Below are 56,690 nucleotides of genomic sequence, written 5' to 3'. Positions count from 1 at the left end.
CCGTGCCTGCTCCAGGCGGCTGGGCGGGCTGTCGGTGGCGAGCATTTCCGGGGTCAGTTCGAGCAGCACCACCAAGGGGTCGGAAGGCTTCTGGCTGGTCTGTTCCACCCGTTGCCAACTGGGGCCGAGCAAGGCCAGTACTGCCAGCAGCCAGGCGATACCGAGGAGCACCCACGGCGATTTGCTTTCACGGCCATTGCCACCGCTGAGCAGCACGGCATGGAACGCCGGCGGCAGGATCATCTGCCAGCGCCCGGCGCGCTTTTGCCGGTGCCACAGCTGCCACAGCAACCAGCCGAGCAGCGGCAGCAGCAACAGCCACCAGGGACGGAACCAGTGCGGCCACAGGTCGATCATCGACGCCTCCGCAAACGCAGGCGTTTGAGGCGCTGGCGCCATTCTGGGTGCTGTTGCAGAAAATGCCCCTTGGTCGACAGTTTGTTGAACAGCCGTTGCAGCGCGTTGTTCGGCCAGCGCTCCTGCACCACCAGCAACAGGCTGAGGATCAGCGCCAATGCCAGGGGGCCGCTGTACAGCGCCTGGGCCGGGCGCGCCTGGGTCGGTTGCTGTTCGACCGGTTCGAGTTGGTCGAGGGTTTCCTTGACCGCTTGCAACTCTGCGCCATCGCGGGCACGGAAGTAGCGGCCGCCGGTGGCCTCGGCGAGGGCCTTGAGCGCCGGTTCGTCGAGGTCCAGGCTCGGGTTGACGCCCAGCACGCCAAGGGAACCGGTTTGTTCCGGATCGGCGCCGATACCGATCGGGTAGATCTTCACGCCTTCTTCAGCGGCCGGGCGCGCGGCGGTCAGTGGGTCGATCCGGCCGCCGTTGTTGGCGCCGTCAGTCACCAGGATCAGCACGCGGCTTTGCGCCGGGCGCTGGCGCAGGCGTTTCAAGGCCAGGCCGATGGCGTCACCGATGGCGGTGTTCTTGCCAGCGATGCCGATGCGCGCTTCATCCAGCCAGGTGCGTACCGTGTGGCGGTCGAAGGTCAGCGGCGCTTGCAGGTAGGCTTGGCTGCCGAACAGGATCAGGCCGACGCGATCGCCTTCGCGCCCTTCAAGGAAGTCGCCGAGCAGGTGCTTGACCAAGGTCAGGCGGCTGACGTCTTCGTCCTCCCAGTGCATATCGGGGAAATCCATGGAGCCGGACACGTCCACCGCCACCAGCAGATCGCGGCCGCTGGCGGCAATCGGCAGCGGTTCGCCGAGCCATTCCGGGCGGGCGGCGGCGGTCAACAGCAGCAGCCACAGCACGACGAAAGGCGCCTGTTGCCGCCAGCCGGGCAGGTTCGAGCGTGCGCGGCGGCCCGCCAGGCCTTCGAGGTCGCTGAGGTAGCTGACTTTCAGCGCGGGCTCGCCGCTGTCGGCCGCCGGCAGCACCAGGCGCATCAACCAGGGCAACGGCAGCAGGGCGAAGATCCACGGCCAGGCGAACTCAAACATGTTTGCGAATCCAGGTGTCGACGGCCTGGGTCAGGCCGGCGATGGCTTTGTCGTCGAGTTTGCATTCGGGCTTATAGGCGCCTTCCACCAGCACCATCCAGCGTGTGAGGCCGGCGGCGGGGCAGCGGTTATCGAGAAACGCCAGCCATTTGCGGCCATTGAGGGTGTGGCTCTGGCTGTAGGGGTAGTCGTTGCGGCACAGGCGCTTGAGCAGGCCGTTGAGTTGCTGCAGCCAGGCCCCGGCGGGCGCGCCGTCGTAGGGTCTGGGCATCAGCGCCAGTTCGGCCAGGGCGGCGATGCGCAGCGGGTCGAGCGGTTGTTCGGCGCGGGACACGGGGCGCCGCGTGGGCAGGAAACGGCGCAGCCACCACACGCCCCAGCCCAGCAGCGGGATCACCAGCAGCAACAGCCACCAGCCTGGCGCAGGCGGCCAGAAACCGATCGCCGGTGGGGCGATCAGCGGTTGGAGTTGGTCGAGGCTGCTCATTGCTTTTTAACCGGGCGTTGCGGGTTGAGGTATTCGCGCAGTTGCTCGACCATTTCGCTCTGGGTGCTCAAGGGCATCAGCAATACCCGCAGTTTCTGCGCGAGCAGTTCCCAGCGGGCGCTGCGCGCTTCGGCCTGGGCCTTGTAGGCCTGGCGCAAATCGAAGTTCAGCGTGTCCAGTTCCAGTTGCGCACCGCGTTCGGCAAAGCGCAGCAGCCCGGCGGCGGGCAGGGCGTGGTCGAGCGGGTCGGAGATCGGTAGCAGCAGCAGGTCGCAATGGCGTGACAACAGGCTCAGCTGTTGTTCGGCTCCTTCGGTCAGTGCGCGCTCGTCGCAGATCACGATCACCAGGCTGCCCGGGCGCAGCACTTCACGGCCACGGCGCAGGGCCAGGCCCAGGGCGTCGGTTTCGGGGCCGCTCTCGGTGCTCAGGCTCTGGTTGACCCGCACCAGGCGGTTGAGCAGTTGCAGCAGGCTCTGTTTGCTGCGCCGCGGTTTGATTTCGTAGTGCTCGTTGTCGCCGAAGACCAGCCCGCCGACGCGGTCGTTATGCCCCAGCGCCGCCCAGCCGATCAGGCTGGCCGCCTGGGCCGCGAGCACCGACTTGAACATCTGCCCCGAACCGAAAAACAAGCGGCAGCTTTGCTCCACCATGATGAAAATCGGGCGTTCGCGCTCTTCGTGGAACAGCTTGGTGTGCGGTTCCTGGGTGCGCGCGGTCACGCGCCAGTCGATGGTGCGTACATCGTCGCCGGCCTGGTAGACGCGCACCTGGTCGAAGTCGACTCCGCGCCCGCGCAGCTTGGAGTGGTGCAGGCCGATCAGCGGGCTGCGCTGGCTCGGCGTGGAAAACAGCTGCACTTCGCGCACGCGGTGGCGCATCTCAATCAATTCACTGAGCGTGACGCGCACTCCATCGCTGGCGTTCATCGATTTCAAGCGACGGCTACGACGTCGAGAATGCGTTGTACCACGCGGTCCTGGTCGATCCCGGCGGCTTCGGCTTCGAACGACAGAATGATGCGATGGCGCAGCACGTCGAACAGCACCGCCTGGATGTCTTCCGGGCTGACAAAGTCTCGCCCGGCCAGCCAGGCGTGGGCGCGGGCGCAGCGGTCGAGGGCGATCGAGCCACGGGGGCTGGCGCCATAGGCAATCCACTCGGCCATTTCCGGGTCGAATTTGGCCGGGGTGCGCGTGGCCATGACCAATTGCACCAGGTATTCCTCCACCGCATCGGCCATGTACAACCCGAGGATTTCCTTGCGCGCGGCAAAGATCGCCTGTTGGCTGACGCGGCGTTCGGGCTTGGTTTCACCGTTGAGCGCCTCGCCACGGGCCTGCTGCAGGATGCGCCGCTCGACGGCCGCGTCCGGGAAACCGATCTTGACGTGCATCAGGAAACGGTCGAGCTGGGCTTCGGGCAGCGGGTAGGTGCCTTCCTGCTCGATGGGGTTTTGCGTGGCCATCACCAGAAACAGCGGCGACAGCTCGTAAGTACTGCGACCCACACTGACCTGGCGCTCGGCCATGGCTTCGAGCAAGGCCGACTGCACCTTGGCCGGGGCGCGGTTGATTTCGTCCGCCAGCACCAGGTTGTGGAAGATCGGCCCCTGCTGGAACACGAAGCTGCCGGTTTCGGGGCGATAGATTTCAGTGCCGGTGATGTCGGCGGGCAACAGGTCGGGGGTGAACTGGATACGATGGAACTGCGCTTCGATGCCTTCGGCCAACTCCTTGATGGCCTTGGTCTTGGCCAGGCCCGGCGCGCCTTCCACCAGCATATGGCCGTCGGCAAGCAAGGCGATCAGCAGGCGCTCGATGAGTTTTTCCTGGCCGAGAATCTGCGTAGAAAGAAAGGTTCGCAGCGCAAGCAGCGCTTCACGATGTTCCATCGATGACGGTTCCTGGAGAGATGAGCCCGAGCGTCGAGAAAAAACGCCGGGCCTGGGGGGCTTACTTTAATGCATCGGGGGGGGCGGCGACTAACGGCGCGCGGGGTATTTTTCGCAAAACGTGTAGGAATTTTGTGTGTCAGTAGCCTCAGGCACGGATATAAGTGCCTGTGCCCCTGAGAATGTTCTGCAGGGTTTCTTCAACTTCAGCCATATCCTCAGGGGCGGTGCTGTGCAGAATCTCCAAGTGATCCTTGCCGCCCAGCGCATCGGCATCGCCTGCCGCCAGCTCAATCAGCAACGTGCTGTCACTCAGCGTGACCTTCAGGCCCTCGAGGGTCGATGGTTCGTCGTCCCAGGTCAGCTCCACCTCGTCTTCATCCGGGTAACGGGCCAGTATGAACATCTCGCCCTTAGTGCTATGGCAGCAGAGCATGGCCATGTTGTCTTCTTCTTCGTCACATGGGTTGGCGATCAGGTTGGTAGTGATCAATTGCATGGCAGTCCTATGGGTTTATTGGCCGCAAAAGGGGGATTTTGCCACTGCCGCCATATTTATGTCGGTGTGAATTTCATCAGTGCGTCATGGCTTGAGCACAACGATTTTGCCTTTTTTATAGGTTGACTATCTAAACGGTGGCACGCCTGTCGGCTGTGGCCTGGGGGCCGCCTGATTATATTTATCCCATTGCGCAGAATATACGCCGCTGTCGGCGAACGAAATCGGCGGATTGATGTTATCCGGTGACGAGGTGGGTTGCGAAATGATGGGCGAGGGTGCTGTTGGCGTAATCATGACGGACCTGCGATAGATGGCGGTCGGTAAACCACGCTCCCTGTGTTTTTTTGATTGGCGGTTGGCGCAGGAAAAGTTCCCTGATGTTTGAGGTCCCTTGCTTGATGTGCCGTAGGTATGTGCCGACGGGCTTCGCGTGTGTTAGCTATCATTGGCTTGAAATCAGCGCCGGTGACCGGCTTTTTTGTAGTTCGGTGTGTGTGGTTGCCCTTTGTGCAACCCTTCGTTGCCAGCCGATGACCGAATATGTCGCAGCGCCGCAAGCAGCTGTCTTCCTACTCTCGTTAAGCTGCGCAACGGATGTGCTCACTGCTGGGAGCCTGACCTGCCCGTCACACCGTCGCCTGGCAAGGTGTATGTCCAATGGAAGTTGTATGTGACCTGATCGTCTTGTCCAGCTTCACCCACCTGTCACCCTGATTCGTTTATGGTGCTTGTATCGTTACCTGCGAACAGGGCTGACGGTCTCCCCGCAAGGGGATAACACGCGACGCTTCCATCAATAACAAGCCCAAGCGGAGTACCACAGATGGCGTTCTTCACCGCAGCCAGCAAGGCCGACTTCCAGCATCAACTGCAAGCGGCACTGGCGCAGCACATCAGTGAACAGGCACTGCCACAAGTGGCGCTGTTCGCTGAACAATTTTTCGGCATCATTTCCCTGGACGAACTGACCCAACGTCGCCTTTCCGACCTGGCCGGTTGCACCCTGTCTGCCTGGCGCCTGCTTGAGCGCTTCGACCACACCGAACCCCAGGTGCGGGTCTACAACCCCGATTACGAACGTCATGGTTGGCAGTCGACCCACACCGCGGTCGAAGTGCTGCACCATGACCTGCCATTTCTGGTGGACTCGGTGCGTACCGAGCTGAACCGCCGCGGCTACAGCATCCACACCCTGCAAACCACCGTGCTCAGCACGCGCCGTGGCAGCAAGGGCGAATTGCTGGAAATTCTGGCCAAGGGCACCCAGGGCGAAGGCATCCAGCAAGAATCGCTGATGTACCTGGAAATCGACCGCTGCGCCAACGCCGCCGAACTGAACGTGCTGAGCAAAGAGCTGGAGCAGGTACTGGGCGAAGTGCGCGTGGCCGTGGCCGATTTCGAGCCGATGAAAGCCAAGGTCCAGGAACTGCTGGTCGGTATCGACGCCAGCCGGTTCAGCATCGACGGCGAAGAAAAAGCCGAGATCAAGAACTTCCTGGAATGGCTGGTGGGCAACCACTTCACCTTCCTCGGCTATGAAGAGTTCGTGGTACGTGACGAGGCGGACGGCGGTCATATCGAATATGACGCCGGCTCCTTCCTCGGTCTGACCAAGCTGCTGCGCGCCGGCCTTACCGCCGACGACCTGCGCATCGAAGACTACGCCGTGTCCTACCTGCGCGAGCCGACCGTGTTGTCGTTCGCCAAGGCCGCCCACCCGAGCCGCGTGCATCGCCCGGCTTATCCGGACTACGTGTCGATCCGCGAGATCGACGCCGACGGCAAGGTCATCAAGGAATGCCGCTTCATGGGCCTGTACACCTCGTCGGTGTACGGCGAAAGCGTGCGGGTGATTCCTTATATCCGCCGCAAGGTCGCGGAAATCGAACGCCGCTCGGGCTTCCAGGCCAAGGCGCACCTGGGCAAGGAACTGGCGCAGGTGGTCGAAGTACTGCCGCGTGACGACCTGTTCCAGACCCCGGTCGACGAGCTGTTCAGCACCGTGATGTCGATCGTGCAGATCCAGGAACGCAACAAGATCCGCGTGTTCCTGCGCAAAGACCCCTACGGGCGTTTCTGCTACTGCCTGGCCTACGTGCCGCGCGACATCTATTCCACCGAAGTACGCCAGAAGATCCAGCAAGTGCTGATGGATCGCCTGAAAGCCTCGGACTGCGAATTCTGGACGTTCTTCTCCGAGTCCGTGCTGGCCCGTGTGCAACTGATTCTGCGGGTCGACCCGAAGAACCGCCTGGACATCGACCCGCTGCAACTGGAAAAAGAAGTGGTGCAGGCCTGCCGCAGCTGGCAGGACGACTATTCCAGCCTGGTGGTCGAAAGCTTCGGCGAAGCCCACGGCACCAACGTGCTGGCGGATTTCCCGAAAGGCTTCCCGGCCGGCTACCGCGAGCGTTTTGCTGCGCATTCGGCGGTGGTCGACATGCAGCACTTGCTCAGCCTCACCGAAGCCAACCCGTTGGTGATGAGCTTCTATCAGCCGCTGGGCCAGGTGTCCGGCCAGCGTGAGCTGCATTGCAAGCTCTACCATGCCGACACCCCGCTGGCGCTGTCCGACGTATTGCCGATCCTGGAAAACCTCGGCCTGCGCGTGCTGGGTGAATTCCCGTACCGCCTGCGTCATGCCAATGGCCGTGAGTTCTGGATCCATGATTTCGCGTTCATTGCCGCCGAAGGCGTGAACCTGGATATCCAGCAGCTCAACGACACCCTGCAGGACGCGTTCGTGCATATCGTCCACGGCGATGCCGAGAACGATGCGTTCAACCGCCTGGTACTCACCGCCGGCCTGCCGTGGCGCGACGTGGCGCTGCTGCGTGCCTACGCGCGTTACATGAAACAGATCCGCCTGGGCTTCGACCTGGGTTACATCGCCAGCACCCTGAACAACCACACCGACATCGCCCGCGAGTTGACCCGGTTGTTCAAGACGCGCTTCTACCTGGCGCGCAAGCTCACCGCCGACGACCTGGAAGACAAGCAGCAACGCCTGGAACACGCGATCCTCAGTGCCCTGGACGAGGTTCAGGTGCTCAACGAAGACCGCATCCTGCGTCGCTACCTGGACCTGATCAAGGCCACCCTGCGCACCAACTTCTACCAGACCGACGCCAACGGCCAGAACAAGGCGTACTTCAGCTTCAAGTTCGACCCGCGGGCCATTCCCGAGCTGCCCAAGCCAGTGCCGAAGTTTGAAATCTTCGTCTACTCGCCACGGGTCGAGGGTGTCCACCTGCGCTTCGGTAATGTCGCGCGCGGCGGCCTGCGCTGGTCCGACCGTGAAGAAGACTTCCGCACCGAAGTGCTCGGCCTGGTAAAAGCCCAGCAAGTGAAGAACTCGGTGATCGTGCCGGTGGGCGCCAAGGGCGGCTTCCTGCCGCGCCGCTTGCCACTGGGCGGCAGCCGCGACGAGATCGCGGCCGAGGGCATCGCCTGCTACCGCATCTTCATTTCCGGCCTGTTGGACATCACCGATAACCTCAAGGATGGCGCCCTGGTGCCGCCGGTCAACGTCGTGCGGCATGACGGCGATGACCCGTACCTGGTGGTCGCGGCCGACAAAGGCACCGCGACGTTCTCCGACATCGCCAACGGCATTGCCATCGACTACGGCTTCTGGCTCGGCGATGCATTCGCCTCCGGCGGTTCGGCCGGTTACGACCACAAGAAAATGGGCATCACCGCCAAGGGCGCGTGGGTCGGTGTGCAGCGTCACTTCCGTGAGCGCGGCATCAACGTGCAGGAAGACAGCATCACCGTGGTCGGCGTCGGCGACATGGCCGGCGACGTGTTCGGTAACGGCCTGTTGATGTCCGACAAGCTGCAACTGGTCGCGGCCTTCAACCACCTGCATATCTTCATCGACCCGAACCCGAACCCGGCGACCAGCTTCGTCGAGCGTCAGCGCATGTTCGAGTTGCCGCGTTCGGCGTGGAGCGACTACGACACCAGCATCATGTCCGAAGGCGGCGGTATTTTCTCGCGCAGCGCGAAGAGCATTGCCATCTCGGCGCAGATGAAAGAACGCTTCGACATCCAGGCTGACAAACTGACCCCGACCGAACTGCTGAACGCCTTGCTCAAGGCGCCGGTGGACCTGTTGTGGAACGGCGGTATCGGCACTTACGTCAAGGCCAGCACCGAAAGCCATGCCGATGTGGGCGACAAGGCCAACGACGCCCTGCGCGTCAACGGCAACGAGCTGCGCTGCAAGGTGGTGGGCGAGGGCGGTAACCTTGGCATGACCCAACTGGGGCGTGTGGAATTCGGTCTCAATGGCGGCGGTTCGAACACCGACTTCATCGACAACGCCGGCGGTGTGGACTGCTCCGACCACGAAGTGAACATCAAGATCCTGCTCAACGAAGTGGTGCAGGCCGGCGACATGACCGACAAGCAACGCAACCAGTTGCTGGCGAGCATGACCGACGAAGTCGGCAGCCTGGTGTTGGGCAACAACTACAAGCAGACCCAGGCCCTGTCCCTGGCCGCCCGCCGTGCCTACGAGCGTGCCGCCGAGTACAAGCGCCTGATGAGCGACCTGGAAAGCCGTGGCAAGCTGGACCGCGCCATCGAGTATCTGCCGACCGAGGAGCAGCTCACCGAGCGCGCCGCCACCGGCAAGGGCCTGACCCGTCCGGAGCTGTCGGTGCTGATCTCGTACAGCAAGATCGACCTCAAGGAAGCCCTGCTCAAGTCGCAGGTGCCGGATGACGAGTACCTGACCCGTGACATGGAGACCGCGTTCCCACCGAGCCTGGTGGCCAAGTTCGGCGAGGCGATGCGTCGCCACCGTCTGAAGCGCGAGATCGTCAGCACCCAGATCGCCAACGACCTGGTCAACCACATGGGCATCACCTTCGTGCAGCGGCTCAAAGAGTCGACCGGCATGAGCCCGGCCAACGTGGCGGGCGCCTATGTGATCGTGCGCGACATTTTCCATCTCCCGCACTGGTTCCGTCAGATCGAAGCCCTGGACCACCAGGTCTCCGCCGACGTGCAACTGGAGCTGATGGACGAGCTGATGCGCCTGGGCCGTCGCGCCACGCGTTGGTTCCTGCGCAGCCGTCGCAACGAGCAGGATGCCGGGCGTGACACCGCGCACTTCGGTCCGCACCTGGCCGCACTGGGTCTCAAACTCGACGAACTGCTCGAAGGCCCGACCCGCGAAGGCTGGCAGACCCGTTACCAGGCCTACACCGAAGCCGGCGTACCGGAGTTGTTGGCACGCATGGTTGCAGGCACGACGCACCTGTACACCTTGCTGCCGATCATCGAAGCCGCCGACGTGACCGGGCATGACGCCGCCGAAGTGGCCAAGGCCTACTTCGCCGTCGGCAGCGCCCTGGACTTGCCATGGTACCTGCAGCAGATCAGCGATCTTCCGGTGGCCAACAACTGGCAGGCCCAGGCTCGCGAAGCTTTCCGCGACGACGTGGACTGGCAGCAACGGGCGATCACCATTTCCGTACTGCAAATGGCCGAAGCGCCACAAGACATGGAAGCCCGCGTGGCCCTGTGGCTTGAGCAGCACCAGGACATGGCCGATCGCTGGCGCGCAATGATGGTGGAAATCCGTGCCGCGGTCGGCACGGACTACGCCATGTACGCGGTGGCCAACCGTGAGTTGCTGGACCTGGCGTTGAGCGGTCAGTCGGTGCTGGCATCGGTTTGATCGAGCGGTAAACAACTGTGGAAGGGGGCTTGCTCCCGATAGCGATGGATCAGTCAACACCTGTATGACTGATCCTCCACTATCGGGGGCAAGCCCCCTTCTTCATTGTGAGCGCCATCGACTTGGGATCAGTGGTGCTTGAGTAGTCGGGTCTCCAGGTGATCCAGGTGCCGGGTCATCAAGTTCACCGCAATGCCAGAGGCCCGTTGCTCGATGGCATCGACAATCGCCACATGCTCCTGCCACGCACAATAGCTGCTGGCTTGCGCCTCGTACTGGGCAATGATCAGCGACGTCAACGGCACCAGGCTGTTGAGAAACTGCGCCAACGGCGCATTTCCCGCCATCGCCGCCAATTGCAGATGAAACTCCCCCGACAAGCGAATCGCCGGCCCACGCTGGTCGCGTTCAATACAATCACGCTCGCGGGCAATCAACTCGCGCAACTGGCGGATCTGCATCGGTGTGGCCTGGGCGCAGGCCAGTTGTACCACCGTGATCTCCGTCAACCGCCGCGCTTCCAGAATCTGCCGCGTCTGCTGGGCATCCGGTGCGGCTACCTGGGCGCGCTGGTTGGGGCGCAGGATGATCACGTGCTGGTGCGACAACTTGGCCAACACCCGGCGAATCACGCTGCGGCTCACTCCGAAGGTTTGGCCCAGGCTTTCCTCGGTCAACCGGGTGGACGGGGCGATGCGCTGTTCGAGAATGGCGTCGAACAGCCGTGGGTAGATGTCATTCACCGAGGGCTTTTTACCGGCCACCAGGCACATGGCGGGCAGGCCGGTGATGGGCAGGTCGCGTGGCAAGGCGTGGGCGGTCATGGCCGGTCTCCAAAAATCAACTGCCCAGATGGTCGTCCGGGATGGTCAAGCGAATGCCCATGCGCAGGCCTTCCTGGAGGATGTGCTTGCGCATTTCGGCACTGGCCAGGGCGCTGTTCTTGTTGCGGATGGCGCGCACCACGGCATCGTTTTCCTGCAGGCGTTCCGCCAGGTGTTCCGGGGAGTTGCGCAGCACCTGTGCGCTTTGCTTGAGAGCGTTGCTGGTTTGTTGCACCACGTTCTGGAAGATCGGGTTGGAGGTGAGGGCGAACAGTTCTTCGTGGAAGGCAATGTAGGCATTCATCCCGGCTTCGGCGTCGCCAGCGTCGAGGGCTTCGCGCATGTCCATCAGGGTCAGGCGCAGTTGGCCAACCTCTTTGCTGCTGATGGATTGGGCCACCAGGCCGACAATAAACGGTTCGAGGGTGTAGCGCAGTTGCAGGATATCTTCGAGGCTGGCGTCGGCCACGGCGTCACTCGATTGCGCCTCGTTGACGTGGGTTTCGAGCACCACCACGCCTTTGCCGGGCATCGAGCGCACCAGGCCGAGGGTTTCCAGCACGATCACGGCTTCACGCAGGCTGGGGCGGCTGATGCCCAGCTGTTCGGCCAGTTCACGCTGACCGGGCAGCATTTCACCGCGCCGCCACTGGCCCCGCGCCAGGGAGGCGCGGAGTTTTTCTACGACTGAATTGACGACGGTTGAGGGGGTGACCACGTCGATTGCTCCTTGATGTTGCGAATACAATTGCCACAAAGGCGACGATTGAGTGTGGGAGGGAGCAAGCCCCCTCCCACTGGTGATCTGTGTCGCTCATGCCAATGGGTCAGAACTCCTGGTGCGCGGGCACTACCGGCTTTTTAGCCTGGAACGCATAACCCTGCTGGCCGGCGAGTACCTTGTTGGCGCGCTGGATATCGATGTCTTTTTCCCAGCGCGCAATGGCCACGGTGGCGACGCAGTTGCCGATCAGGTTGGTCAATGCACGGCCGATGCCCATGAACCAATCCACCGCCAATACCAGCACCAGGCCGACCACCGGAATCGCCGGGATGGCCGTGAGTGTCGCCGCCAGAATCACCAGCGCCGACCCCGGAATGCCATGGGCGCCCTTGGAGGTGATCAACGATACCAGCAGGATGGTCAGCAAGTCGGTCATCGACAGCGGTGTGCCGGTAGCGTTGGCGATAAACACGATGGCCAGGGTCAGATAGATCGAGAAACCGTCGAGGTTGAACGAATAGCCTGTCGGAATCACCAGGCCCACGGTGGAACTGCCGATGCCCAAGTGTTCCAGTTTACGCATGATCTGTGGCAGCACCGCGTCGGACGAGGCGGTGCCCATCACGATCAGCAGCTCTTCGCGCAGGTACTTGAGCAGCGGCAGCATGCGCAGGCCGGACAGGCGCATCACCAGGCCGAGGATCACCCCGACAAACATAAAGCAGGTCAGGTAGAACAGGCCTACCAGGCTGCCCAGGTGCTGCAGTGAGTCCAGGCCGTAGGTGCTGGTGGTAAAGGCGATCGCGCCGAACACGCCGATCGGCGCCAGGCGCACGATCATGCCCATGATGCGGAAGATCACGTGACTCAGCTCGTTGATCAGCCGCGAAATGCCCGACGCCGCTTCACCCACCAGGTTCAAGGCGCTGCCGAACAGCACCGAGAACAGCAGCACTTGCAGCACGTTGTTGTCGGCAAACGCGCCGATCACCGAGTTGGGGATCAGGTCCATCAGGAACTGGCTGGTGCCCTTGATGTGTTGGCCCTTGTCGGCCAGTTCATGCAAGCCGGCGGAGGACAATTGCTCCAGGTGGATATTCGCACCGCTGCCGATGCCGGTGCTGAAGGCCATGAGCAGGCCGATCACCAGGGCGACGGTGGTCAGCACTTCGAAATAGATCACCGACTTGAGGCCGATGCGCCCGACCTTTTTCAAGTCGCCGGCGCCGGAGATACCGCTGACCACCACGCAGAACACGATCAGGCCAATCAACATCTTGATCAATTTGATGAAACCGTCACCCAGGGGTTTGAGTTGCGAGGAGAATTCGGGAAGGGCCAGGCCGCAGAGGATGCCGAGCATCAGACCGATCACGACTTGCAGGAAAATCGAACGCGAGCACCATCTGAACATGGGAGGGATCTCTATTCGGTGCCCTGGTGGGTCCAGGGCTTAATTGTTGTGGTCATACCGGTAAGTCCAGTGCGTGGCCAGTCTACGCTGGGTTTTTTCCAGGTCACAAGTGATTTTCGCGGCTTGTCCGGTTGCGGTCTGACCAGTTGCTCTGCGAGGGCGGTGCTTGAGCGGTTGACGGGGCGCAAATTTTTTCGCTTATCATCCGCCGCTGAGTACGCGAGGTGACGGATGGACAAACCAGGACTGACCACCAACGACGCAGGGCTGACCCATTGCAGTTGGCGTACCGCTGCGCCGGAATATCCGCATTACCACGACCATGAATGGGGCGTGCCGGTGGCGGATGACATTCAGTTGTACGAGAAGATTTGCCTGGAGGGGTTTCAGGCAGGGATGGCGTGGATCACCATCCTGCGCAAGCGCGAGCATTTTCGGCGGGCGTTCGACGGTTTTGATTTCCGCCGTGTGGCGCAGTACGGCGAAGCGGATATCGAACGCCTGATGGCTGACCCTGGCATTGTGCGCAACCGCGCCAAAATCGTCTCGACCCTCAACAATGCGCGCAGGGCGTGCGAGTTGGTGGCGGAAAGCGGTTCGTTGGCGAAATGGCTATGGTCGTTCGAACCGACGCCAGACGAACGCCCGGCGCGGGTGGATCTGGCGTATTGGAGCGCCAACCCGACGTCACCGGCTTCGGTGCGCTTGTCGAAGGCCTTGAAGAAACGCGGGTGGACCTACGTGGGGCCGACCACGATGTATGCGTTGATGCAGGCGACGGGGATGGTCAATGACCATCTTGAAGGCTGTGCCTGCCGCGAGCCGATCGAAGCACTGCGCCGTCGATTCAATCGCCCTTGAGTCTCGCAGCGGTGCTATTCGTGCGCCAGAGGGGTGAGCACCTCAGCCTTGTCATCCAGCACCATCACCACCAGCAGTTTCGCCGGTCGGGTCTGGCTGGCATTGCTCGACTCGAAGTGCCGCGAGCCCGCCGGCTCGTAGAATGACTGGCCGGCCGTGTAGGTGATCGCCGGTTCATCGTTGACCTGCGACGTAATCGCGCCCTCCAGTACGTAAGCCACGGCAGTGCCGGTATGGCTGTGGGGCACGGTGGCCTGGCCCGCGGCGTAATCGACGCTCAGCATGATGGTTTTCTTGCCGGGCACGTTGCTCAGGGCGTGCTCTTGCAGAACCTTGATCGACTCCTGGTTGTACACCGGTTCATGGGCGAAGGCACTGAACGAGGCCAGTATCAGGGCGGTTGCGAGTGAGCGTTTCATGGCGAGTTTCCGAGTCGTTCGAGAGGTCTTCACCCTACGCCGCGTGCTCCCGCCAACCAATGACCAATCCAGCCGAAAAACCTCTAGCCAATCTGCTGGAGAATGTCGCGCACCTTGTCCAGGGCCGGGTCGATGTCCAGGGTTTCGATCGCGCCGAAGCCGATGATCAGGCCCGGGCGTACCGGCGTGTCGTGAAAAAACACGTCGAGCGGGTACAGGCCCACGTCGACCTGGCGTGCCAGCTGCATCAACAACGCAATATTCACCGGCACCTTGCACAGGGCCGCCATATGAAAGCCGGCCACGGTGGGCACCGCTTCGAACCACGGCGCCAGGTCGCCCGCCAGGCGCTGCAGGATGCGCTCGCGACGCCCGGCATACACGCTGTGGCAGCGGCGAATATGCTTGAGCAGATAGCCTTCGCTGATGAACTTGGCCAACGCCCATTGCGGCAAGGTGGAGCTGTGTTGATCGGTCAATTGCTTGGCCTTGAGCACCGCGCCATAAAGGGCTGGCGGCAGTACCGCATAGCCCAGGCGCAACTCCGGCAGCAGGGTTTTGGAGAAGGTGCCGACGTAAGTCACCACGCCTCGGGTGTCCATGTTTTGCAGGGAGTCGGTGGGACGGCCTTCGTAACGGAATTCGCTGTCGTAGTCGTCTTCGATAACCATCGCCCCCAGCTCGAACGCACGGGCCAGCAAGGCTTCGCGGCGTGCCTGGCTCATGGGCATGCCGAGGGGGAACTGGTGGGACGGTGTCACATAGATCAGCCGCGCACCGTCGGGGATCCGCTCGACCTGAATGCCCTGATCGTCGACGGGCACCCCGATGACGTTTGCCCCCATCGCCATGAACAACTGGCGCGCCGGGGTGTAGCCGGGGTCTTCCATGGCGACGATGCTGCCCGGCTCCAGCACGACGCGGGCGATCAGGTCGAGAGCCTGCTGCGCGCCGTTGGTGACCACGATGTCGTCGGCGCTGCATTTGACCCCACGGGAAAACGCAATGTGCCCGGCGATGGCGCTGCGCAACGCCGGCAGGCCTTCGGTCTGGCTGTAGAGGCCACTGTTCTGGGCAATACGGCGCAGGGCGTCCTGGGTGCAGCGTCGCCATTCGTCCTGGGGGAATTGGTGGCGGCTGGTGGCGCCGCCGAGGAATTCGTAGCGCAGGGCACTGTCGCGCGTGGGGTGATGCATGGGCGAGGGCAGTGCCTGCCACTTCGCCAGGTTGGCGGCGCAGGCCAGGTCGGTGGCGGTTTGCAGGCGTTCGGTCGACGGGGTGCGGCTGTTGACGAACGTGCCGCGTCCGATCTTGCCCACCAGCAGGCCTTCGTAGGTCAGGGTGGCGTAGGTGTCGGACACGGTCTTGCGTGACACGCCCAGTTGCGCGGCCAGCAGGCGGCTGGGCGGCAGTTGCGCCCCGGCGGCCAGGCGGCCGGAGTCGATGGCTTCGCGCAGTTGCTGGTAAAGCTGTTCGGCCAGGTCCTTGCGGCCGTTGATGATCACGTGCAGTTCCATGTTTTTCCTGAGGGGCTGAGTCGGTCCAAGACTACTCGCTGGCGACGTTTGCTCCAAAGGGGCTGTATGACAACGCGATAAAAAAAGTGGGAGCGGGCCTGCTCCCACCTGGGGATTGTGCTGCTTATGTGGTCAGGACAGGAAACCACCGTCCACGTTCAGCGACACCCCGGTGGTGTAGCTGGATGCATCGCTGGCCAGGTACAGCACTGCGCCGGCCATCTCGCTCGGGTCCGCTACGCGCTTGAGCGGGATCTGCGCCAGGGCCATTTTCAGGATCGCGTCGTTCTTCACCAGCGCCGAGGCGAACTTGGTGTCGGTCAGGCCCGGCAGCAGGGCGTTGCAGCGGATGCCGAATTCGGCGCACTCCTTGGCGAACACCTTGGTCATGTTGATCACCGCGGCCTTGGTCACCGAGTAGATGCCCTGGAACACGCCCGGCGAGATGCCGTTGATCGAGGCCACGTTGATGATGCTGCCGCCGCCGTTTTCGCGCATCAGCTTGCCGGCTTCTACCGACATGAAGAAGTAGCCGCGAATATTCACATCCACGGTTTTCTGGAAGGCGCCCAGGTCGGTGTCCAGCACGTTGCAGAATTGCGGGTTGGTCGCGGCGTTGTTGACCAGAATGTCCAGGCGGCCGAACTGCTCGCGGATGCCGGCGAAGACCTGGCTGATCTGCTCCATTTCACCGATATGGCAGGCAACCGCAGTGGCCTTGCCGCCGTCGGCGATGATCGCATCCGCTACGTGCTGGCAGCCTTCCAGCTTACGGCTGGACACGATCACGTGGGCGCCTTGCTGGGCCAGCAACTTGGCGATGGCCTCACCGATGCCACGGCTGGCGCCGGAGACAAAAGCGATCTTGCCGTCGAGGTCGAACAGGTTGGTCTTGGACATGGGGGTTCCTTGTGGGTCTTGGCTCGGTCGATCAGAGGGCGGATTTGCCGATGACATTCAGGCTCATCTGCTCCAGCAGCTTGTTCATCTGAATGAACTGCGCAAAGCGTTTGTCCTGGGTCTGTCCATGGAAAAAACGGTAGTAGATCTGCTGCACGATGCCGGCCAGGCGGAACAGGCCGTAGGTGTAGTAGAAGTCGAAATTGTCGATCTCAAGGCCGGCGCGCTCGGCGTAATAGTCGACGAACTGGCGACGCGTGAGCATGCCCGGCGCGTTGCTCGGCTGGCGGCGCATCAGTTGCACGGGCGCCGGGTCGGCGGCTTCGATCCAGTAGGCGAGGGTGTTGCCCAGGTCCATCAGCGGGTCGCCGAGGGTGGTCAGCTCCCAGTCCAGCACGCCGATGATCTGCATCGGGTTGTGCGGGTCGAGGATCACGTTGTCGAAGCGGTAGTCGTTATGCACGATGCTGGAGGTGGGATGGTCGGCCGGCATCTTGTCGTTGAGCCAGGCGCGCACGGCCTCCCAGCGAGGTGCGTCGGGGGTCAGGGCTTTTTCGTAGCGGTCGCTCCAGCCGCGGATCTGGCGTTCCACGTACCCCTCGGGCTTGCCCAGGTCGGCCAGGCCGCAGGCGTTGTAGTCCACTTGGTGCAGTTCGACGAACTTGTCGATAAAGCTTTTGCACAGCGCTTCGGTCCTGCTCGCGTCCAGGCCCAGTTCGGCCGGCAGGTCGGAGCGCAGGATGATGCCGTTGACGCGCTCCATCACATAGAACTCGGCGCCGATCACCGATTCATCGGTGCAATGCACGTAGGCCTTGGGGCAGTAGGGAAAGCCGTCTTTCAGTTGATTGAGAATGCGGAACTCGCGGCCCATGTCATGGGCGGATTTGGCCTTGTGCCCGAACGGCGGGCGGCGCAGCACGAATTCCTGGCCCGGGTATTCCAGCAGGTAGGTCAGGTTGGACGCGCCGCCGGGGAACTGGCTGATCTTGAGCGTGCCGCTCAGGCCCGGGATATGGGCCTTGAGGTAGGGATCGATCAGGCTGGCATCAAGTTCTTCGCCTGGGCGGATCTGGGTCGATTGGTCGTTCAGCGCCATGCTTATCCCTTCTGCTTATTCTAAAGGCCTCGGACTATTGGCTAATCTAATGCGCCCAGCCGCCCGGCCACAAGGTCGGGGCGGCTTAATAGGTTCGCGTGTTGGATGATGATCAGCGTGCCTGATCGGTCATTTTTCGGGCGGGGGCAAGGCGACCGGCGTCAGCACCGGCCGGCCGGCGAAGTACTCCAGCAGGTTGTCGGCCACCCGTTGCACCGTATCGTGCGCGGCTTCCGGCGACAGCCCGGCCACATGGGAGGTCAGCACGGTATTGCTCAGGCGCTTGAGGGCATCGGGCACCTTGGGCTCGTCGTCGAACACATCCAGTGCCGCGCCGCCGATACGGCGCTGTTCCAGGGCGGCGACCAGGTCGGCGGTCACCACCACGCTGCCACGGCCGATATTCACCAGGTAGCCGTTCGGCCCCAATGCATCCAGGGCATGCCGATCGATCAAGTGGCGCGTGCCCGGGCCGCCGGGCGTGGCCAGGATCAGGAAGTCCGAGGTGTGTGCCAGCTCCACGGCGGTCGAGCAATAGATGTAGTCCACGTCATCGCGGGGCTGGCGGTTGTGGTAACTCACCTGCATGCCGAACCCGAGGGCGGCGCGCTTGGCGATCTCCAGGCCCACCGCGCCGAGGCCGAGAATCCCCAGTTGCTTGCCGCCCAGGGAAGGGCGCATCACTTTGGGCCACTCGCCGTGGCGCACTGCCGCGTCCGTTTGCGGAATGCCGCGCACCAATGACAGCAGCAAGGCCATGGCGTGGTCCGCCACCGAAGGCGCGTTCACCCCGGCGCCGTTGGTCACCACGATCCCGCGGTTGCTTGCCGCCTGCAGGTCGACATGCTCATAGCCGGCACCGATCACGCAGATGATCTCCAGCAATGGCAGCAAGGCGATTTCTTCGGCATACAGGCCCAATGGGCCACGCGTCAGTACGGCCTTGATCTGCCCGCCGTGGGCCTTGATGGCCTGGGCGCGTTCGGCGGGCGTCGGTGCCAGGATCACATGAAAGTCATTGCTTTCGATGATGGGCAGGTATTCGTTGATGGTTTCGACCAGGACCAGAACAGTGGTTGTCATCGGACGGCTCTTCCTGAAGGTTTTGAGAGCAAGAGTATGCGGGATTTGTCAGCAAAATCGCTTTGCCGTGGCAGAAAAATCGTCGTAGGGCCGAGCTTGCAGGTGTTGAGGGCGACGCGCGCCCAGCAAGCTCGTGCCTACGGTATTTGCGTTGTCAGAAACTGATCGCGGCGGCGCTCACGCGTTGCACAAACGCCCCGGCCAACGTGGCATTGTGATGTTCGATGATCGCCGCCGCCGACAGCGTTGCAGTGTCCATGCAGGTGTGGCCGTCTTCGGGCAGTATCACCGAGAACCCCAGTTCGACTGCGACGCGGCAAGTGGTATCGATGCAGAACTGGGTTTTCATCCCGACAATCACCAGCTCATTGAGCTGCATCGCGCGCAGTCGCTGTGCCAGATCGGTGCCGAGGAAACAACTGGGCCGGGTTTTGTTGAAGAACTGGTCACGCGCCTCATCGACATCCAGCTCATGCCACACCTGCCAATACGGGCTGCCCGCGGCAATCGCGGAACCCGCCGGGCCTGTGTGGCGGGCGACGAAGATCGGTGCGCCGGCGTGGCGTGCGCGCCCGATCAGTTGGTTGATGGTCTGCAGCACCCGTTCGCGTTCGAAGGGGTGGTCCGGGCCAGCGTACAGGCCGGTTTGCATATCGATGATCAGCAGGGCGTCAGCCATGGTGTTGCTCCTTTCGCGTGCCGGATGGCGGCGCAATAAAAAAGGCCCCGTCCATTGCTGGCGGGGCCTTGGGTTGAATCCGTGAGGTGTCTAGTTCAAGCACCCACAGCAACCGCACGACCCGCCGGAAGCGGTCGTGGTGGTGGTGCGGGTGAGGTGCTGCTGAAAAAGGTTCATGATCGATCATGCTGGGGCATAAGTTTGGCTGTCAAGCGTCGCAGGCAACTTCTTATAAGGCGTGACGATGTTTCGGGCATCCACAAGGGACTCGTCTGACACGCGACTACCCAGGGGGCTCTTCACGCCAAACGCGCAAAAAAATAGCCGACAACCTCGTCCTTGAGCCTCTGCACCGCTTAACCATTCCTCAGCTAAGCCTTTGCTTATTTAAAAGAATCCCGGACAATCGCGCCCCTGTTATAGCCGGGGCGCTGCCTGTCAGGTTTTTCTGACTCGTGCCGGCTGTGGAAATGCGGAGATCCGACTGGATGAATGATCAGGCCAATAGCGTCGACGAACGCTATGTCACGACACCTGTAATCCTTACAAGCTGGAGCCGTCAGGACACCACCTGGATGCTTGGCTTGTTTGGCACGGCGATTGGTGCCGGCACTTTGTTTCTACCTATCAACGCCGGCCTCGGCGGCTTCTGGCCGCTGGTGATCCTGGCGCTGCTGGCCTTCCCGATGACGTTCTTTGCCCACCGTGGCCTGACGCGTTTCGTGCTGTCCGGCCGTGAAGGTTCCGACATCACCGACGTGGTCGAAGAGCACTTCGGCGTCAAGGCCGGCGCGCTGATCACCTTGCTGTACTTCCTGGCGATTTTCCCGATCCTGCTGATCTACAGCGTCGCGCTGACCAATACCGTCGGCAGCTTCATGGAGCACCAGTTGCACATCATGCCGCCGCCACGGGTGATCCTGGCGTTTGTGCTGATCCTCGGCCTGCTGGCCGTGGTGCGTTGCGGTGAGCAGGCGATCGTCAAGGCCATGAGCCTGATGGTGTACCCGTTCATCGTCGCCTTGCTGTTCCTGGCGGTGTACCTGATCCCGCACTGGAACGGCGGCATTCTCAGCACCGCCAACGTGGTCCCGGCGCCTTCGGCGTTGCTCAACACCTTGTGGCTGGCGATTCCGGTGATGGTGTTCTCGTTCAACCATTCGCCGATCATCTCGGCCTTTGCGGTGGACCAGAAGCGTCAGTATGGCGCGCATGCCGATGAGCGCAGTTCGCAGATCCTGTCGCGCGCGCACCTGTTGATGGTGGCGATGGTGCTGTTCTTCGTGTTCAGTTGCGTGCTGACCCTGTCGCCGGCGCAACTGGCTGAAGCGAAAGCACAGAACCTGTCGATCCTGTCGTACCTGGCCAACCACTTCGACAACCGGACCATCGCCTTCGCCGCGCCGCTGATTGCGTTCGTGGCGATTGCCAAGTCGTTCCTGGGCCATTACATCGGCGCCAGTGAAGGCCTCAAGGGCCTGGTCGCGAAAACCGGCCGGCGTCCGGCACCGAAGACCCTGGACCGCATGACCGCCGCCTTCATGTTGGTGGTGTGCTGGATCGTCGCCACGCTCAATCCGAGCATCCTTGGCATGATCGAGACATTGGGCGGGCCGATCATTGCGTCGATCCTGTTCCTGATGCCGATGTACGCGATCCGCAAGGTGCCGGCGATGGCCAAGTACCGCGGGCAGGCGTCCAACGTGTTTGTCACGGCGGTCGGCCTGGTGGCGATTACTGCGCTGATTTACTCGCTGCTCTCCTGACCGCACGCTGCACCGAACAGGGCCGATTCGCACGCGTGGCGAGTCGGCCTTTTTTTCGCTCGGAAAACCTGACACGGCGCAACCGCCGCACGGCAATGGGCGCTAAGCTGGAACACATTTTTAGCCAGGATGGATGGGGCCGATTGAACACTGAAACCGATACGCCCGTTGTCGCTGCGTCGAAGCGAACCCAGGACATAATTGCCGGCTTATCGATTGCCGGTTTGCTGTTGCCGGAGGCGGTGGCCTATTCCAGCATTGCCGCGCTCCCGCCCCAGGCCGGTGTGATTGCCTTGTTTGCCGGGCTGGTGTGCTACGGCCTGTTCGGCACCAGTCGTTTCGCGATCGTCTCGGCGACTTCGTCGTCGGCAGCGGTGTTGGCGGCGGCAACGGCCAGCCTGGCGGGGGATGACCCGGCGCTGAGGCTGTCCCTGGCCTTCGGGCTGGTGCTGATCATTGGCGTGTTTTTTCTGCTGGCCGGGCTGTTCAAACTCGGTGGCGTCACTTCGTTTATCGCCAAGCCAGTGTTGCGTGGGTTTGCCTTCGGCCTGGCGTTGACCATCATCCTCAAGCAACTGGCCAGTGTGGTGGGCGTCCAACTGACCGATAACAACCTGATCCGCTTCCTGCCGCAGTTGCTGGAGCAGTTGCCGCACTGGAACTGGCCCGCCGCGCTGGTGGCTGCGGTGGCCTTGCTGGTGTTGTGGTTATGCGCCCGCGTTCCGCGCCTGCCCGGCGGGCTGGTGGTGATCGTGCTCGGCGTTATTGCCGGCCAGGGCCTGAACCTGCAGGCCCATGGCGTCGCGCTGATCGGCCTGATCGACCTGCGCCTGGAGCTGGGGCATTTGCCGGTACTGCCGTTTGCCGATTGGCTGCGCCTGGGCGAGTTGGCGTTTGCGTTGGTCATGATTTTGTACGCAGAGTCCTACGGGTCCATCAGTTCGTTCGCTCTCAAGCACGGCGACCGGGTGTCGTCCAACCGCGACTTGCTGGCGCTGGGCGCGGCCAACGTGGTGTCTGGGTTGTTCCACGGCATGCCGACGGGCGCCGGGTATTCGGCGACCTCGGCGAATGAGGCGGCTGGCGCCTATTCGCGTTTGGCGGGGATCGTCGCGGCGCTGGTGATCCTGGCGATTGTGTTGACGGTGCTGCCGTATGTTGCGCTCACGCCGGAGCCGGTGTTGGCGGCGGTGGTCATCTATGCCCTGGGCCGGGGTTTGAGCCTGCAGCCCCTGGGGCGTTACTTCCTGTGGCGACGCGACCGTTTGCTGGTGGTGTGTGCGGTGGCGGCGGTGCTGGTGCTCGGCGTGCTGGATGGTTTGTTGTTGTCGGTCGGGATCAGCGTGGTGTTGATGTTGCGCCAGATGTCGGCGGCGGATATCCAGGTGCTTGGGCGCCTGGGCGACACTCATGATTTCGTGGACCGTCAACACCATGCCGATGCGCTGACCGTTCCCGGCGTGTTGATCATACGGCCAAGCGAGGCGCTGTTTTTTGCGAATGCCGAGCGCATCCTCGGCGCCGCTCTGCGCCTGATGCGTCAGTCATCCGCGCAGACGGTGGTGTTGAGCCTGGAAGAATCCCCCGACCTCGACGGCACCAGCGTCGAAGCGCTGGCCGCTTTTTTTGCCCAGGTGCGCGGGGAGGGCAAGCAACTGGTGCTGGCACGGGTGCGCCATGACGCCCATGAAGTCTTGCAGGCGCTGCCGGAGGCCCAGGCGCCCGAGGTGTTGCTCAGCGGCTTGAGCGTCGATGGTGCGGTGCAACTGGCGTTGCACAGCCATCCCCAGGCATAAAAAAACGCCGCGTATCTTGCGATACGCGGCGTCCTTTACATCAACACACCCTTAGGCTTGCAGCACCGGGATGTTGGCGTTTGCAGCGCTTTCACGGAACTCGGCGATCTGATCGAAACTCAGGTAGCGATACACATCGCTGGCCATGGTGTTGATCTTCGCGGCGTATTCCATGTACTCCTCGACGGTCGGCAGGCGACCCAGGATCGAAGCCACCGACGCCAGCTCGGCCGAAGCCAGGTAGACGTTGGCGCCATCGCCCAGACGGTTCGGGAAGTTACGGGTCGAAGTCGACACGACGGTCGAATTCGGTTCTACACGTGCCTGGTTACCCATGCACAGCGAGCAGCCCGGCATTTCCATGCGCGCGCCAGCCTTGCCGTAGATGCCGTAGTAGCCTTCTTCGGTCAGTTGGTGAGCGTCCATCTTGGTCGGCGGCGACAGCCACAGACGGGTTGGCAGCTGACCCTTGACCTGATCCAGCAGTTTACCGGCAGCGCGGAAGTGACCGATGTTGGTCATGCACGAACCGATGAACACTTCGTCGATCTTCTCGCCAGCAACGCTGGACAGCAGACGGGCGTCGTCCGGGTCGTTTGGCGCGCAGAGCACAGGCTCCTTGATGTCGGCCAGGTCGATCTCGATGATTTCGGCGTATTCCGCGTCGGCATCGGCCACCATCAGCTCCGGGTTGGCAACCCAGGCTTCCATCGCTTGGGCGCGACGTTCCAGGGTACGTGCATCGCCGTAGCCTTCGCCGATCATCCAGCGCAGCAGGGTGATGTTGGAGTTCAGGTACTCGGTGATCGACTCTTTCGACAGCTTGATGGTGCAACCGGCAGCCGAACGTTCAGCCGAGGCGTCGGACAGCTCGAAGGCTTGTTCGATGCTCAGGTTGTCCAGGCCTTCGATTTCCAGGATGCGGCCGGAGAAGGCGTTCTTCTTGCCTTTCTTCTCTACGGTCAGCAGGCCAGCCTGGATCGCGTAGTAAGGAATGGCATGAACCAGGTCACGCAGGGTGATGCCAGGTTGCATTTTGCCTTTGAAGCGCACCAGGATCGATTCCGGCATGTCCAGTGGCATCACGCCAGTGGCTGCGGCGAACGCTACCAGGCCGGAACCGGCCGGGAACGAAATGCCCATCGGGAAACGGGTGTGGGAGTCACCACCGGTGCCGACGGTGTCCGGCAGCAGCATGCGGTTCAGCCAGCTGTGGATGATGCCGTCGCCTGGGCGCAGCGACACGCCGCCACGGGTCATGATGAAGTCAGGCAGGGTGTGGTGGGTGGTCACGTCGATCGGCTTAGGATACGCCGCGGTGTGGCAGAAAGACTGCATCACCAGATCGGTCGAGAAGCCCAGGCACGCCAGGTCTTTCAGTTCGTCACGGGTCATAGGACCGGTGGTGTCCTGGGAACCCACGGTGGTCATCTTAGGCTCGCAGTAGGTGCCTGGACGAACGCCAGTCACGCCGCATGCCTTGCCGACCATCTTCTGCGCCAGGGTGAAACCCTTGGTGCTTTCGGCCGGAGCTTCCGGCTTCTTGAACAGGTCGGACGGTGGCAGACCCAGTTCGGCACGCGCCTTCTCGGTCAGGCCGCGGCCGATGATCAGCGGGATACGGCCGCCGGCACGGACTTCGTCCAACAGCACCGGGGTCTTCATTTCGAAGGTGGTCAGGACTTCATCGGTACCGTGCTTGCAGACTTTGCCAGCATGCGGGTACAGGTCGATCACGTCGCCCATGTTCATGTTGGTGACGTCGAATTCGATCGGCAGTGCGCCAGCATCTTCCATGGTGTTGTAGAAGATCGGAGCGATCTTGCTGCCGAAGCAGAAGCCGCCAGCACGCTTGTTCGGCACGTAAGGAACGTCGTCGCCGAAGAACCACAGTACGGAGTTGGTTGCCGATTTACGCGACGAACCGGTACCGACCACGTCACCGACGTAGGCGATCGGGAAGCCTTGGCCGCGCATTTCTTCGATCTGCTTCATCGGGCCGGTCTTGCCTTGCTCGTCCGGCACGATGCCGTCGCGAGCCATTTTCAGCATGGCCAGGGCGTGCAGCGGGATGTCAGGGCGGGACCAGGCGTCCGGCGCAGGCGACAGGTCGTCGGTGTTGGTTTCGCCGGAGACCTTGAATACGCGCAGGCTGATCTTGTCGGCCAGGGTCGGACGGTTCTTGAACCACTCGCCGTCGGCCCAGGACTGGATCACGGCCTTGGCGTGTGCGTTGCCGGCCTTGGCTTTTTCAGCCACGTCGTGGAACGCATCGAACATCAGCAGGGTGTGCTTGAGTTGAGCGGCGGCAACAGGCGCCAGTTCGGCGTTGTCGAGCAGCTCGACCAGGGTCACGATGTTGTAGCCGCCTTGCATGGTGCCAAGCAGTTCAACGGCGCGTTTCTTGTCGATCAGGGGAGAAGTGGCTTCGCCCTTGGCCAGGGCAGACAGGAAACCGGCTTTGACGTAGGCAGCTTCGTCAACGCCTGGTGGAATGCGGTTGGTGATCAGGTCAACGAGGAATTCTTCTTCGCCAGCCGGGGGATTTTTCAGCAGCTCGACCAGGCCTGCGGTTTGTTCGGCATTAAGCGGCTGGGGAACAATACCCAGGGCTGCACGCTCTTCGATATGTTTGCGGTAGGCTTCAAGCACAGTTATTACCCTCATCAGTGGTCCCACGGGACGCTCATCCAGAAATGAACGGCACGCATGCGCTCGGGGGCTTTTTGGGCCGCAAAGCCAGCGCTGCCGACATTCCTCACAGAAGCTGCTTTCAAAGTTTTACGCCTGCAGAACGGAGCTGATGAGGGTTGGCGCTGGCTTGACCTGCCGGGTCATTGACCATCGCCAACACCGTTCTGAAGGAACGACTGTGCTCGTGACGCTTTGAAAACAGCTTCCAGCGGATTATTGGCGCCTTATAAGGCCGGATGATTCTACGGCAAAAAAATTCTAAACGTAAGTTGCCAAGCCAAGTTTGCTGGGTGATCAACCTTAGACAAAGGGCTAACATGGCGCCCTGTTTCGCTGATTTGCGTGTTGCCGCCCATGTCCAACCAAGCCATCAAGACCCCCTGCGTAGGCCTGTGCTCCACGGTTTACGGTGACCTCGTGTGTCGCGGCTGCAAGCGTTTCCACCACGAAGTGATCCAGTGGAACGGCTATAACGAAGAAGAAAAACGTGCGGTGTGGCTGCGGCTCGAGCAACTGTTGGTGCAGGTCATGGCCGGCAAGCTGGAGGTTTTCGACCCCAAGACTCTGCGCAGCCAGCTGGAGCAACGCAAGATCCGCTTTGTGCCGCACCAGTCCGAGTACTGCTGGGCCTACCAGTTGATCGCCCGCGGGGCACGGGTGATTTCCAACCTGGAGGCCTATGGCATGGTGCTGCTGCCGGAGTTCCGCGAGTGGAACCTGCCGCAGCTGCGCGATGCCATCGACCGTGAGTTTTTCATCCTGTCCGAGGCGCACTACCAGCGCTATATCGCGCCGGGGTTTCTCAAGGATGTGTTGGGCGCCTGACGATCAGGCTTTGTTGGCCAGCTTTTCCAGTTGATCCGTCAGTGCCTGGGGCTTGAGCACCAGCACATCGCTTTCCAGCGCATCGAGCACCACTTCCGCCGTATTGCCGATCAGCGCGCCGGTCAGCCCGGTGCGCGCCACGGTGCCGATGATCGTCACTGCGGCTTTCAAGGTGTAGGCGGCATGGGGAATCAGCACATCCGCCGGGCCTTCTTCGATATGCAGGTGGGCGTCGTCGATATCGAACGTGGCCTGGAATGCCTTGCACTGCTCGCGATAACGCGCCTCGATGGTTTCCTTGAGCTGAAACACCGGGTCGCCGGCCGAGAGCATTGGCGATAGATGGGCGCTGATGACATGCAGTGACGCCTTGGCCAGGCTGGCGATGTCGAAGCCGTAGTCGATGATCATGTGGTGCAGCGCACGATGCTCGGTGTCGGTATTGCCTACATCGATGGCGGCGAGAATGACGCCGTCGTTCCATGGCGTTGCTGTCTTGACCAGCAGCACCGGCACCGGGCAGTAGCGCAACAGCTTCCAGTCGGCCGGGGTCAGGAGCGCCTTTTTCAGCGGGCTGTCGGGGTAGTGCTGCTTGATCACCAGGCCACAGCCTTCGGCCTGCTGCACCTCGATGATGGTTTCATGCAGGCTGGTATTCCACGCCTGTTCGGTGGTGACGCTGTAGCCGTCTTCGGTCAGGCCGGACTTGAGCAGGCTCAACAGCGCCGAATGCTCATGTTTCTTGTCGCACACCAGCAGGTGCAGGCGCGCGCCGGTAGTCCCGGCGATCAGTTTGGCGCGTTTGAGGGCCAGGCTTTCCGAATGCTCGGGCTCAAGGACCACCAGGATGCTGCGGATGGCTTGCATGATCGGGACTCTCCAGAAAGGGGGCGTTGAACAACTATAGTTGCTGCCCGCCAGACGTCATGTTGATGCACATCAAGGCCAGCGGCTGGTGGTCTGCGGCGCGGTCGGTATAATCGGCGACCTTTTGTGATCCTTTGCCCGTGAGCCCGATGAACCTGCCCGAAATCCACGAATTCCTCGGTTGCCCCACCCCTGACGCCTGGGTCCAGGCCGCGTTGGCCGATCAGGAAACCCTGCTGATCGACCACAAGAACTGCGAATTCAAGGCCGCCAGCACTGCCTTGAGCCTGATCGCTAAGTATCACAGCCATGTCGACTTGATCAATATGATGTCGCGCCTGGCCCGGGAAGAGCTGGTCCATCACGAACAGGTCATGCGCCTGATGAAGAAGCGCAAGGTCGCGCTGCGTCAGTTGCACGCCGGGCGTTATGCCTCGGGCTTGCGCAAGGTGGTGCGCAGCCACGAGCCGGTCAAACTGGTGGACACCCTGGTGGTCGGCGCCTTTATCGAGGCGCGCAGTTGCGAGCGTTTCGAGGCGCTGGTGCCACATTTGGACGAAGAACTCGGCAAGTTCTACTTCGGCCTGCTCAAAAGCGAGGCGCGGCACTACCAGGGTTACTTGAAACTGGCTTATCAGTATGGCGAGGCCAAGGATATTGCCCAGGTGATCGAGCGGGTGAGGGCGGCCGAGCAGGAACTGATCGAGTCCCCCGACGTCGAGTTCCGCTTTCACAGTGGCGTGCCAGCCTGAGGCGACGGCTGCGCATACAACGCTCGGTGACGGCGTTAAAAATTGCAGGCTATTTGTTAAAAACTCTTAAAAGCATGAAGCTTCATCGCGTGTGGCCGGCCAAGCGCTGCCGGCGGGCAACTTGCCACCTATAATGCGCGCACTTCAATCCGCGTTGTGCACTGAGAACTTATGGAAAACCTGGGGCTGGGCAAGGTATTGCTCGTTGAGGACGATGAGAAGCTGGCAGGGCTGATCGCGCACTTTCTGGCACAGCACGGTTTTGAGGTACGGGCGGTGCATCGCGGTGATGCGGCCTTGGCGGCCTTTCTTGACTTCAAGCCCAAGATTGTCGTGCTCGACCTGATGCTGCCGGGCCAGAGCGGCTTGCATGTGTGTCGCGCGATTCGCGCGGTGTCCGACACGCCGATCGTGATCCTCACCGCCAAGGAAGACGACCTGGACCACATTCTCGGCCTGGAGTCCGGCGCCGACGACTATGTGATCAAACCGATCAAACCGCCGGTGCTGCTGGCCCGCCTGCGAGCGTTGCAACGGCGCCAGGCGCCGGAGCCGACGGTGCGCGGCGCCATCGAGTTCGGGCGCCTGGTCATTGACCGCAGTTGTCGGGTGGTCAGCCTGGGCGGCGAGAAGATCGACCTCACCACCATGGAGTTCGAACTGTTGTGGTTGCTGGCCAGCAGCGCCGGCAAGATCCTCTCGCGCGATGACATCCTCAACCGCATGCGTGGCATCGCCTTTGATGGCCTGAACCGCAGCGTCGACGTGTACATCAGCAAACTGCGCGGCAAGCTCAACGATAACCCCCGTGAGCCGGTGTGCATCAAGACTATCTGGGGCAAGGGTTATCTGTTCAATCCGTTTGCGTGGGAGGTCTAGATGCTGCGCCTGTTTCTACGCCTGTATGTGATTCTGGCCCTGGGCCTGGCGGGAGCGATCTGGCTGGTCAACTACACGTTCGACGAGTTGCTGCCCGAAACCGACGAAACCTATAGCCGCGAGGCCGTGCGCGGCCCGGCCTATGGCCTGGTCGAACAACTGCGGCCGCATGTCGGCGAAGCGCGGCAAGCCCGCTTGGCCGAATTGCAACCCCATTACGGGCTGCACCTGAAGCTGGTTGAAAGCGAAGCCCTGGGGCTGTCCGAGCGTGAAAAAAAGCTGCTGGACGACGGCTTGCTGGTGGTGCGCGGGGACTTCAAGGAGTTCCTCTCCCGCATCGACAGTGGCATGCAGTTGCTGGAAATCAAACTGCCGGAAGAACCCAAATGGATGTACATGTGGGTCTACGGCTTTCTCGGACTGTGCCTGGCTATCGTGCTGTATTTTTGGGTGCGCCCGCATTGGCGCGACCTGGAACATATCCGCCTGGCCGCCCAGCGCTTCGGCGATAACGACCTCGGCTCACGCATCCTGTTGCCGCGTCGCTCCACCGTGCGCGAACTGGCCGGGCACTTCAACCAGATGGCCGAACGCATCGAGAGCCTGATCGCCAACCAGCGTGAGTTGACCAACGCGGTCTCCCACGAACTGCGCACGCCCATCGCGCGCCTGTCGTTCGAGCTCGACCAGCTCAAACAACAGGCCGATCCCCGGCAGAGCCTCGCACTGATCACCGACATGTATGCCGACCTTGGCGAGTTGGAGGAAATGGTCTCTGAATTGTTGACCTACGCCAGCCTGGAGCGCGGCGCCACCCAGGTCACGCAGGAAAATATCGAGGCCCACAGCTGGCTCGACAGTGTGATCGGCAGCGTGGCCCTGGAGGCCGAGGCGGAAGGCGTGCAGTTGTCCTTGCGTACCTGTGAAGTCGACGTTATCCAGATCGAACCGCGCTTCATGGCGCGTGCGGTGATCAACCTGCTGCGCAACGCCATTCGTTACGCCGACCGCCGCGTGGAAGTGTCGCTGGTCAAGTTCGGCAGTGGTTATGAAGTGCGGGTCTGCGATGACGGCCCCGGCATCCCCGAGGAAGGCCGGGCGAAGATCTTCCAGCCGTTCATCCGCCTCGACGCCAGCCGCGACCGCCGCACCGGCGGCTTCGGCCTCGGCCTGGCGCTGGTGCAGCGGGTTTGCCAATGGCATGGCGGGCAGGTCCAGGTAGTCGATTCGGAGTGGGGTGGGGCGTCGTTTCGGATGAGTTGGGCGTATACCGAATAAGGCTTTTTGGGCGGAGATCAGGTACGGGAGGGCGATTGCAAAAAGCCGCAGACTGCTGTGCCGACAGTCACACCGCCCAAGTCATAGCTGGCACTCACGCCCAATTGCGTGCGCGATTTGATTTTTCCCAGGGCCTTGTCGGCGCCCTCAACAGGCACACTGAGCTGATGGACAGGCAAAGGTGTTTCGAGCGCATAAGCAGGTGCATCCATGGTTAGAAAATCAAGGGCTTATGGGGCGACTGCGTGCGTTTGAAGGCGTAGCCCGAGGCGCTGAGGCCGTTGACCTGGCGGCTGACGGTGTCGCCCAGGCCATAGCCGTTGCCGGCAAGCACGGCATGGGCGTGGTCCACGGGCAGCAGGATGTAATCGGTCAGCGGCTTGTCGTGCAGTTGGCCGCGAATCACCAGGAAGCCTTCTTCCAGGCGCACGCTGATGCCGCTGAGTGGCGCGTCGGGTTCGTGGGTGCTGAGCACTTGATAGGTGCCGACGGTGTCGGCCCAGGCCAGTGGCAGGGGCAGCGGGTCGATGCGTTCGCCCACGGCCACCCGCTGGCCGTGACTGCGCGCGGTGAGTATCTGCCGGCCTTGCACCGTCACCACGTCCAGTTGCACGCGGCCCAGCCCGCCGAGATCCTTGAGCCAGAACCCCAGGACTTTTTGCTGCGCGCGCAACCAGCCGTCTTCATCGCGCAGCAGTTCGAAGGTGTATCCGGCCAACTCGCCGGACAATCGCGTAGGGGTATCCCTGATCCGGAATACGCCCCAGGCCGTGGCGTAGAACCCGGCCAGGCGCTTACGGTCGATGGCGGCGGGCACCTGGCGCAACTTACCCCCGTGCTTGGGCGCCTGGCAGGCGTCGGCGCATACCGGCGCGCCGGTTTGCGCCTGGAGCATCAGGCGCAGGGTGTCGGTGCTCAGCGCGACCACCATGTCTTCGGCGTTGCTGTCGTTGGCCATGATGATCACTGCCAACTGCTGGTCCGGCAGCACCGTCACCTGCGCGGCAAAATCGTCGCCCCCGCCGCTGTGCTGGAACGTGCGTATGCCGGGGCTGACCGGCTTGTCGCCACAGGGCGAGAGAAACCAGCCCAGGCCCATCTGGCAATCGAAGTCCAGCACGTTGCCGATATTTTGTTGGGTAAACATCTGCTCGATGGAAGCGCGGTCCATTACGCGGGTGTCGTTGTAGAGGCCTTGGGCGAACAGCATCTGTACGTAGCGGCTGAGGTCCTTGGGGCTGGTCCACAAGCCGCTGGCGGCGAGGTCGCGCACCTGGGCATCGGTGCTCGCGCTGCCGTCCTGATAGCCGAGCGCGCGGTGGGGCATGTGCGCGCTGACGCCGACAAAACTCGATTGGTTCATCTTCAACGGCTTGAACAGGCTGTTTTGCAACTGGGTCTCGAATGCCTTGCCGCTACTGCGTTCGATAGCCGCACCCACCAGCGCATAGCCGAGATTCGAGTAGGCCACCTGCGAACCCGGCGGGGTGCTCAGCCACACGCCCGACATACGCATTGGCATCTGGCCCATGGCGAAGGTGTTGCGCAGGCCGCGCAGGTGTTCGCTGGGCAAGCCCGACTGATGACTGAGCAAGCGGCGCAGGGTGATGGCGCGGTCGGCGTCGGCCTGGTCGTCATGGAAGCGCGAGCGCACATAGAACTCGCGCAAGGTTTGCTGGATCGGTGCGTCAAGGGCCAGTTGCTGTTGTTCCACCAGTTGCAGCGCGGCGGTGGCGGTGAGGAGCTTGGAGATCGCGCCGGCGCGAAATGCCGTATTCGGCGTCACCGGTACGCCCCGGGCCTTGTCGGCCACGCCGAAACCACTGGCCCAGATCAACTCTTGGCCATTGACCAGGGCGATGGACAGCCCGGGCACCTGCTCCCGGGCCATCTCCCACGGAATGCGGGTTTGTAGATAGCGAATGATCGCGTTGTAGTCGCCGTTGGGGATCGGCGGCGGGGCAGGCGGTTGACCATGGCAACCGATACTGCCGAGCAGGCAGCCCAGCAGCGGAATACCGCGCAATGTGCGAAACATGAAGAGCACCCGGATGGTTGTTTGGATGCTCGAATGCTAGGGAAGGGCTGTCCGACAATCTTTGCAAGCTTTGTCGGAAAACTGTCAAAGACTGTTAACGCGCCAACCCCAACCGCTCATGCCACTGCGCAATCGATTCTTCCGGGTATTCATCGAACTGCAGGTCGCCCTTGCGCACGCTGACTTCGACCCAGGGCGCCTTGGAACCGAGCATCAGGTGCGTGTGCTGCGGCGGCACCGGCAACGGTGTGTCGATGGCCGAGGCAAACGGATGGATCAACTCCGGCCATTGCGGGCTGAACAGCCATAGCGCGCTGCCGCATTGTGAACAGAAATGCCGCTCGGCGCTGCTGGCATGGGCGCGGCTGGCGCCTTCGGGCTTGAGCCTGGCGTGGTAGATCGAGATCAGCTTGCGCCCGCGCACTTTCAGGCTGTTGCTGTCGCCCGCGAGGTTGATCGCGTAACCGCCGCCGCCCTGGGTCTTGCGGCAAATCGAGCAATAGCAGCGTTGGTAAGGGTAGGGGTGGGCGCTGGTCAGGCTGAACGTCACAGCACCGCAATGGCAGGAACCTTCGAGTTGCATGGGCAGTCTCCTCTGGCAAGGTGACTCTGGAGTCTAGGCGCTTTGCGGCATCAAGGTCGCGATCAGGGCACGAATGGTCCCCGGCAGCGCTTCCAGCTCGCGCACCAGGATACTGCGTTCGCGAATCGCCCACGGCTCATCCAGTTTCACCGCCACCAACTGCATGGTCCGGCTGTGCCGCACGGCGGCGGATTCCGGGATGATGCCAATGCCTACGCCCGCCTCGACCATCCGGCAGATCGCCTCGAAACTCGACATTTGGATGCGCAGCGACAACTGCTTGCCGACCCGCTCGACGTGCTCGCGCAGGAAGCTCAGCAAGGTGCTGCCTTCGTGCAGGCCGATATGCTGGTAGGCGAGGGTCTGTTCCAGCGTCACCGAGGGTTGGTCCGCCAAGGGGTGGCCCACGGGCACCATCAATACCAGTTTATCGGTGCTGAAGTGCAGCACCTGCAGGCCCGCGGCCTCCACGGGGCCGGCGATGATGCCCATGTCGCTGGTGCCATCGAGCACGCCGCGCACGATGTCGCGGGACAGGCGCTCCTGCAGGTCGACAGTGACACCGGGCCGCTGGGAGAGGAAACCGGCCAACACTTCGGGAAGAAACTCAGTGACCGCCGTGGTGTTGGCGAAGATGCGGATATGCCCGGCGGAGTCGACGCCGTATTGGGTGAACTCACTTTTCAGGTAGTCCACCTGGCGCATGATCAGCCGCGCATGGTGCAGCAGCCGCTCGCCTGCCGGGGTGATCTCCACGCCGCGGCTGTCGCGGTACAACAGACGTGTTTCCAACTGGCCTTCCAGGGCCTTGATGCGCGCACTCGCAGCCGCCGGCGAGAGGAAGGCGCGCTTGGCACCCTGGGTCAGGCTGGGTGATTCGGCGATATGGATAAACAGGCGCAGGTCGGCGAGATCGAAGTGCATGGCGGCTCCGGGGTGGACAGGGCTGTTCGGTGCAACGGCGGTGCGGGGCTTGCCTGCGCTGACAGTGTGCCGGCGATGAAAATGCCAACCAACCGAAGCAAGCCCGTTGCCCATCAATGCGTGGCGTTCAGCATAGCCGAACGCTGGCTTATTGAAATGCAAATTCTCAGAACGGTCGGGCGCTTGCATGATCCGGGGCACACATTCACAGCCCGAGGACCTGCACCCGATGAGCGCCACTGATTGGATCGGCCGAAGCGAAACTGCCCACGACCACCTGAGCCACAACCTGCTCACACGCATCGCCGCGACATTCGGCGAGCCCGTGCCCGAACACGGCGCGGCGGTGCCGCCGTTGTGGCAATGGTGTTTCTTCCAGGACCCGCTGCCGGAATCGGCCCTGGGCACCGACGGCCACCCGGCCCGTGGCGGCTTCCTGCCGCCGGCGGATAACCGCAATCGCATGTGGGCCGGTGGGCGTCTCGAGTTCCTGCATCCGCTGCGTGCGGGCGAGGCGGCCAGCCGTGTGTCGACCATCACCCAGGTCGAAGAAAAGACCGGCCGCACCGGTGCGTTGCTGTTTGTCACCGTGCGCCATGACTACACCCAGGACGGCCGCCTGGCGATCCGCGAAGAACAAGACATCGTCTACCGCGAACCGACCCCACCCAAGCCGGGCAACGGCGCTGCGCTGGCGGCGGGTGAGTGGTGCGAAGCGATCGAGCCGACGCCGACCCTGCTGTTCCGCTACAGCGCTGTGACTTTCAACGGCCACCGCATTCACTACGACTATCCCTACGTCACCGGCACGGAAGGCTATTCGGGCCTGGTGGTGCATGGGCCGTTGATCGCCACGTTGAGCCTGCGCGCCTTTTGTCGGGCCCATCCCCGCGCCACGGTGCGCCGTTTCGACTATCGCGGCGTGCGCCCGCTGATCGCTGCGCAACCGTTTGAAGTCGCCGGGCGTATCAGCCAAGCCGGCGTGGCAGAGCTGTGGGCCGGTAATCACGATGGCTTGGCCCAGCAGGCCCGTGTGCATTTCGAATAACACCAGAACAACAGGCGGAGAGCCGTTAATGAACCCGAATGACAATGAAGCACTCAATGCCATCCGCGCAGGCGTGCGCGCTTTGTGCGCCGAATTCGATGCGACGTACTGGCGTCGGATCGACGAAGAAAAAGCGTTCCCCGATGCCTTCGTCAAGGCCTTGACCGCCGCCGGCTGGCTGTCGGCGATGATCCCGGAAGAGTACGGCGGCTCCGGCCTCGGCCTGGCTGAAGCGTCGGTGATCCTTGAAGAGGTCAACCGTTGCGGCGGTAACTCCGGCACCGTCCACGGCCAGATGTACAACATGTTCACCCTGCTGCGCCACGGTAGCGCCGCGCAAAAACGCTTCTACCTGCCCAAGCTGGCCGGCGGCGAATTGCGACTGCAATCGATGGGCGTCACCGAGCCCAGCACCGGCACCGACACCACCAGGATCAAGACCACCGCGATCAAGCGCGGCGATAAGTACGTGATCAACGGCCAGAAAGTCTGGATCTCGCGGGTGCAGCATTCCGACCTGATGATCCTGCTGGCGCGCACCACGCCGCTGGCCGACGTGAAGAAAAAGTCCGAAGGCATGTCGATCTTCCTCGTGGACCTGCGCGAGGCGATCGGCAACGGCCTGACCGTGCAACCCATCGCCAACATGGTCAACCACGAAACCAACGAGCTGTTCTTCGACAACCTCGAACTGCCTCTGGACAGCCTGATCGGCGAAGAGGGCAAGGGCTTCAAGTACATCCTCGACGGCCTGAATGCCGAGCGCACCCTGATCGCCGCCGAGTGCATCGGCGATGGCCGCTGGTTTATCGAAAAGGCCAGCGCCTATGCCCGCGACCGTGTGGTGTTCGGCCGGCCCATCGGGCAGAACCAGGGCGTGCAGTTTCCGATTGCCGAAGCGCATATCGAAATCGAAGCGGCCGACCTGATGCGCTGGCGTGCCTGCGAGGAATACGACCGTGGCGCGCCTGCCGGGGCCAGCGCGAACATGGCCAAGTACCTGGCGGCCAAGGCGTCCTGGGAGGCGGCCAATGCGTGCCTGCAAACCCACGGCGGCTTTGGTTTTGCCTGCGAGTACGACGTGGAGCGCAAATTCCGCGAGACCCGCCTGTACCAGGTGGCGCCGATCTCCACCAACCTGATCCTGTCCTACGTGGCCGAGCACTTGCTCGAGCTGCCACGCAGTTTCTGAGCGCCTGAACATGAGCCATACCCAAGCCCTGTGTCGGTTCCTCGCCGAATTGACCTATGCGCAGTTGCCCGAACCGGTGCTGGCGCGCACCGAAGACCTTTTTCTCGATTGGCTGGCGTCGGCGCTCGCCAGCCAGGGCGCGCACCCGATCCCGCTGTTTGAACGCTACGCGCAGAAAATGGGGCCGAGCAGCGGCCCGGCGCAGGTGATCGTCAATGGCCGCAGCAGCAGCGCGTATTTCGCCGCGTTGGTCAACGGCGCCTCGTCGCACCTGGTGGAGCAGGATGACCTGCACAACAGCTCGGTGCTGCACCCGGCGACGGTGGTCTTTCCCGCAGCCCTGGCGGCGGCCCAGGACCTCGGCAAATCCGGCCGCGAACTGCTGCTGGCCGCGGTGGCCGGTTATGAAGCCGGAATTCGCATCGGCGAATTCATGGGCCGCTCCCACTACCGCATCTTCCACACCACCGCGACCGTCGGCACCTTGGCGGCGGCGGTGGCCGTGGGCAAATTGCTGGGGTTCGATCAGGAGCAATTCATCAACCTGCTCGGCAGCGCCGGCACCCAGGCTGCCGGGCTGTGGGAGTTTTTGCGCGATGCCGCCGACTCCAAGCAATTGCACACGGCCAAGGCGGCGGCGGATGGCTTGCTCGCCGCGTACCTGACGGCGGACGGGCTGACCGGCGCGCGCAATATCCTCGAAGGCGACCAGGGCCTGGCGGCCGGGATGTCCAGCGATGCCGAACCGCACAAGCTGTCCGCCGACCTCGGCCGGCGCTGGGCGCTGCTGGAAACCTCGTTCAAGGTCCATGCCTCGTGTCGCCACACCCATCCTGCCGCCGATGCGCTGCTGCAGTTGATGCAGCGTGAAGGCCTCGATGCCGCCGCGATCGCCAAGGTGCAGACCCGCGTGCATCAGGGCGCCATCGATGTGCTGGGGCGCGTCACTACGCCGGCCAGCGTTCACCAGGCCAAGTTTTCCATGGGCACCGTGCTGGGCCTGATCGCCGTGCATGGCAAGGCCGGGCTGGTTGAGTTCCACACGTTGGCACTGAGCGATCCCGCCGTCTCGGCCTTTCGCGACAAGGTCAGCATGACCCTTGATCGCGAAGTCGACGACGCCTATCCGCAGCGTTGGCTGGGCCGCGTCACCGTCACCACCGAGGATGGCCGCACGCTGCACGGCGCTATCGACGAGCCCAAGGGCGACCCCGGCAACAGCCTGAGCCGCGCCGAGCTGGCGGATAAATTCCAGCGCCTCAGCCAGTTCAGCGGCGCACGCACCCCGGCCGAGGCCGACGCGTTGATCGCCAAGGTCTGGCAGCTGCGCAACACCCCGTGCATGGCCCATTGGCTTTGAGGAATCGTCATGACTGCTAATCAACGACCGCTGGACGGTATCACCGTTGTCAGCCTGGAACATGCGATCGCCGCACCCTTTTGCACACGCCAATTGGCCGATCTCGGCGCGCGTGTGATCAAGATCGAACGCCCCGGCAGCGGTGACTTCGCCCGTGGCTATGACGAACGCGTGCGCGGCCTGGCGTCGCATTTCGTGTGGACCAACCGCTCCAAGGAAAGCCTGACCCTGGACCTCAAGCAAGACGCGGCGGGCGCCATTCTCGACAGCTTGCTCGCCGACGCCGATGTACTGGTGCAGAACCTCGCACCCGGTGCGGCGGCGCGCATGGGCCTGTCGTTCGAGACGCTGCATGCGCGCTTCCCGCGCTTGATCGTCTGCGATATTTCCGGCTATGGCGAAGGCGGGCCCTACGCGCAAAAGAAGGCTTATGACCTGTTGATCCAGAGCGAGGGCGGCTTTCTGTCGGTGACCGGCGGGCCCGCTGACGACCAGATGGCCAAGGCCGGTTGCTCCATCGCCGACATCGCCGCCGGCATGTACGCCTACAGCGGCATCCTCTCGGCGCTGTTGTTGCGCGGCAAGACCGGCGAGGGCAGCCGTATCGACGTGAGCATGCTGGAAAGCCTGGTGGAGTGGATGGGCTACCCGATGTACTACGCCTTCGACGGAGCACCGCCACCGCCGCGTGCCGGAGCGGCGCATTCGACGATTTATCCCTACGGACCGTTTCCCACCGGCGACGGCGGTACGGTGATGCTCGGCTTGCAGAACGAGCGCGAATGGGCGGCGTTCTGCGACAAGGTGCTGCTCACCCCGGCGTTGGCCACGGACGAGCGCTTCTGCGCCAACTTCAAGCGCTCGGCCAACCGCGAGGCGCTGCGCCGGATCATCGTCGACAGCTTCGCCCGACTCGACGCCGAGGCCGTCATCCAGCGCCTGGAACATGCGCAGATCGCCAGTGCCCGCGTCAACGATATGCACGGCGTGTGGGACCACCCGCAACTCAAGGCACGTGACAGCTGGCGCGAAGTCGCGAGCCCGGCCGGTCCGCTGCCAGCGCTGTTGCCGCCAGCGCGTAATACGGCATTCAGCCCGCGCATGGATGCGGTGCCTGCGTTAGGCCAGCACAGCCAGGGCATTCTCGATCAGCTCGGTTATTCGGGCGAAACCATCGACGACCTGCGCGCGCGCGGCGTTATCTGACAAGGAGTGTGATGATGCCAACGCCTGTAGTCCGTTCAGCCCTGTTCGTTCCCGGCAGCCGCCCGGAGCGGTTTTCCAAAGCGCTGGCCAGCGGTGCCGACGCGGTGATTGTGGATTTTGAAGACGCGGTGGAAGAGCCGCTCAAGCGGCAGGCGCGGGAGAACCTTGGCGCGTTTTTGCGCGCCCACCCCGACGCCCGGGTGTGGGTGCGGATCAACGCGCCAGAGCACGCCGAACACGCTGACGATGTGGCGTTCTGCAGCGCCCATGCAAACGTGGCGGGCGTGCTGCTGCCGAAAGTCGAAAGTGCCGCCCAGGTCGCGGTGGTGGCCGCCGCCGGCAAACGGATCTGGCCGATTATCGAAAGCGCCAAGGGCCTGCTGGCGGTGGCCGCGATTGCCCATGCGCGGCAGGTGGAGCGCCTGTCGTTCGGCGGCCTGGACCTGGCGCTCGACTTGAATCTGAGCAGCCCTTCGCCAGCGGCTGACTTTGCCCTGGACCAGGCGCGCCTGGCGCTGATCGTGCATTCCCGCGCCGCCGGCCTGGTGGCCCCGCTGGACGGCGTCCACCCGGCCATCGACGACCCCGAAGGCCTGCGCCGCTCGATCCGGCATGCCTATGAAATGGGTTTTGCCGGCGCGCTGTGCATCCATCCCCGGCAGGTGGCGGTGATCCATGCGGCCTTGGCTCCGAGCGCCGCAGACTTGGCCTGGGCCAAGCGCGTGGTGGCGGGCGGAGCCCACGGGGCCGGCGCGTATCAGATCGATGGGCAGATGGTGGATGCCCCGGTTCTGTTGCGCGCACAACGGCTGCTCGCCGCCCGGCGCTGACGGGCGCAGCCGAAGCCAGAGGCGAGAGAGGATCTGCATTTTCGTTCAGGTTGGCGTTCATCTAAGCCGAACGCAGGTATCAAAAACTCGAAATTCACTACACGCGCCATATCAGGCACCTTGCCCTACAACACAACAATAAGAAGGTGATTTCCCATGCTCAAGCTCTCCCGGGCGCTGTTCTGCGCCGCCACCTTGTTCGTCGCGGGCCTGGCCCAGGCGGCGGACCCGATTGTGATCAAGTTCGCCCATGTGGTTGCCGAAAACACGCCCAAAGGCCAGGGCGCATTGCTGTTCAAGAAACTTGCCGAAGAACGCCTGCCGGGCGTGGTCAAGGTCGAGGTGTACCCGAACTCGTCGCTGTTCGGCGATGGCAAGGAAATGGAAGCGCTGCTGTTGGGCGATGTGCAGATGCTCGCGCCGTCCCTGGCCAAGTTCGAGCAATACACCAGACAGGTGCAGATCTATGACCTGCCGTTCCTGTTCAACGACCTGGCCGCCGTCGACCGCTTCCAGGCCGCCCAAGGCAAGCAGTTACTGACCTCGATGCAGAACAAGAACATCCTCGGCCTGGCCTATTGGCACAACGGTCTCAAGCAGTTGTCGGCCAACAAAGCCCTGCACGAACCCAAGGACGCCCGTGGCCTGAAGTTCCGCGTGCAAGCCTCCAGCGTGCTTGAAGAACAGTTCAAGGCGATCCGCGCCAACCCGCGCAAGATGAGCTTTGCCGAGGTCTACCAGGGCTTGCAGACCGGTACGGTCAACGGCACCGAAAACACCTGGTCGAACTATGAAAGCCAGAAGGTCAACGAGGTGCAGAAGTACTTCACCGAGTCCAACCATGGCCTGATCGACTACATGGTGATCACCAACGCGAAGTTCTGGAACGGCCTGCCAGCGGATGTGCGCAGCACCCTGGAGCAGATCATGGCCGAGGTCACCGTTGAGGTGAACAAGCAGGCCGAGGCGCTGAACCAGTCGGCCAAACAGAAGATCGTCGACGCCAAGACCAGCGAAATCATCGAACTGACCCCCGCGCAACGCCAGCAATGGCGCGAAGCCATGCGCCCGGTCTGGCAGATGTTCGAAGGCGAGATCGGGGCTGACCTGATCAAGGCGGCGGATGCGTCCAACCTGTAATGCCGGGGCATACCGAGATCCCTCCCACAGGTTGATCCGGTTTCCACTCTGAAACCTATTCCCGCTTCGCGAGGTTTTGCCATGCAAACGCTCAGGCGCGTCTGGGAGCACCTGGAGGAAGGCGTCATTGCCTTCCTGCTGGCCGCCATGACCCTGGTGACATTCGTCTACGTCATGCTCAACAACATCTACACGCTGTTCTTTGCCCTGTCCGACAAGTGGGCCTGGAGCAGCCATTTTTTCAACGCCCTGGGCGACGGCAGCATGACCTGGGCCCAGGACATGACCTGGAGCGTGGCGCTGACCAAGGCCATGTTCGGCTGGCTGATTTTCTTCGGCATTTCCTACGGCGTGCGTACCGCCGGCCACCTTGGGGTGGATGCGCTGGTCAAGCTGACCGGACGCCGGGTGCAGCGCTTGCTTGGGATGCTTGCCTGCCTGTGCTGCCTGGCCTATGCCGGGCTGTTCATGGTCGCCAGTTACAGGTGGGTGAGTGCGGTGATGACAGCACACATCGGCGCCGAAGACCTCGACCAGTTCGGCATCGATGTCGGCGACATCGTGCTCATCGTGCCGGTCGGTTTTGCTCTGGTGTTTATCCGCTACCTGGAAATTTTCTATCGCCTGTTCACCCACCGCCAGGTCGGGTTGGGGCTGGCCGACGAGGCCGGTGAGGCGAGCAAATTGGCCGGCGGCCATGAGGAGCGTCACTGATGGCCGTGCTCTGTCTGTTTCTGCTGTTGTTTGTGTTCATGTTCCTCGGTGTGCCCGTCGCGATTTCCCTCGGATTGTCCGGCGCGGTGTCGATCCTGATGTTCAGCCAGGACTCGGTGAGTTCCCTGGCGATCAAGCTGTTCGAAACCTCGGATGCCTATACCTTCCTGGCGATTCCGTTCTTCCTGCTGTCCGGTGCGTTCATGACCACCGGCGGCGTGGCGCAGCGGCTGATCGACTTCGCCAATGCGTGTGTCGGGCATATCCGTGGCGGCCTGGCGATTGCGGCGGTGTTGGCGTGCATGTTGTTTGCCGCGCTGTCCGGTTCGTCACCGGCCACCGTGGCGGCCGTCGGTTCGATTGCGGTGGCCGGGATGGTGCGCTCCGGTTACCCGAAGGCGTTCGGCGCGGGCATCATCTGCAACGCCGGCACCCTGGGCATCCTGATTCCGCCGTCGATCGTGATGGTGGTGTATTCGGCCGCCACGGAAACGTCGGTCGGCAAGTTGTTCATGGCCGGGGTGATCCCGGGGCTGCTGCTGGGCCTGATGCTGATGGTCGCGATCTATATTGTGGCGCGCATCAAGAAGCTGCCGGCGCAGCCACGGGCGAGCTTTCGCGAGTGGCTGGCCTGCGCGCGCCGCGCATTCTGGGGCTTGCTGCTGCTGGTGATCATCCTCGGTGGCATCTACAGCGGGATGTTCACCCCGACCGAAGCTGCGGCGGTGGCAGCGGTGTACTCGGCGTTTGTCGCGCTGTTCGTCTACAAGGACATGAGTTTGCGCGACTGTCCCAAGGTGCTGCTGGAGTCCGGGCGGCTGGCGATCATGCTGATGTTTATCATCGCCAATGCGATGCTCTTCGCCCATGTGTTGACCACCGAACAGATCCCCCAGGAAATCACCGCCTGGGTGCTGTCCGAAGGGCTCACGCCGATCGGCTTCCTGATCATGGTCAACGTGGTCTTGCTGATCGCCGGCAGTTTCATGGAACCGTCGGCGATCGTGTTGATCCTGGCGCCGATCTTCTTCCCGATCGCGATGAAGCTGGGCATCGATCCGATTCACTTGGGGATCGTGATGGTGGTGAATATGGAAATCGGCCTGGTCCACCCGCCGGTGGGCTTGAACCTGTTCGTGACCTCGGCGGTGACCGGCTTGACGCTGGGGCAGACCATTCGTGCGGCGATGCCGTGGCTGATGATCCTGTTGGTGTTCCTGATCATGGTCACCTACCTGCCGTTCATCTCGCTGGCGCTGCCGCACTGGCTGGGGATGTAGACCTCACGATGTGGGAGCCTGGCTCCCACCTTGCTCAGTGATCCAGCGCGCTCAGGATCGCATGGGCGACCTTGACCCGCTCGGCATTCGGATAGTTCTTGTTCGCCAGGATCACCACGCCCATGTCCTTGCTTGGCACATACGCCACATACGCGCCAAAGCCTGCGGTTGAGCCGGTTTTGTTGTACAGCACGTTGGCCGGTTGCGCTTGCGGCGTCGCCAGCCAATCGGGACGGTGAGGTTCCATGGCCATCGGTGTCGAGTTGCCGTCAATCAGCGCTTGCAGGGCAATGGGGTAGGGGTAGTACTCCCAGCCCAGGCCCTGGGTCATGCCGTTCACGCGGTAATAACCAGCGTGGGTACTGGCGATGGCTTGTTGCAGCGGCTTTTCCAGGGTTTGCGGGTGCAGGTTGGCGATCACATAGCGCGCCAGGTCGTGGGTGCTGGTCTTGATGCCGTAGGCTTCGTTGTCCAGTGCGCCAGGGCTTACACGGACGGGTTTCTGCTGCTTGTCGTAGCCTTGGGCGTACTCGCCGGATTGCGCGGTGGGCACGCTGAGGTGGGTGTTGCTCAACCCCAGCCTGGGCAGCAGGGTGTGCTCCATGGCGACATTGAACGGCTGGCCCAGGCTTCGCGCCGCGAGGTAGCCAAACAGGCCGATGCTCGGGTTGGAATAGAGACGTTGCGCGCCCGGGGCGTAGCTGGGTTTCCAGCGCTGGAAGTAGCCGAGCATGGCGTCGGCGTTGTCGGCGGCATCCGGAAACTGCAGCGGCAGGCCGCCGGGGGTGTAGGTCGCCAGTTGCAGCAGGCTGATGCGGTCAAAGGCGCTGCCGGCCAACGCAGGCCAGTATTGGCTGGCCTTGTCCGACAGCGTGAGCTTGCCGATGGCCTGGGCGTAACCGCCCAGGGTTGCGGTGAAGGTTTTGCTCACTGAGCCGATTTCGAACAAGGTGTTTTGGTTGACCGGTTGCTGCGTTTCTTTCGATGCCATGCCGTAGTTAAAGTATTGCACCTTGCCGTTCTGCACCACCGCCACCGCCAGGCCGGGAATGGCCTGCTGCTGCATCAGCGGCTTGACGCTGGCGTCTACCACGGCCTGTAGGTCGGTGGCGGCCAGGCACTGGCCGGCGCCGAGAAACATTGCCAGCGCCGTTAAATGACGCACTCCAAATACCGCTTGTTGGGGCATGATATCGCTTCCATGAGTATGATCGATTGAATGAACAGCCTGCGCGGGCGTGCCAAAGGTAGACAGTTCGCCGGGCCTGGGCAAACGATGATATTTCGCACCAGCCATTAGAAAAATTAGGGGCAAGCATGCTGCGTTCCCATCTGCCTCTCAATGCCCTGCGCGCATTCGAGGCCTCCGCCCGGCACCTGAGTTTTACGCGGGCCGCCATTGAGTTGTGTGTCACCCAGGCGGCGGTCAGCCACCAGGTCAAGAGCCTGGAGGCGCAACTGAACGTCACCCTGTTCAAACGCCTGCCGCGTGGCCTGATGCTGACCCGCGAAGGCGAGACGTTGTTGCCGGTGCTGCGCGAGTCCTTCGACCGCATTGCCCACACCCTGGGCCAGTTCGAAGGCGGGCACTACCGCGAAGTGCTCAGCGTCGGTGCGGTCGGCACTTTTGCGGTGGGCTGGCTGCTGCCGCGCCTGGCGGACTTCCAGCGCCGCTACCCGTTTATCGACCTGCGCCTGTCGACGCACAACAACCGTGTCGATGTCGCCGCCGAAGGCCTGGATTACGCGATCCGTTTCGGCGCCGGGGCCTGGCATGGCACCGACGCCTGCCCATTGTTCGAAGCGCCGCTGACGGTGCTTTGCGTGCCGTCAATCGCCGAGCAGTTACACACGCCAGCCGAGCTGTTGAAGCACACGGTGCTGCGCTCCTATCGCGCCGATGAGTGGAACCTGTGGTTCCAGGCCGCCGGGCTGCCTGCCGACACCCTGGTGCCGCGCAGCATCGTGTTTGACTCATCGTTGGCGATGATGGAAGCAGCGTTGCAGGGTGTCGGTGTGGCGTTGGCCCCTGCGCTGATGTTCTCGCGACAACTGGAAAGTGATGCGATCCGCCAGCCCTTCAACGTGGGCATCAGCACCGGCAGCTATTGGTTGACGCGCCTGCAGTCACGCGCCGAAACCTCGGCGATGCTGGCGTTCAAGGCCTGGCTGACGGTGATGGCGGCGCAGGGCTGAAATTTTCATCAAGAAGCAAAATGAAACATTTGTCGGCGGCTAACCTCTACACATTCAGAGGCGGTCAGGCCAGGTATTTGTTGAACCACCCCAGCGTGCGCTGCCACGCCAGGTTCGCCGCCGCCTCGTCATAACGCGGCGTCGAGTCGTTGTGAAAACCGTGGTTGGCGCCCTTGTAGATATACGCTTCATAGGTAGTGCCCGCGGCCTTCAGGGCCTTTTCATAGGCCGGCCAGCCTTCGTTGATCCGCGTATCCAGTTCGCCGTAATGCAGCATGATCGGTGCCTTGATGCGCGGCACGTCCTTGGCCTCTGGCTGCCGCCCGTAAAATGACACGGCAGCGCCCAGTTCCGGGTAGGCCACGGCTGCAGCATTGACCACGCCGCCGCCATAGCAGAAGCCGGTAATCCCGACTTTGCCGGTGCTGTTGTCGTGGTGCATCAGCCACTCGATGGCGGCGAAGAAGTCGTTCATCAGCTTGGCCGGGTCGACTTTTTGTTGCAGCGCTACGCCTTTTTCATCGTTGCCGGGGTAGCCTCCCACGGATGTCAGGCCATCCGGCGCGAGGGCGATAAAGCCGGCCTTGGCCAGGCGCCGGGCGACGTCTTCGATATACGGGTTGAGGCCGCGGTTTTCATGCACCACGACCACGGCGGGGATTTTGCCGGTGGCCTTGGCCGGGCGCACCAGATAGCCGCGCACCGTGCCGTTGCCCTTGGGCGAAGGGTAGGTGATGTAGTCCGCGACGATGTCCGGGTCGGTGAATTTCACTTGCTCGGCCAGCGCATAGTTGGGGCTCAGGGCGGCGAGCAGCGCCGACGCGGTGAGCCCGCCGAAGGTGAACAGTGCGGCGCGGTCGAGAAACTCGCGGCGGTTGATCTTGCCGTGGGCGTAGCCGTCGTAGAGCTCCAGCAGTTCGGGGGCGAAGTCTTTCGCGGTGAGACGAGTCATCGGTGCAGTCCTCGATTAGCGGTGCCAGTCAATGTAGACCAGGATCACGCGTTGCGAGCGTGGGCGGCGGCGGCCAGTTGCCCGGTATCGACGCGCACAAACACCGAATCGCCGATCGCCGTGAGCACATCGCCGGCGTATACCTCGCAGACCACGCGGCTTTTACGCCCCACATCGCCCTCGACCCGGGCACGCAAGGTCAGCGTGACACCCAGGGGCGTGGGCTTGATGAATTTGATCCCGAGATGCCCGGTCACGCAGTCGATACGCGGCAGGCTGCCGGGTTCGCGTTGTTCGGCGCGGTAGTGGTAGGCCATGGCGGTCCAGTTCGAGTGGCAGTCCACCAGCATGGCGATCAGGCCGCCGTAGACCCGATCCGGCCAGCCGCTGTATTTCGCTTCCGGTTGGTGCTCGGCGACCACGTGAATGCCGTCGGCGTCCCAGCGGCTCTTGATATGCAGGCCATGGGGGTTGCTGCCGCCGCAGCCGTAGCAGATGCCTTCGGGGGCGGTGGTGTCTTGCAGTGACGGGGTGTGCATGCCAAGTCCTTATTATTCTGGGAGGGGGCTGTCCTGTTTAACAGGACGCGCGCCGGATGGGAATAATGCCATCGCCGCAGACGCTAGCGCGCAAACCGCTTGGCCCCGGCCACACAGCCGATCACCGCGACTGTCACCAGCACCATGCCCAGGCTGACCTGCTCATGCAGCAGGCCCGCCGCCAGCGCCAGGCCGAAGAACGGTTGCAGCAACTGCAACTGGCCGACCGCGGCGATGCCGCCCTGGGCCAGCCCGCGGTACCAGAACACAAACCCGATCAACATGCTGAACAGCGCCACATAGCCCAGGCTCAGCCACGCCGGCAGGCTGATGCCGGTGAAGGTCGGCGGCGCGAGCATCAGGCTCAATGGCAGCGTCACCGGCAACGACACCACCAGCGCCCAACAGATCACTTGCCAGCCGCCCAGGCTGCGCGACAGCTTGGCGCCCTCGGCGTAACCCAGGCCGCACACCAGCACCGCCAACAGCATCAGCAGGTCGCCGGCCGGGGCGGCGCTCAGGCCCTGGGCGACGGCATACCCCATCACCAGCGCGCTGCCCAGGATCGAAAACAACCAGAACACCGGGCGTGGCCGCTCACCGCCGCGCAGTACGCCAAAGAGCGCCGTGGCCAGCGGCAACAGGCCGATAAACACGATGGAGTGCGCGGACGTCACGTATTGCAGGGCCAGCGCCGTCAGCAAGGGGAAGCCGATGACCACGCCGAGGGCGACGATGACCAGGGGCAGCCATTGCGCGCGTGTTGGGCGTTTTTCCTTGAAAAAAGCCAACAGGCACAACGCCAACACGCCGGCCAGGGTGGCGCGCAGCAGGGTGAGGAACACCGGTTCGAATTCCATCACCGCCAGGCGCGTCGCCGGCAACGAACCGCTGAAAATCACCACGCCGATAAAGCCATTGATCCAACCCTGGGTGCTGTTGGCCAGGGGATTGAACGGTGAGGTCTGTTCCATGAAGGGGGCCCGAAAAAAGGAGAGGTTGCGTGCGGGCCATGCTAGGCAGGAAGATTAAGACAATCAAAAAATTGTCATGGATACATCGCCCATGCCCCGCGCCCGTTACAAAAACCTGGTCGACACCTTCGCCGAGGACATCCGCAGCGGCAGGCTGTCGCCCGGCGAGCGTCTGCCCACCCATCGCCAATTGGCCGCGCGCCACGGCCTCGCGCTGGTCACCGCGAGCCGCGTGTACAGCGAGCTGGCGGCGATGGGCCTGGTCAGCGGTGAAACCGGTCGCGGCACCTTCGTGCGCGAGATCTCGCTGCCGCCGGGGCAGGGCAGTGGGCAGATGAATGTGGCGCCGGGCATGCTGGATCTGAATTTCAACTACCCGTCATTGCCGGGCCAGGCCGAGCTGCTGCGCACGGCATTGCGTCAACTGGCGCTGTCGGGCGATCTGCAAGCGTTACTGCGTTACCAGCCCCACGCCGGGCGCCAGCATGAACGCGCGGCGGTGGCGCGCCATCTGCTGAGTCGAGGGCTGACGGTCGAGGCCGATCAGGTGCTGCTGGTCAGCGGCGCGCAACATGGGTTGGCCGTGACGCTGATGGCGCTGCTCAAACCGGGGGATGTGATTGCCGTCGACGCGCTGACCTATTCAGGCTTCAAGGTGCTGGCCGAGACCCTGCACCTGGAAATGCTGGCGATCCCGCTCACCGCCAGCGGCCCCGACCTCGATCATCTGCACAGCCTGTGTCGCAAGCATCCGGTCCGCGCGGTGTATAGCATGCCGACCGTGCATAACCCGCTGGGTTGGGTGATGAGCCTGGAGCAACGCGAACACCTGGTAGCCATCGCCCGTCAGCACAACCTGATGATCATCGAGGACGCGGCCTACGCATTTCTGGCAGAACACGCGCCACCACCGTTGGCGACCCTCGCGCCGGAACGCACGGTGTATGTCGGCGGCTTTTCGAAAAGCGTCGCCACCGGCCTGCGGGTCGGCTTTGTGTCAGCCCCGGCGGCGTGGGTGAAGGCCCTGGAACGCAGCATCATGGCCACGACTTGGAATGTGCCGGGGGTAATGAGCGCGATTGCCGTGGCCTGGCTCGACGACGGCACGGTGGCTCAACTGGAAGCACAGAAACGCCAGGATGCCCGGGCGCGCCAGGCATTGGCGGCACAGGTGCTGAAGGGGCTGACGTACATCAGCCATCCTTCGTCGTATTTTCTCTGGTTGCCCCTGGCGGAAGAGGCCCGCGCCGATCAGATCGCCATGACCTTGCAGCGCGAAAATATCGCCGTGTCCACCGCCGAACCGTTTGCCGTATCCGCCCATGTACCGCATGCGCTGCGCCTGGCGTTGGGCTCGGTGGACATGACGGCGCTGCGCGAGGCCTTACTGGCGGTACGCAAGGTGGTGGCGTGGTGAGCCGGGCTTAGGCGGCTCACCATGCGTGCTGACGCTATCCGGCACTTCCTGCTTAAGTGGCACATCGCTATGCTACGGCGAAAACAACAAACCGCCTTGTGAGAAAAAATGGAATTTAATTGGCACAGCGACCCCATCACCCGCAGCACCCCGATCACCCCGCGCTACAAAAACACCCAGAACGTGCGCCGTTTCATGCTTGAACACTGCGGCCCGGGGTTTAAGTTCGACCGCGCATTCATGGCCTGGATTCGCAACGACACGGCCAAAACCCTGGGCGATATGGTGGATGAGTGGCAGCGTCGAAACGCCGGCTTATGATTACTCAAGGCATGGTGGCACTGGTTAACTACGGCATCCATTTGACGCCAGGCCTGCTGCTGTTCGGCGCGTGGTTCGCGCTCACACCCAGGTCGATGACGGCGATCCGCATCCTGATTCTGTTGGCGGCGTTTGTGCTGATGCGCGATGCGATGACGCCGTTGCGCATGTGGGCGCTCAGTGACGATGTGCAGATAGCATTCACCGCCAACACCTTTGTGCTGGCGGCGCTGGGCGGTCTATCGCTGTTGCTGGTTGCCGGGCTCGCGTGGGTGGCGCCGGACTTGTCGCGGCTGGTCTTGTGGTCCAAGGGCAATTGCGCCGTCGGACTGGCGAGGGGCCTGGCGGTGGGCTGCCTGATCGGCGTACCGCTGCGGCTTTACCAGGGCGTGGATACGCAAGCGATCCACGACTACTGGGTGTGGTTGCCAGGCATGGTGGTATTGGCCTATGGCGCCAATGCGTTGGAAGAGGTGTTGTTTCGCGGTTATCTGCAGGGCTATCTGGAGCAACAACTGACGCCACTGCGGGCGGCCTTGATCAGCGGCGTGGCGTTCGCGGCCTGCCATGCGTTCCTGGCCCTGAGCATCACTCAATTGGGCTGGCCGGTGTTGCTGTTTACCCTGATCGAAGGGCTGGCCTGCGCGTTGTTGCGCATGCGTCATGGTGTGTTGGCCGCGACGCTCGCCCATGGCACGGCGATCCTGTTGATTGCCGTGCCTCTGGTTGCCTGAGTGAGCAGCGCAACCAGGTGGGAGCGGTGGCTCCCACCTTTGGACCGCGCGTCAGCGTGGCGTGAGCGCCGGCGTGCGCGGCGGAATCAGGCGTTTGCTGCCGGTGGCTTCATACGCTGACGCCAGCTGCAGCAACCTGGAGTCATCATAGGCGCGCCCGGCAAAGGTCAGCCCGACCGGCATGCCGATATCCGCCATCACGCCCATCGGCACGGTAACGGTCGGCACGCCCAAGTGGCGGATGGCAAGGTTGCCGTTGGCCACCCACACGCCATTGCTCCAGGCGATGTCGGCGGACGCTTCGTTCACATCGGCATCGGCAGGGCCGACGTCGGCGACGGTGGGGAAGATCACGGCATCGAGGCCGAGCTTATCCATCCAGTCTTCGAGGTCGATGCGCCGGGTCTGTTCGAGGCCGCGCAGGCCGTCGGGCAGGGTGCTGATCTGGTTCCACGGGGTGATCCCGCGTTGGGCCATCCGCACGTATTCGTCCATGCCGGCGGCCAGTTCGTCTTCACGGTTGGGCAAGGTGCCGGGGTCATGGGGGAAAATCTTCGGCCCGTCGACATCCGCCAGGCGGTTCAGGTTCGGGTCGTTATTGGCGCGCAGGAAGTCATCGAAGGCCCACGCGGACAGTTCCCACAACTCATCGTGGAGGAACTCCTTGGACACCAGGCCACGGGTAAACACCGTCGGTGCGCCCGGGCGGTCGCCTTCGCAGTTGGACACCAGGGGGAAGTCCACTTCGATGACTTCGGCGCCGGCCGCCTCGAGGGCCTGGCGCGCGGCTTGCCACAGGGCGATGACGCTGGCGCGGGTGATGATCTTTTGCCCGGTCGGGCCACCGATGCCGGGTTTCTCACTGGTGCCGGCGTCGGGGTCGGCGTTGATGTACATGCGCGGTACGCCAAAGCGTTTGCCGGCGAGGGATGCGGCGGTCGCGGCCAGTTCAGCGTAAGCCGCCGGGCGCACCGAAGCGACGCTGGGGATGGGCACCCAAGGTTGCAGGCGCCACAGGTCGCCGCGGGTGTCGGGGTCTTCGGCGACCACCACGTCGAGTACTTCCAGCAGGTCGGCCATGGTGCGCGCATAAGGCACCACCACGTCCATGGTGGGGGTCAGCGGCCAGTTGCCGCGCACCGAAATCACCCCACGGGACGGGGTATAGGCACACAGGCCGTTGTTGGACGCCGGGCCGCGCCCGCTCGACCAGGTTTCTTCCGCCAGGCCGAATGCCGCGAAGCTCGCGGCAGTTGCGGTGCCGGCGCCGTTGGACGAGCCGGAGGCAAACGGTGCCGTCAGGTAGGCGGCGTTATACGGGCTTTCCGCGCGGCCATACACGCCACGCTGCATGCCGCCATTGGCCATCGGCGGCATGTTGGTCTTGCCCAGGCAGATGGCACCACCGGCCCGCAGCCGTTCGATGCTGAAGGCGTCGCGCTGGGCAACCAGTTTGGCGAACGCCGGGCTGCCGGACGCCGCCGTGAGGCCCTTGACCAGGTAACTGTCCTTGGCGGTATAGGGAATGCCGTCGAGCGGTCCCAGCGTTGCGCCCTTGGCCCGGCGTGCATCGGACGCCTCGGCTTCGTCCAGGGCTGCGGGGTTGCGCACCACCACGGCATTCAGCGCGGTCGCGGTCTGCGCGCCGTTGTAGGCGTCGATCCGCGCCAGATAAGCCTGGACCAGTTCGACGGCCGTGGTCTGGCCGGACTCAAGCGCCGCGCGCAATTGGGCAATGGAGACTTCGGTAACTTGCATCAGGTTTTTTTCGCCGCCTTCAAGTGGGGGTATAGCGGCAGTCTACGGACAGATATTTCACAAAACCAGCGCCGCATGACCTTCGAAAGCGCTGCGCATGACCTGCCATGTGAAGTCGTCGGCGGGAATCAGATGCTCGATCCGCAGCGAGGTGAGGGTAATGTCCTGGGGCATGCCGAAGGTGGTGAAGGTCGATAGAAAGTTCAGCTCGCCCTGGGTCGAGCGCACGCGGGTCAACACCAGTGGCGGCATGTCGCTGGGCAGTTCGGTGTGGGCGGGCACCGGCAGGCTGGCCAGCAGCGCCGCCAACGATGGGTTGGTCAAGGCCTCGCGGGTTGCCCGTTGCCAGGCGAGGGTGCGGATCTCTTCGGCGTTGATCAGGTGATCGCCCAGGCCGCCCGATTGCAGCAGGGTGCTCAGCAGGTTCACGCCATCGGCGGCGCCCGGGTCGATCCCGACCAAGCCAAAGAGCACGGCAGTGCTGGTGTTGGCCGCCAGCACCTGCCACTCACTGCCGAGCAGAATCGCCGGGGCGGGGTTGTTGGCGTGCAGCACATGGCTGACCGCTTCGCGAATGGCCGCCATGGCCGGCGAGGCGAGGGGGGTGGCGGCATAACGCGGGGCAAAACCGGCGGCGAGGAATACGCGGTTGCACTGGTCGAGGGGCACCTGCAGCGCGCTCAGCAGATTGTGCAGGGTGCCGGGGCTCGGCTTGGCGCGGCCGGTTTCCAGGCAACTGAGATGACGCTGCGAGACTCCGGTGATCAGGGCCAGGTCGAGCTGGCTCAACTGCGCCTGGCGGCGTAGCCGGCGCAAGTGTTCGCCGGCGGTAGCAGGGTTGTCCATGGCGTGACCATGACCTCCGAGGTCATTGCGAGGGGCTGAACCTTATCACTATCGTGGGCCTCGATCACTTCAAGGAAGAGACCATGCACAGACCCTTTATCGCCCTGGCCGGTTTGCTCGGGTTTTCGCTGTATACGCTGATAACGATGCTGACCGCGGAGCAGTCGCTGCTGGCGTTTGGCCGGCAATTGCTGTCGCGCCCGGACACCGCGCAAGTGGTGATCGACCTGTACCTGATGGCGCTGCTGGCTTGTGTGTGGATGTACCGCGACGCCCGGCGGCGTGGGCGGTCGGTGGCGTCGGTGCTGCCTTACTGGGTGCTGACGGCGCTGTTCGTTTCGGTGGGGCCGCTGCTCTATATCGTCATCACGGGGTTGCGGGATGAATGAGCTATTGCGTGTCTACGCACTGTGCGTGTTGATGCTGTGCCTGAAGATGCTGGCGATTTCCTGCTATCAGGGTTTTTTCCGCCTGCGCGCGCGGGCGTTCACCAACCCCGAAGATGCGGCTTTCTTCAACCGTGCGCCGCAGCCAGACGAACTGCCGCAAGTCGGCCGTGCCGCCAGGGCGTGGGCCAATGACCAGGAGAACATTCCGCTGTTTTTTGTCCTCGGCGGGCTGTGTGTCGTGGCGGGCACCGCTTCGGTAGCCACGGGGGTGCTGTTCGGGGTTTTTACCCTGGCGCGGGTGGCACACACGCTCATGTACCTGATGGAGTGCCAGCCCTGGCGCACGCTGGCCTATGGGGTGGGCGCGGCGTGTCTGATCGGGTTGGGCGCGATGCTCGTGTTGAACATGATATGAAGGGCACCGGCGGCCTCAAGCGCTAGCTGTAGGCGCCGGCCCCGTGCGATCGAGCCGCCGGATGCCCCGGCAGGCTCAACCGATCAAACGCCTTTGGTCGACGGCAACAGAATCGTCAGAACCCCCAGCAACGGCAGGAACGAGCACAGCGTGTAGACGTACTCGATGCCATGGCTGTCCGCGAGCAACCCCAGCAATGCCGCGCCGATACCGCTGAAGCCGAACATCAGGCCAAAGAACACGCCGGCGATCATCCCGACATTGCCTGGCACCAGCTCCTGGGCGAAGACGACGATGGCGGAGAACGCCGACGCCAGGATGAAACCGATCACCACGCTGAGCATCGCGGTCCAGAACAGGTCGACATAGGGCAGGGCCAGGGTGAACGGCGCCGCGCCGAGGATGGAGAACCAGATGACGGTCCTGCGTCCGATCCGGTCGCCGATCGGCCCGCCAAAGAAGGTGCCCGCGGCCACCGCGCCGAGGAACAGGAACAGGTAAAGCTGGGAACTGGCGACCGACAGGTTGAATTTCTCGATCAGATAGAAGGTGAAATAGCTGGTCAGGCTGGACATGTAGAAGTACTTGGAAAACACCAGCAAGGCCAGCACCACCAAGGCAAAGGTCACGCGGCCTTTCGACAGGCCATGGGTGGCTTTGCTGCCTTGCTTGAGCTTGAACAAATTGAGGTGGTTGCGGTACCAGCGGCTCAAGCCATACAGCACCAGGATCGCGAACACCGCAAACAGGCCGAACCAGGCGATATGCCCCTGGCCGTAGGGAATGACGATCGCCGCCGCCAGCAGTGGGCCGAACGCGCTGCCGGCGTTACCGCCGACCTGGAAGGTCGATTGCGCCAGGCCGTAGCGCCCGCCGGAAGCCAGGCGGGCCACCCGCGACGTTTCCGGGTGGAAGGTCGACGAGCCGACGCCGATCAGCGCCGACGCCAGCAGGATCGCCGGGAAGGTGCCGACAAACGCCAGCATCAGGATGCCGATCAAGGTACACACCATGCCCGCCGGCAGCAGCCAGGGTTTGGGGTGGCGGTCGGTGTGGTAGCCGATCCACGGTTGCAGCAGGGAGGCGGTCAGTTGGAAGGTCAGGGTGATCAGGCCGACCTGGGTGAAGCTCAGCCCGTAGTTGGCCTTGAGCATTGGGTAGATCGAGGGCAGCACGGCCTGGATCAGGTCATTGATCAAATGCGCCAGGGCGCAGGCGCCGAGGACGCGCATGACCAAGGGGCTGACTTGGGACGGGCTGGAGGTGGCAGCGGGAGACGCGGTCAAGGTCGACATGCAGGCATTCCATACAAGGCAGTGAACGACGGGGACGGGCAGCGATGATTTAAACCGCCGCTCCATGGATGAACTCGGCGTTTATGCTAGATTTGTCGAAAACGCCTGTCTCGCGAAATTCGGGCAGCAAACATCGCAAAAGAGGCGAAGCCATCAAAACACTGGATAAATTTCTGCGGGATATCGATGAGGGCGAGTGGGCCGTCATCAGCTCGGCCACCGACTATCCGGAGAGCTGGGTGATCCCCGACCATAGCCACGAGAAGCATCAACTGCTGTACGCCACCGAAGGCGTGATGGTGGTGCATTCGGCGCAGAATCAGTGGACGGTGCCACCCAATCGCGGCTTCTGGATGCCCAGTGGGCATGTGCATTCGCTGCGCTGCGTCGGGGCGTTGAAAATGCGCAGTGTGTTTGTGCGCCCCGCGAGTTTTCCGAACCTGCCGAGCGAAACCAAGGCCGTCAGCATTTCACCGCTGCTCAGCGAACTGATCAAGGCATCGGTCAGCTTGAAGCCGCCGTATGCCGAGGATTCGCGCGACGCGCGGATCATGCACCTGATCCTCGACGAACTGGCGCTATTGCCGGCCTTGCCGTTGTCCTTGCCCCAGCCTGCAGACCCGCGCATCCGCCGGATTTGCCTGGCGTTGCAGGACGACCCGGGCGATGCCTCGACCGTGGCGGATTGGAGCGAGCGCCTGAGCCTGGACCAGACCACCATCCAGCGCCTGTGCCGCCGGGAAACCGGCCTGACCTTCGGCCAGTGGCGCCAGCAAGCGCGGTTGCTGCTGGCACTGGAGCGCATAGCCGTGGGCGAGAAGATCATCGATGTGGCATTTGAGCTGGGCTATGAAAGCCCGAGCGCCTTTACCAGTATGTTCAAGAAACAGTTCGGCAAGACGCCGAGTCATTTCTTCCGCTAGCGCAAGGCGCTGTCGAGCGCTAACACGGCGGGGTGCTTGCGCACACGTCCAGCAGGCCGTTGAAGGCGTCGACGTCCAGCGGTCGGCTGAGGAAGTAGCCTTGGCCTTCGTCACAGGCCACCGCCTTGAGCAGTGCCAGGTGTTCGGCAGTTTCGATTCCTTCCGCGGTGACTGTCAGCGACAGGGCGCGTCCCAGGCCGACAATCGCCTGCACAATGGCCTTGTCATCGGCGCTGTCCTCCAGCCGGTTCAAGAAACTGCGATCGATTTTCAACCCGTCGAACGGGAACGCGCGCAAGTAGCTCAGTGAGGAATAGCCGGTGCCGAAGTCGTCCATGGCGATGCGGATACCCAGGTGCTTGAGGGTGTGCATGACTTCAAGCGCGCCGACGGCATCTTCAAGCATCACGCTTTCGGTGATTTCCAGCTCCACGCGCGTTGGCTCGATGCCGGACTTATTCAGGGCGTACCGCACGCGCTCCACCAGGTTGCCGCGCTTGAATTCGGTGGGTGACAGGTTTACCGACACAAACAGCTCATCCGGCCACTGCGCGGCGCACGCGCAGGCGGTTTCCAGCACCCAGTCGCTCAGCGAGAGGATCAACCCCGACTCCTCGGCAATCGGGATGAACGTGTCCGGTGCGATCAGGCCACGCTCCGGGTGTTGCCAGCGCACCAGCGCTTCGGCGCCGACCATTTGCCCGTCGCTGATGCGATAGCGCGGTTGAAAGTGCAGACGCAGCTCTGCGTGCTTGATCGCAAACCGCAGGTCGCTTTCCAGGCGGCGCCGTTCGATGATCCGCGCGTTCATTTCGCCGGAGTAAAAACGCCAGGTATTGCGCCCGGCGGCCTTGGCTTCGTATAAGGCAATATCGGCGTAGCGCAACAACTCGGTGACGCCGTTGGCATCATTGGGCGCGAGGGCGATGCCGATACTCGCGCTGATGAACACGTCCTGCTCGTCGACCCTGATCACCCGCTCGACGGACTCGATCAAGCGCCGGCACAGGGCTTCGACTTCGTCCTGGGCGCCGGCATCGATCAGGATCAGTACAAATTCATCGCCGCCGACCCGAGCGACCAGGTCACCGTGGCGCACGCAATCAGAGAGGCGGCTCGATACCTCATTGAGCACCCGGTCGCCGGCGGCATGCCCGAGCAAGTCATTGACCGGTTTGAACCGATCCAGGTCCAGGCTGAGCATGACCAAAGGGTGGGTGAG

The 56,690-nt window shown here is 63.0% G+C and carries 52 protein-coding genes (1 of these 52 running past the window's edge); 23 read left to right on the top strand and 29 right to left on the bottom strand.

Annotation, left to right across the window (positions count from 1 at the left end):
- The 6 genes from INT12_RS18045 to INT12_RS18020 all read right to left on the bottom strand — a co-directional run.
- Window positions 1–357: the 5' portion of a tetratricopeptide repeat protein gene (locus tag INT12_RS18045; RefSeq protein WP_193058960.1), read on the bottom strand. It extends 1,383 nt beyond the left edge of the window; 357 of the gene's 1,740 nt are visible here — the first part of the coding sequence; it begins with the start codon at window positions 355–357; its stop codon lies off the left edge, out of view.
- Window positions 354–1,442 (bottom strand): vWA domain-containing protein, encoded by a 1,089-nt coding sequence (locus INT12_RS18040; protein WP_193058959.1) that lies wholly within the window; start codon window positions 1,440–1,442, stop codon window positions 354–356. The genes INT12_RS18045 and INT12_RS18040 overlap by 4 nt, the downstream gene beginning before the upstream one ends.
- Complete coding sequence (locus INT12_RS18035; RefSeq protein WP_017846484.1) at window positions 1,435–1,929, bottom strand: DUF4381 domain-containing protein; 495 nt, start codon at window positions 1,927–1,929, stop codon at window positions 1,435–1,437. Before INT12_RS18035 ends, INT12_RS18040 begins: the two co-directional genes overlap by 8 nt.
- A complete protein-coding gene (locus tag INT12_RS18030; RefSeq protein ID WP_017846483.1) occupies window positions 1,926–2,858 on the bottom strand; it encodes a DUF58 domain-containing protein in 933 nt (310 codons plus the stop codon). Before INT12_RS18030 ends, INT12_RS18035 begins: the two co-directional genes overlap by 4 nt.
- Window positions 2,859–2,863: 5 nt before the next feature.
- On the bottom strand, window positions 2,864–3,823 hold the full coding sequence (locus INT12_RS18025) for an AAA family ATPase (protein WP_003218556.1): 960 nt from the start codon (window positions 3,821–3,823) through the stop codon (window positions 2,864–2,866).
- 148 nt (window positions 3,824–3,971) lie between these two features.
- Window positions 3,972–4,322 (bottom strand): hypothetical protein, encoded by a 351-nt coding sequence (locus tag INT12_RS18020; RefSeq protein ID WP_193040643.1) that lies wholly within the window; start codon window positions 4,320–4,322, stop codon window positions 3,972–3,974.
- 826 nt (window positions 4,323–5,148) lie between these two features.
- Between INT12_RS18020 and INT12_RS18015 the strand changes: the two genes are divergently transcribed.
- Entirely contained in the window at window positions 5,149–10,017 is a 4,869-nt protein-coding gene (locus tag INT12_RS18015) for an NAD-glutamate dehydrogenase (RefSeq protein ID WP_193040644.1), read from the top strand.
- A gap of 128 nt (window positions 10,018–10,145) precedes the next feature.
- On the opposite strand, the gene INT12_RS18010 is transcribed toward INT12_RS18015, so the two are convergent.
- From INT12_RS18010 to INT12_RS18000, 3 genes are all read right to left on the bottom strand, one after another.
- Entirely contained in the window at window positions 10,146–10,841 is a 696-nt protein-coding gene (locus tag INT12_RS18010; RefSeq protein WP_017846480.1) for a GntR family transcriptional regulator, read from the bottom strand.
- Window positions 10,842–10,857: 16 nt separating this feature from the next.
- Complete coding sequence (locus INT12_RS18005) at window positions 10,858–11,559, bottom strand: FadR/GntR family transcriptional regulator (RefSeq protein ID WP_017846479.1); 702 nt, start codon at window positions 11,557–11,559, stop codon at window positions 10,858–10,860.
- Window positions 11,560–11,668: 109 nt separating this feature from the next.
- Window positions 11,669–12,994 (bottom strand): C4-dicarboxylate transporter DctA, encoded by a 1,326-nt coding sequence (locus INT12_RS18000; protein ID WP_173677810.1) that lies wholly within the window; start codon window positions 12,992–12,994, stop codon window positions 11,669–11,671.
- A 216-nt stretch (window positions 12,995–13,210) separates the two neighbouring features.
- Here INT12_RS18000 and INT12_RS17995 point away from each other — a divergent pair, with 216 nt between their 5' ends.
- Window positions 13,211–13,840, top strand: coding sequence for a DNA-3-methyladenine glycosylase I (locus INT12_RS17995; RefSeq protein WP_102617566.1), 630 nt, complete (start codon window positions 13,211–13,213; stop codon window positions 13,838–13,840).
- A 14-nt stretch (window positions 13,841–13,854) separates the two neighbouring features.
- Here the strand turns inward: INT12_RS17995 and INT12_RS17990 are convergent, their stop codons facing one another.
- From INT12_RS17990 to INT12_RS17965, 6 genes are all read right to left on the bottom strand, one after another.
- Complete coding sequence (locus INT12_RS17990; protein WP_193040645.1) at window positions 13,855–14,259, bottom strand: cupin domain-containing protein; 405 nt, start codon at window positions 14,257–14,259, stop codon at window positions 13,855–13,857.
- 83 nt (window positions 14,260–14,342) lie between these two features.
- Window positions 14,343–15,776, bottom strand: a complete 1,434-nt coding sequence (locus INT12_RS17985) for a PLP-dependent aminotransferase family protein (protein WP_193040646.1) — start codon at window positions 15,774–15,776, stop codon at window positions 14,343–14,345.
- A 132-nt stretch (window positions 15,777–15,908) separates the two neighbouring features.
- Window positions 15,909–16,676: an SDR family oxidoreductase gene (locus INT12_RS17980; protein WP_017846474.1), complete on the bottom strand. Its 768-nt coding sequence runs from the start codon at window positions 16,674–16,676 to the stop codon at window positions 15,909–15,911.
- 31 nt (window positions 16,677–16,707) lie between these two features.
- Complete coding sequence (locus tag INT12_RS17975; RefSeq protein ID WP_046383649.1) at window positions 16,708–17,775, bottom strand: phosphotransferase family protein; 1,068 nt, start codon at window positions 17,773–17,775, stop codon at window positions 16,708–16,710.
- Window positions 17,776–17,904: 129 nt separating this feature from the next.
- Window positions 17,905–18,858 (bottom strand): 2-hydroxyacid dehydrogenase, encoded by a 954-nt coding sequence (locus tag INT12_RS17970; protein ID WP_193040647.1) that lies wholly within the window; start codon window positions 18,856–18,858, stop codon window positions 17,905–17,907.
- Between the two features lie 154 nt (window positions 18,859–19,012).
- Window positions 19,013–19,537 carry a cysteine hydrolase family protein gene (locus INT12_RS17965; RefSeq protein ID WP_104903313.1) on the bottom strand — a complete coding sequence of 175 codons (525 nt, stop codon included), beginning with the start codon at window positions 19,535–19,537 and terminating at the stop codon, window positions 19,013–19,015.
- Between the two features lie 488 nt (window positions 19,538–20,025).
- Between INT12_RS17965 and INT12_RS17960 the strand changes: the two genes are divergently transcribed.
- Both INT12_RS17960 and INT12_RS17955 read left to right on the top strand, forming a co-directional pair.
- A complete protein-coding gene (locus INT12_RS17960; RefSeq protein ID WP_193040648.1) occupies window positions 20,026–21,303 on the top strand; it encodes a serine/threonine transporter in 1,278 nt (425 codons plus the stop codon).
- Between the two features lie 143 nt (window positions 21,304–21,446).
- Window positions 21,447–23,099, top strand: coding sequence for a SulP family inorganic anion transporter (locus INT12_RS17955; protein ID WP_193058958.1), 1,653 nt, complete (start codon window positions 21,447–21,449; stop codon window positions 23,097–23,099).
- Window positions 23,100–23,150: 51 nt separating this feature from the next.
- Here the strand turns inward: INT12_RS17955 and acnB are convergent, their stop codons facing one another.
- A complete protein-coding gene (gene acnB, locus INT12_RS17950; protein ID WP_017846468.1) occupies window positions 23,151–25,751 on the bottom strand; it encodes a bifunctional aconitate hydratase 2/2-methylisocitrate dehydratase in 2,601 nt (866 codons plus the stop codon).
- A gap of 396 nt (window positions 25,752–26,147) precedes the next feature.
- Between acnB and INT12_RS17945 the strand changes: the two genes are divergently transcribed.
- A complete protein-coding gene (locus INT12_RS17945) occupies window positions 26,148–26,618 on the top strand; it encodes a DUF1289 domain-containing protein (protein ID WP_017846467.1) in 471 nt (156 codons plus the stop codon).
- A gap of 3 nt (window positions 26,619–26,621) precedes the next feature.
- Here the strand turns inward: INT12_RS17945 and INT12_RS17940 are convergent, their stop codons facing one another.
- Window positions 26,622–27,485, bottom strand: a complete 864-nt coding sequence (locus tag INT12_RS17940; RefSeq protein WP_193058957.1) for a universal stress protein — start codon at window positions 27,483–27,485, stop codon at window positions 26,622–26,624.
- A 149-nt stretch (window positions 27,486–27,634) separates the two neighbouring features.
- Between INT12_RS17940 and INT12_RS17935 the strand changes: the two genes are divergently transcribed.
- The 3 genes from INT12_RS17935 (at window position 27,635) to INT12_RS17925 (ending at window position 30,394) form a co-directional block, all read left to right on the top strand.
- Window positions 27,635–28,237: a tRNA-(ms[2]io[6]A)-hydroxylase gene (locus INT12_RS17935; protein WP_017846465.1), complete on the top strand. Its 603-nt coding sequence runs from the start codon at window positions 27,635–27,637 to the stop codon at window positions 28,235–28,237.
- A 171-nt stretch (window positions 28,238–28,408) separates the two neighbouring features.
- The gene (locus INT12_RS17930) at window positions 28,409–29,116 is read left to right on the top strand and encodes a winged helix-turn-helix domain-containing protein (RefSeq protein ID WP_017846464.1); all 708 of its coding nucleotides are present in this window, start codon (window positions 28,409–28,411) and stop codon (window positions 29,114–29,116) included.
- Window positions 29,117–30,394 carry an ATP-binding protein gene (locus tag INT12_RS17925; protein WP_017846463.1) on the top strand — a complete coding sequence of 426 codons (1,278 nt, stop codon included), beginning with the start codon at window positions 29,117–29,119 and terminating at the stop codon, window positions 30,392–30,394.
- A gap of 17 nt (window positions 30,395–30,411) precedes the next feature.
- Here the strand turns inward: INT12_RS17925 and INT12_RS17920 are convergent, their stop codons facing one another.
- From INT12_RS17920 to INT12_RS17905, 4 genes are all read right to left on the bottom strand, one after another.
- Window positions 30,412–30,606, bottom strand: coding sequence for a hypothetical protein (locus INT12_RS17920; protein ID WP_186357318.1), 195 nt, complete (start codon window positions 30,604–30,606; stop codon window positions 30,412–30,414).
- A gap of 2 nt (window positions 30,607–30,608) precedes the next feature.
- Entirely contained in the window at window positions 30,609–32,432 is a 1,824-nt protein-coding gene (locus INT12_RS17915; RefSeq protein WP_193040280.1) for a serine hydrolase domain-containing protein, read from the bottom strand.
- A gap of 94 nt (window positions 32,433–32,526) precedes the next feature.
- Complete coding sequence (locus INT12_RS17910; RefSeq protein WP_104903310.1) at window positions 32,527–33,015, bottom strand: GFA family protein; 489 nt, start codon at window positions 33,013–33,015, stop codon at window positions 32,527–32,529.
- 33 nt (window positions 33,016–33,048) lie between these two features.
- Window positions 33,049–33,939, bottom strand: a complete 891-nt coding sequence (locus INT12_RS17905) for a LysR family transcriptional regulator (protein WP_046490979.1) — start codon at window positions 33,937–33,939, stop codon at window positions 33,049–33,051.
- A gap of 229 nt (window positions 33,940–34,168) precedes the next feature.
- Here INT12_RS17905 and INT12_RS17900 point away from each other — a divergent pair, with 229 nt between their 5' ends.
- From INT12_RS17900 to dctM, 8 genes are all read left to right on the top strand, one after another.
- The gene (locus INT12_RS17900; RefSeq protein WP_046490981.1) at window positions 34,169–34,987 is read left to right on the top strand and encodes a MaoC family dehydratase N-terminal domain-containing protein; all 819 of its coding nucleotides are present in this window, start codon (window positions 34,169–34,171) and stop codon (window positions 34,985–34,987) included.
- A gap of 28 nt (window positions 34,988–35,015) precedes the next feature.
- Window positions 35,016–36,179, top strand: a complete 1,164-nt coding sequence (locus tag INT12_RS17895; protein ID WP_193040279.1) for an acyl-CoA dehydrogenase family protein — start codon at window positions 35,016–35,018, stop codon at window positions 36,177–36,179.
- A gap of 10 nt (window positions 36,180–36,189) precedes the next feature.
- A complete protein-coding gene (locus tag INT12_RS17890) occupies window positions 36,190–37,539 on the top strand; it encodes an MmgE/PrpD family protein (protein WP_193058956.1) in 1,350 nt (449 codons plus the stop codon).
- Between the two features lie 9 nt (window positions 37,540–37,548).
- A complete protein-coding gene (locus INT12_RS17885; RefSeq protein WP_193040278.1) occupies window positions 37,549–38,745 on the top strand; it encodes a CaiB/BaiF CoA transferase family protein in 1,197 nt (398 codons plus the stop codon).
- Window positions 38,746–38,759: 14 nt separating this feature from the next.
- Window positions 38,760–39,575 (top strand): HpcH/HpaI aldolase/citrate lyase family protein, encoded by an 816-nt coding sequence (locus INT12_RS17880; protein ID WP_193040277.1) that lies wholly within the window; start codon window positions 38,760–38,762, stop codon window positions 39,573–39,575.
- Window positions 39,576–39,731: 156 nt separating this feature from the next.
- Window positions 39,732–40,715 (top strand): TRAP transporter substrate-binding protein, encoded by a 984-nt coding sequence (locus INT12_RS17875; protein ID WP_017846454.1) that lies wholly within the window; start codon window positions 39,732–39,734, stop codon window positions 40,713–40,715.
- A gap of 81 nt (window positions 40,716–40,796) precedes the next feature.
- Window positions 40,797–41,429: a TRAP transporter small permease gene (locus INT12_RS17870; RefSeq protein WP_046490990.1), complete on the top strand. Its 633-nt coding sequence runs from the start codon at window positions 40,797–40,799 to the stop codon at window positions 41,427–41,429.
- Window positions 41,429–42,709: a C4-dicarboxylate TRAP transporter large permease protein DctM gene (dctM, locus tag INT12_RS17865; RefSeq protein WP_017846452.1), complete on the top strand. Its 1,281-nt coding sequence runs from the start codon at window positions 41,429–41,431 to the stop codon at window positions 42,707–42,709. The genes INT12_RS17870 and dctM overlap by 1 nt, the downstream gene beginning before the upstream one ends.
- Before the next feature lie 34 nt (window positions 42,710–42,743).
- Here dctM and ampC read toward each other — a convergent pair whose 3' ends face one another.
- Complete coding sequence (ampC, locus tag INT12_RS17860; RefSeq protein WP_104903306.1) at window positions 42,744–43,898, bottom strand: class C beta-lactamase; 1,155 nt, start codon at window positions 43,896–43,898, stop codon at window positions 42,744–42,746.
- Window positions 43,899–44,026: 128 nt separating this feature from the next.
- Between ampC and INT12_RS17855 the strand changes: the two genes are divergently transcribed.
- Entirely contained in the window at window positions 44,027–44,905 is an 879-nt protein-coding gene (locus INT12_RS17855) for a LysR family transcriptional regulator (protein ID WP_177031456.1), read from the top strand.
- 64 nt (window positions 44,906–44,969) lie between these two features.
- On the opposite strand, the gene yghX is transcribed toward INT12_RS17855, so the two are convergent.
- From yghX to INT12_RS17840, 3 genes are all read right to left on the bottom strand, one after another.
- A complete protein-coding gene (gene yghX, locus INT12_RS17850) occupies window positions 44,970–45,857 on the bottom strand; it encodes a YghX family hydrolase (RefSeq protein WP_193040276.1) in 888 nt (295 codons plus the stop codon).
- 44 nt (window positions 45,858–45,901) lie between these two features.
- On the bottom strand, window positions 45,902–46,396 hold the full coding sequence (locus INT12_RS17845; protein ID WP_193058955.1) for a PaaI family thioesterase: 495 nt from the start codon (window positions 46,394–46,396) through the stop codon (window positions 45,902–45,904).
- An 83-nt stretch (window positions 46,397–46,479) separates the two neighbouring features.
- Window positions 46,480–47,370: a DMT family transporter gene (locus INT12_RS17840; protein WP_193040275.1), complete on the bottom strand. Its 891-nt coding sequence runs from the start codon at window positions 47,368–47,370 to the stop codon at window positions 46,480–46,482.
- 91 nt (window positions 47,371–47,461) lie between these two features.
- On the opposite strand from INT12_RS17840, the gene INT12_RS17835 reads away from it, so the two are divergent.
- The 3 genes from INT12_RS17835 to INT12_RS17825 all read left to right on the top strand — a co-directional run bounded on the left by INT12_RS17835 (window position 47,462) and on the right by INT12_RS17825 (window position 49,842).
- A complete protein-coding gene (locus INT12_RS17835) occupies window positions 47,462–48,787 on the top strand; it encodes a PLP-dependent aminotransferase family protein (protein WP_046490998.1) in 1,326 nt (441 codons plus the stop codon).
- Between the two features lie 108 nt (window positions 48,788–48,895).
- Entirely contained in the window at window positions 48,896–49,108 is a 213-nt protein-coding gene (locus INT12_RS17830; RefSeq protein WP_102617550.1) for a DUF6434 domain-containing protein, read from the top strand.
- Window positions 49,105–49,842 (top strand): CPBP family intramembrane glutamic endopeptidase, encoded by a 738-nt coding sequence (locus INT12_RS17825; protein WP_193040274.1) that lies wholly within the window; start codon window positions 49,105–49,107, stop codon window positions 49,840–49,842. The genes INT12_RS17830 and INT12_RS17825 overlap by 4 nt, the downstream gene beginning before the upstream one ends.
- Before the next feature lie 51 nt (window positions 49,843–49,893).
- Here INT12_RS17825 and INT12_RS17820 read toward each other — a convergent pair whose 3' ends face one another.
- Both INT12_RS17820 and INT12_RS17815 read right to left on the bottom strand, forming a co-directional pair.
- Window positions 49,894–51,603, bottom strand: coding sequence for an amidase (locus INT12_RS17820; RefSeq protein ID WP_185833580.1), 1,710 nt, complete (start codon window positions 51,601–51,603; stop codon window positions 49,894–49,896).
- A gap of 54 nt (window positions 51,604–51,657) precedes the next feature.
- Window positions 51,658–52,446, bottom strand: coding sequence for a helix-turn-helix domain-containing protein (locus INT12_RS17815; RefSeq protein WP_102617547.1), 789 nt, complete (start codon window positions 52,444–52,446; stop codon window positions 51,658–51,660).
- 83 nt (window positions 52,447–52,529) lie between these two features.
- Here INT12_RS17815 and INT12_RS17810 point away from each other — a divergent pair, with 83 nt between their 5' ends.
- The gene (locus INT12_RS17810) at window positions 52,530–52,835 is read left to right on the top strand and encodes a DUF2834 domain-containing protein (RefSeq protein ID WP_017846441.1); all 306 of its coding nucleotides are present in this window, start codon (window positions 52,530–52,532) and stop codon (window positions 52,833–52,835) included.
- Window positions 52,828–53,250, top strand: coding sequence for an MAPEG family protein (locus INT12_RS17805; RefSeq protein WP_193040273.1), 423 nt, complete (start codon window positions 52,828–52,830; stop codon window positions 53,248–53,250). The genes INT12_RS17810 and INT12_RS17805 overlap by 8 nt, the downstream gene beginning before the upstream one ends.
- An 83-nt stretch (window positions 53,251–53,333) precedes the next feature.
- Here INT12_RS17805 and INT12_RS17800 read toward each other — a convergent pair whose 3' ends face one another.
- Window positions 53,334–54,545 carry an MFS transporter gene (locus tag INT12_RS17800; RefSeq protein WP_193040272.1) on the bottom strand — a complete coding sequence of 404 codons (1,212 nt, stop codon included), beginning with the start codon at window positions 54,543–54,545 and terminating at the stop codon, window positions 53,334–53,336.
- 83 nt (window positions 54,546–54,628) lie between these two features.
- Between INT12_RS17800 and INT12_RS17795 the strand changes: the two genes are divergently transcribed.
- Window positions 54,629–55,468 carry an AraC family transcriptional regulator gene (locus tag INT12_RS17795; RefSeq protein WP_193058954.1) on the top strand — a complete coding sequence of 280 codons (840 nt, stop codon included), beginning with the start codon at window positions 54,629–54,631 and terminating at the stop codon, window positions 55,466–55,468.
- A gap of 19 nt (window positions 55,469–55,487) precedes the next feature.
- Here the strand turns inward: INT12_RS17795 and INT12_RS17790 are convergent.
- Window positions 55,488–56,690 (bottom strand): putative bifunctional diguanylate cyclase/phosphodiesterase (locus INT12_RS17790; RefSeq protein WP_146015066.1); only part of this gene is annotated, 1,203 nt, incomplete at its 5' end.

Source organism: Pseudomonas sp. K8, assembly GCF_014889455.1.
Lineage (GTDB): Bacteria > Pseudomonadota > Gammaproteobacteria > Pseudomonadales > Pseudomonadaceae > Aquipseudomonas > Aquipseudomonas veronii.
This window is presented reverse-complemented; position numbering and strand designations above follow the sequence as displayed.

What these genes read in the sequence shown, in the direction of transcription:
- INT12_RS18040 (WP_193058959.1), bottom strand. Translation starts at nt 1,442, where the DNA reads ATGTTTGAGTTCGCCTGGCCGTGGATCTTCGCCCTGCTGCCGTTGCCC.
- INT12_RS18035 (WP_017846484.1), bottom strand. Translation starts at nt 1,929, where the DNA reads ATGAGCAGCCTCGACCAACTCCAACCGCTGATCGCCCCACCGGCGATC.
- INT12_RS18030 (WP_017846483.1), bottom strand. Translation starts at nt 2,858, where the DNA reads ATGAACGCCAGCGATGGAGTGCGCGTCACGCTCAGTGAATTGATTGAG.
- INT12_RS18025 (WP_003218556.1), bottom strand. Translation starts at nt 3,823, where the DNA reads ATGGAACATCGTGAAGCGCTGCTTGCGCTGCGAACCTTTCTTTCTACG.
- INT12_RS18020 (WP_193040643.1), bottom strand. Translation starts at nt 4,322, where the DNA reads ATGCAATTGATCACTACCAACCTGATCGCCAACCCATGTGACGAAGAA.
- INT12_RS18015 (WP_193040644.1), top strand. Translation starts at nt 5,149, where the DNA reads ATGGCGTTCTTCACCGCAGCCAGCAAGGCCGACTTCCAGCATCAACTG.
- INT12_RS18010 (WP_017846480.1), bottom strand. Translation starts at nt 10,841, where the DNA reads ATGACCGCCCACGCCTTGCCACGCGACCTGCCCATCACCGGCCTGCCC.
- INT12_RS17995 (WP_102617566.1), top strand. Translation starts at nt 13,211, where the DNA reads ATGGACAAACCAGGACTGACCACCAACGACGCAGGGCTGACCCATTGC.
- INT12_RS17990 (WP_193040645.1), bottom strand. Translation starts at nt 14,259, where the DNA reads ATGAAACGCTCACTCGCAACCGCCCTGATACTGGCCTCGTTCAGTGCC.
- INT12_RS17985 (WP_193040646.1), bottom strand. Translation starts at nt 15,776, where the DNA reads ATGGAACTGCACGTGATCATCAACGGCCGCAAGGACCTGGCCGAACAG.
- INT12_RS17980 (WP_017846474.1), bottom strand. Translation starts at nt 16,676, where the DNA reads ATGTCCAAGACCAACCTGTTCGACCTCGACGGCAAGATCGCTTTTGTC.
- INT12_RS17975 (WP_046383649.1), bottom strand. Translation starts at nt 17,775, where the DNA reads ATGGCGCTGAACGACCAATCGACCCAGATCCGCCCAGGCGAAGAACTT.
- INT12_RS17970 (WP_193040647.1), bottom strand. Translation starts at nt 18,858, where the DNA reads ATGACAACCACTGTTCTGGTCCTGGTCGAAACCATCAACGAATACCTG.
- INT12_RS17965 (WP_104903313.1), bottom strand. Translation starts at nt 19,537, where the DNA reads ATGGCTGACGCCCTGCTGATCATCGATATGCAAACCGGCCTGTACGCT.
- INT12_RS17960 (WP_193040648.1), top strand. Translation starts at nt 20,026, where the DNA reads ATGAATGATCAGGCCAATAGCGTCGACGAACGCTATGTCACGACACCT.
- INT12_RS17945 (WP_017846467.1), top strand. Translation starts at nt 26,148, where the DNA reads ATGTCCAACCAAGCCATCAAGACCCCCTGCGTAGGCCTGTGCTCCACG.
- INT12_RS17940 (WP_193058957.1), bottom strand. Translation starts at nt 27,485, where the DNA reads ATGCAAGCCATCCGCAGCATCCTGGTGGTCCTTGAGCCCGAGCATTCG.
- INT12_RS17935 (WP_017846465.1), top strand. Translation starts at nt 27,635, where the DNA reads ATGAACCTGCCCGAAATCCACGAATTCCTCGGTTGCCCCACCCCTGAC.
- INT12_RS17930 (WP_017846464.1), top strand. Translation starts at nt 28,409, where the DNA reads ATGGAAAACCTGGGGCTGGGCAAGGTATTGCTCGTTGAGGACGATGAG.
- INT12_RS17925 (WP_017846463.1), top strand. Translation starts at nt 29,117, where the DNA reads ATGCTGCGCCTGTTTCTACGCCTGTATGTGATTCTGGCCCTGGGCCTG.
- INT12_RS17920 (WP_186357318.1), bottom strand. Translation starts at nt 30,606, where the DNA reads ATGGATGCACCTGCTTATGCGCTCGAAACACCTTTGCCTGTCCATCAG.
- INT12_RS17915 (WP_193040280.1), bottom strand. Translation starts at nt 32,432, where the DNA reads ATGTTTCGCACATTGCGCGGTATTCCGCTGCTGGGCTGCCTGCTCGGC.
- INT12_RS17910 (WP_104903310.1), bottom strand. Translation starts at nt 33,015, where the DNA reads ATGCAACTCGAAGGTTCCTGCCATTGCGGTGCTGTGACGTTCAGCCTG.
- INT12_RS17905 (WP_046490979.1), bottom strand. Translation starts at nt 33,939, where the DNA reads ATGCACTTCGATCTCGCCGACCTGCGCCTGTTTATCCATATCGCCGAA.
- INT12_RS17900 (WP_046490981.1), top strand. Translation starts at nt 34,169, where the DNA reads ATGAGCGCCACTGATTGGATCGGCCGAAGCGAAACTGCCCACGACCAC.
- INT12_RS17895 (WP_193040279.1), top strand. Translation starts at nt 35,016, where the DNA reads ATGAACCCGAATGACAATGAAGCACTCAATGCCATCCGCGCAGGCGTG.
- INT12_RS17890 (WP_193058956.1), top strand. Translation starts at nt 36,190, where the DNA reads ATGAGCCATACCCAAGCCCTGTGTCGGTTCCTCGCCGAATTGACCTAT.
- INT12_RS17885 (WP_193040278.1), top strand. Translation starts at nt 37,549, where the DNA reads ATGACTGCTAATCAACGACCGCTGGACGGTATCACCGTTGTCAGCCTG.
- INT12_RS17880 (WP_193040277.1), top strand. Translation starts at nt 38,760, where the DNA reads ATGCCAACGCCTGTAGTCCGTTCAGCCCTGTTCGTTCCCGGCAGCCGC.
- INT12_RS17875 (WP_017846454.1), top strand. Translation starts at nt 39,732, where the DNA reads ATGCTCAAGCTCTCCCGGGCGCTGTTCTGCGCCGCCACCTTGTTCGTC.
- INT12_RS17870 (WP_046490990.1), top strand. Translation starts at nt 40,797, where the DNA reads ATGCAAACGCTCAGGCGCGTCTGGGAGCACCTGGAGGAAGGCGTCATT.
- dctM (WP_017846452.1), top strand. Translation starts at nt 41,429, where the DNA reads ATGGCCGTGCTCTGTCTGTTTCTGCTGTTGTTTGTGTTCATGTTCCTC.
- ampC (WP_104903306.1), bottom strand. Translation starts at nt 43,898, where the DNA reads ATGCCCCAACAAGCGGTATTTGGAGTGCGTCATTTAACGGCGCTGGCA.
- INT12_RS17855 (WP_177031456.1), top strand. Translation starts at nt 44,027, where the DNA reads ATGCTGCGTTCCCATCTGCCTCTCAATGCCCTGCGCGCATTCGAGGCC.
- yghX (WP_193040276.1), bottom strand. Translation starts at nt 45,857, where the DNA reads ATGACTCGTCTCACCGCGAAAGACTTCGCCCCCGAACTGCTGGAGCTC.
- INT12_RS17845 (WP_193058955.1), bottom strand. Translation starts at nt 46,396, where the DNA reads ATGCACACCCCGTCACTGCAAGACACCACCGCCCCCGAAGGCATCTGC.
- INT12_RS17840 (WP_193040275.1), bottom strand. Translation starts at nt 47,370, where the DNA reads ATGGAACAGACCTCACCGTTCAATCCCCTGGCCAACAGCACCCAGGGT.
- INT12_RS17835 (WP_046490998.1), top strand. Translation starts at nt 47,462, where the DNA reads ATGCCCCGCGCCCGTTACAAAAACCTGGTCGACACCTTCGCCGAGGAC.
- INT12_RS17830 (WP_102617550.1), top strand. Translation starts at nt 48,896, where the DNA reads ATGGAATTTAATTGGCACAGCGACCCCATCACCCGCAGCACCCCGATC.
- INT12_RS17825 (WP_193040274.1), top strand. Translation starts at nt 49,105, where the DNA reads ATGATTACTCAAGGCATGGTGGCACTGGTTAACTACGGCATCCATTTG.
- INT12_RS17815 (WP_102617547.1), bottom strand. Translation starts at nt 52,446, where the DNA reads ATGGACAACCCTGCTACCGCCGGCGAACACTTGCGCCGGCTACGCCGC.
- INT12_RS17810 (WP_017846441.1), top strand. Translation starts at nt 52,530, where the DNA reads ATGCACAGACCCTTTATCGCCCTGGCCGGTTTGCTCGGGTTTTCGCTG.
- INT12_RS17805 (WP_193040273.1), top strand. Translation starts at nt 52,828, where the DNA reads ATGAATGAGCTATTGCGTGTCTACGCACTGTGCGTGTTGATGCTGTGC.
- INT12_RS17800 (WP_193040272.1), bottom strand. Translation starts at nt 54,545, where the DNA reads ATGTCGACCTTGACCGCGTCTCCCGCTGCCACCTCCAGCCCGTCCCAA.
- INT12_RS17795 (WP_193058954.1), top strand. Translation starts at nt 54,629, where the DNA reads ATGCTAGATTTGTCGAAAACGCCTGTCTCGCGAAATTCGGGCAGCAAA.